At 47.3% G+C, this 56,895-nt stretch carries 57 protein-coding genes, 2 tRNA genes and 1 riboswitch (1 of these 60 only partly in view); of the genes, 38 read left to right on the top strand and 21 right to left on the bottom strand.

Annotated elements, in window-relative coordinates; translation table 11 throughout:
- Both EYA77_RS00925 and EYA77_RS00920 read right to left on the bottom strand, forming a co-directional pair.
- On the bottom strand, nucleotides 1–179 hold the start of the coding sequence (locus tag EYA77_RS00925) for a nitroreductase (RefSeq protein WP_155897822.1). 793 nt of this gene lie to the left of the window's left edge; the window shows 179 of its 972 coding nt (coding positions 1–179); the start codon lies at nucleotides 177–179; its stop codon lies off the left edge, out of view.
- 21 nt (nucleotides 180–200) lie between these two features.
- Nucleotides 201–1,097 (bottom strand): hypothetical protein, encoded by an 897-nt coding sequence (locus EYA77_RS00920; protein ID WP_167815594.1) that lies wholly within the window; start codon nucleotides 1,095–1,097, stop codon nucleotides 201–203.
- A gap of 136 nt (nucleotides 1,098–1,233) precedes the next feature.
- On the opposite strand from EYA77_RS00920, the gene EYA77_RS00915 reads away from it, so the two are divergent.
- The 12 genes from EYA77_RS00915 to EYA77_RS00860 all read left to right on the top strand — a co-directional run bounded on the left by EYA77_RS00915 (nucleotide 1,234) and on the right by EYA77_RS00860 (nucleotide 11,722).
- Nucleotides 1,234–2,169, top strand: a complete 936-nt coding sequence (locus tag EYA77_RS00915; RefSeq protein ID WP_245241085.1) for a MoxR family ATPase — start codon at nucleotides 1,234–1,236, stop codon at nucleotides 2,167–2,169.
- Nucleotides 2,166–3,029, top strand: a complete 864-nt coding sequence (locus tag EYA77_RS00910; protein WP_052319885.1) for a DUF58 domain-containing protein — start codon at nucleotides 2,166–2,168, stop codon at nucleotides 3,027–3,029. Before EYA77_RS00915 ends, EYA77_RS00910 begins: the two co-directional genes overlap by 4 nt.
- Entirely contained in the window at nucleotides 3,029–3,970 is a 942-nt protein-coding gene (locus EYA77_RS00905) for a VWA domain-containing protein (RefSeq protein WP_167815593.1), read from the top strand. The genes EYA77_RS00910 and EYA77_RS00905 overlap by 1 nt, the downstream gene beginning before the upstream one ends.
- The gene (locus EYA77_RS00900) at nucleotides 3,967–5,391 is read left to right on the top strand and encodes a hypothetical protein (protein ID WP_167815592.1); all 1,425 of its coding nucleotides are present in this window, start codon (nucleotides 3,967–3,969) and stop codon (nucleotides 5,389–5,391) included. The genes EYA77_RS00905 and EYA77_RS00900 overlap by 4 nt, the downstream gene beginning before the upstream one ends.
- 22 nt (nucleotides 5,392–5,413) lie before the next feature.
- Complete coding sequence (locus EYA77_RS00895; protein WP_042696560.1) at nucleotides 5,414–6,118, top strand: hypothetical protein; 705 nt, start codon at nucleotides 5,414–5,416, stop codon at nucleotides 6,116–6,118.
- A 2-nt stretch (nucleotides 6,119–6,120) separates the two neighbouring features.
- Nucleotides 6,121–6,921, top strand: a complete 801-nt coding sequence (locus EYA77_RS00890; protein ID WP_167815591.1) for a hypothetical protein — start codon at nucleotides 6,121–6,123, stop codon at nucleotides 6,919–6,921.
- Nucleotides 6,922–7,470, top strand: a complete 549-nt coding sequence (locus tag EYA77_RS00885; RefSeq protein WP_167815590.1) for an ECF transporter S component — start codon at nucleotides 6,922–6,924, stop codon at nucleotides 7,468–7,470.
- On the top strand, nucleotides 7,448–8,857 hold the full coding sequence (locus EYA77_RS00880) for an ABC transporter ATP-binding protein (RefSeq protein WP_167815589.1): 1,410 nt from the start codon (nucleotides 7,448–7,450) through the stop codon (nucleotides 8,855–8,857). Before EYA77_RS00885 ends, EYA77_RS00880 begins: the two co-directional genes overlap by 23 nt.
- Nucleotides 8,854–9,654 carry an energy-coupling factor transporter transmembrane protein EcfT gene (locus EYA77_RS00875; protein ID WP_167815588.1) on the top strand — a complete coding sequence of 267 codons (801 nt, stop codon included), beginning with the start codon at nucleotides 8,854–8,856 and terminating at the stop codon, nucleotides 9,652–9,654. Before EYA77_RS00880 ends, EYA77_RS00875 begins: the two co-directional genes overlap by 4 nt.
- Nucleotides 9,655–9,781: 127 nt before the next feature.
- On the top strand, nucleotides 9,782–10,702 hold the full coding sequence (locus EYA77_RS00870; protein ID WP_095641703.1) for a hypothetical protein: 921 nt from the start codon (nucleotides 9,782–9,784) through the stop codon (nucleotides 10,700–10,702).
- 55 nt (nucleotides 10,703–10,757) lie between these two features.
- Entirely contained in the window at nucleotides 10,758–11,081 is a 324-nt protein-coding gene (locus tag EYA77_RS00865; RefSeq protein WP_095641704.1) for a transcriptional regulator, read from the top strand.
- 56 nt (nucleotides 11,082–11,137) lie between these two features.
- Complete coding sequence (locus EYA77_RS00860) at nucleotides 11,138–11,722, top strand: carbonic anhydrase (RefSeq protein WP_042696549.1); 585 nt, start codon at nucleotides 11,138–11,140, stop codon at nucleotides 11,720–11,722.
- On the opposite strand, the gene EYA77_RS00855 is transcribed toward EYA77_RS00860, so the two are convergent.
- From EYA77_RS00855 to nifS, 3 genes are read right to left on the bottom strand one after another with little or no spacing between them, the layout of a single operon-like run.
- A complete protein-coding gene (locus EYA77_RS00855) occupies nucleotides 11,719–12,381 on the bottom strand; it encodes an HAD family hydrolase (RefSeq protein ID WP_167815587.1) in 663 nt (220 codons plus the stop codon). The genes EYA77_RS00860 and EYA77_RS00855 overlap by 4 nt on opposite strands.
- Nucleotides 12,356–12,787 carry a Fe-S cluster assembly scaffold protein NifU gene (nifU, locus tag EYA77_RS00850; RefSeq protein WP_167815586.1) on the bottom strand — a complete coding sequence of 144 codons (432 nt, stop codon included), beginning with the start codon at nucleotides 12,785–12,787 and terminating at the stop codon, nucleotides 12,356–12,358. The genes EYA77_RS00855 and nifU overlap by 26 nt, the downstream gene beginning before the upstream one ends.
- The gene (gene nifS / locus EYA77_RS00845; RefSeq protein ID WP_042696542.1) at nucleotides 12,777–13,958 is read right to left on the bottom strand and encodes a cysteine desulfurase NifS; all 1,182 of its coding nucleotides are present in this window, start codon (nucleotides 13,956–13,958) and stop codon (nucleotides 12,777–12,779) included. Before nifS ends, nifU begins: the two co-directional genes overlap by 11 nt.
- Before the next feature lie 304 nt (nucleotides 13,959–14,262).
- Between nifS and EYA77_RS00840 the strand changes: the two genes are divergently transcribed.
- From EYA77_RS00840 to EYA77_RS00830, 3 genes are read left to right on the top strand one after another with little or no spacing between them, the layout of a single operon-like run.
- Nucleotides 14,263–15,129, top strand: coding sequence for an Mrp/NBP35 family ATP-binding protein (locus tag EYA77_RS00840; RefSeq protein WP_042696541.1), 867 nt, complete (start codon nucleotides 14,263–14,265; stop codon nucleotides 15,127–15,129).
- Nucleotide 15,130: 1 nt separating this feature from the next.
- Nucleotides 15,131–16,036, top strand: coding sequence for an ATP-grasp domain-containing protein (locus EYA77_RS00835; RefSeq protein WP_095641706.1), 906 nt, complete (start codon nucleotides 15,131–15,133; stop codon nucleotides 16,034–16,036).
- Nucleotides 16,033–16,974: a hydantoinase/oxoprolinase family protein gene (locus EYA77_RS00830; protein WP_167815585.1), complete on the top strand. Its 942-nt coding sequence runs from the start codon at nucleotides 16,033–16,035 to the stop codon at nucleotides 16,972–16,974. The genes EYA77_RS00835 and EYA77_RS00830 overlap by 4 nt, the downstream gene beginning before the upstream one ends.
- Nucleotides 16,975–16,992: 18 nt before the next feature.
- Here EYA77_RS00830 and EYA77_RS00825 read toward each other — a convergent pair whose 3' ends face one another.
- On the bottom strand, nucleotides 16,993–17,610 hold the full coding sequence (locus EYA77_RS00825; protein ID WP_155897821.1) for a hypothetical protein: 618 nt from the start codon (nucleotides 17,608–17,610) through the stop codon (nucleotides 16,993–16,995).
- Nucleotides 17,611–17,705: 95 nt separating this feature from the next.
- On the opposite strand from EYA77_RS00825, the gene EYA77_RS00820 reads away from it, so the two are divergent.
- Genes EYA77_RS00820 through EYA77_RS00805 form a run of 4 tightly spaced genes read left to right on the top strand, consistent with a single transcriptional unit; the run spans nucleotide 17,706 to nucleotide 19,898 of the window.
- The gene (locus EYA77_RS00820; RefSeq protein ID WP_167815584.1) at nucleotides 17,706–18,266 is read left to right on the top strand and encodes a hypothetical protein; all 561 of its coding nucleotides are present in this window, start codon (nucleotides 17,706–17,708) and stop codon (nucleotides 18,264–18,266) included.
- Between the two features lie 22 nt (nucleotides 18,267–18,288).
- Nucleotides 18,289–19,011: a Nif3-like dinuclear metal center hexameric protein gene (locus EYA77_RS00815; RefSeq protein ID WP_095641709.1), complete on the top strand. Its 723-nt coding sequence runs from the start codon at nucleotides 18,289–18,291 to the stop codon at nucleotides 19,009–19,011.
- A gap of 47 nt (nucleotides 19,012–19,058) precedes the next feature.
- A complete protein-coding gene (locus tag EYA77_RS00810) occupies nucleotides 19,059–19,343 on the top strand; it encodes a hypothetical protein (RefSeq protein WP_162139387.1) in 285 nt (94 codons plus the stop codon).
- Between the two features lie 48 nt (nucleotides 19,344–19,391).
- Nucleotides 19,392–19,898, top strand: a complete 507-nt coding sequence (locus EYA77_RS00805; protein WP_052319883.1) for an NAD(P)H-dependent oxidoreductase — start codon at nucleotides 19,392–19,394, stop codon at nucleotides 19,896–19,898.
- Here EYA77_RS00805 and surE read toward each other — a convergent pair.
- Complete coding sequence (gene surE, locus EYA77_RS00800) at nucleotides 19,895–20,686, bottom strand: 5'/3'-nucleotidase SurE (RefSeq protein ID WP_042696529.1); 792 nt, start codon at nucleotides 20,684–20,686, stop codon at nucleotides 19,895–19,897. The genes EYA77_RS00805 and surE overlap by 4 nt on opposite strands.
- 154 nt (nucleotides 20,687–20,840) lie before the next feature.
- Between surE and EYA77_RS00795 the strand changes: the two genes are divergently transcribed.
- Nucleotides 20,841–20,914 (top strand) — tRNA-Met (locus EYA77_RS00795).
- A 26-nt stretch (nucleotides 20,915–20,940) separates the two neighbouring features.
- Here EYA77_RS00795 and thiE read toward each other — a convergent pair.
- Entirely contained in the window at nucleotides 20,941–21,570 is a 630-nt protein-coding gene (gene thiE / locus EYA77_RS00790) for a thiamine phosphate synthase (RefSeq protein ID WP_042696528.1), read from the bottom strand.
- Nucleotides 21,570–22,412 (bottom strand): sulfide-dependent adenosine diphosphate thiazole synthase, encoded by an 843-nt coding sequence (locus tag EYA77_RS00785; protein ID WP_245241083.1) that lies wholly within the window; start codon nucleotides 22,410–22,412, stop codon nucleotides 21,570–21,572. Before EYA77_RS00785 ends, thiE begins: the two co-directional genes overlap by 1 nt.
- Nucleotides 22,380–22,492, bottom strand: a riboswitch (TPP riboswitch). Its footprint overlaps the gene before it by 33 nt.
- 157 nt (nucleotides 22,493–22,649) lie before the next feature.
- On the opposite strand from EYA77_RS00785, the gene EYA77_RS00780 reads away from it, so the two are divergent.
- The 3 genes from EYA77_RS00780 to EYA77_RS00770 all read left to right on the top strand — a co-directional run bounded on the left by EYA77_RS00780 (nucleotide 22,650) and on the right by EYA77_RS00770 (nucleotide 25,916).
- Nucleotides 22,650–23,456, top strand: coding sequence for an EFR1 family ferrodoxin (locus EYA77_RS00780; protein ID WP_167815583.1), 807 nt, complete (start codon nucleotides 22,650–22,652; stop codon nucleotides 23,454–23,456).
- A 61-nt stretch (nucleotides 23,457–23,517) separates the two neighbouring features.
- Nucleotides 23,518–24,423 (top strand): protein translocase subunit SecF, encoded by a 906-nt coding sequence (locus tag EYA77_RS00775; protein WP_042696523.1) that lies wholly within the window; start codon nucleotides 23,518–23,520, stop codon nucleotides 24,421–24,423.
- Nucleotides 24,420–25,916: a preprotein translocase subunit SecD gene (locus EYA77_RS00770; protein WP_167815582.1), complete on the top strand. Its 1,497-nt coding sequence runs from the start codon at nucleotides 24,420–24,422 to the stop codon at nucleotides 25,914–25,916. Before EYA77_RS00775 ends, EYA77_RS00770 begins: the two co-directional genes overlap by 4 nt.
- An 11-nt stretch (nucleotides 25,917–25,927) precedes the next feature.
- Here EYA77_RS00770 and EYA77_RS00765 read toward each other — a convergent pair whose 3' ends face one another.
- Nucleotides 25,928–27,208, bottom strand: a complete 1,281-nt coding sequence (locus tag EYA77_RS00765; RefSeq protein ID WP_167815581.1) for a hypothetical protein — start codon at nucleotides 27,206–27,208, stop codon at nucleotides 25,928–25,930.
- A 245-nt stretch (nucleotides 27,209–27,453) separates the two neighbouring features.
- Between EYA77_RS00765 and carA the strand changes: the two genes are divergently transcribed.
- Nucleotides 27,454–28,515 carry a glutamine-hydrolyzing carbamoyl-phosphate synthase small subunit gene (carA, locus tag EYA77_RS00760; RefSeq protein ID WP_167815580.1) on the top strand — a complete coding sequence of 354 codons (1,062 nt, stop codon included), beginning with the start codon at nucleotides 27,454–27,456 and terminating at the stop codon, nucleotides 28,513–28,515.
- Nucleotides 28,508–31,669: a carbamoyl-phosphate synthase large subunit gene (gene carB, locus EYA77_RS00755; RefSeq protein WP_167815579.1), complete on the top strand. Its 3,162-nt coding sequence runs from the start codon at nucleotides 28,508–28,510 to the stop codon at nucleotides 31,667–31,669. The genes carA and carB overlap by 8 nt, the downstream gene beginning before the upstream one ends.
- Before the next feature lie 22 nt (nucleotides 31,670–31,691).
- Here carB and EYA77_RS00750 read toward each other — a convergent pair whose 3' ends face one another.
- Nucleotides 31,692–32,867: an MFS transporter gene (locus tag EYA77_RS00750; RefSeq protein WP_167815578.1), complete on the bottom strand. Its 1,176-nt coding sequence runs from the start codon at nucleotides 32,865–32,867 to the stop codon at nucleotides 31,692–31,694.
- Nucleotides 32,868–32,950: 83 nt separating this feature from the next.
- Between EYA77_RS00750 and EYA77_RS00745 the strand changes: the two genes are divergently transcribed.
- Both EYA77_RS00745 and EYA77_RS00740 read left to right on the top strand, forming a co-directional pair.
- Nucleotides 32,951–33,109 carry a hypothetical protein gene (locus EYA77_RS00745; protein WP_167815577.1) on the top strand — a complete coding sequence of 53 codons (159 nt, stop codon included), beginning with the start codon at nucleotides 32,951–32,953 and terminating at the stop codon, nucleotides 33,107–33,109.
- 5 nt (nucleotides 33,110–33,114) lie between these two features.
- Entirely contained in the window at nucleotides 33,115–33,642 is a 528-nt protein-coding gene (locus EYA77_RS00740; RefSeq protein ID WP_167815576.1) for an alpha/beta hydrolase, read from the top strand.
- Here the strand turns inward: EYA77_RS00740 and EYA77_RS00735 are convergent.
- From EYA77_RS00735 to EYA77_RS00715, 5 genes are all read right to left on the bottom strand, one after another.
- A complete protein-coding gene (locus EYA77_RS00735; protein ID WP_167815575.1) occupies nucleotides 33,616–34,785 on the bottom strand; it encodes a hypothetical protein in 1,170 nt (389 codons plus the stop codon). The genes EYA77_RS00740 and EYA77_RS00735 overlap by 27 nt on opposite strands.
- Nucleotides 34,786–34,891: 106 nt before the next feature.
- Nucleotides 34,892–35,512 carry a 30S ribosomal protein S3ae gene (locus EYA77_RS00730; protein ID WP_042696513.1) on the bottom strand — a complete coding sequence of 207 codons (621 nt, stop codon included), beginning with the start codon at nucleotides 35,510–35,512 and terminating at the stop codon, nucleotides 34,892–34,894.
- 3 nt (nucleotides 35,513–35,515) lie between these two features.
- On the bottom strand, nucleotides 35,516–35,767 hold the full coding sequence (locus EYA77_RS00725; RefSeq protein ID WP_095641717.1) for a KEOPS complex subunit Pcc1: 252 nt from the start codon (nucleotides 35,765–35,767) through the stop codon (nucleotides 35,516–35,518).
- Nucleotides 35,764–36,963 carry a DHH family phosphoesterase gene (locus EYA77_RS00720; protein ID WP_167815574.1) on the bottom strand — a complete coding sequence of 400 codons (1,200 nt, stop codon included), beginning with the start codon at nucleotides 36,961–36,963 and terminating at the stop codon, nucleotides 35,764–35,766. The genes EYA77_RS00725 and EYA77_RS00720 overlap by 4 nt, the downstream gene beginning before the upstream one ends.
- 13 nt (nucleotides 36,964–36,976) lie before the next feature.
- Nucleotides 36,977–37,435 (bottom strand): 30S ribosomal protein S15, encoded by a 459-nt coding sequence (locus EYA77_RS00715; RefSeq protein ID WP_042696510.1) that lies wholly within the window; start codon nucleotides 37,433–37,435, stop codon nucleotides 36,977–36,979.
- 278 nt (nucleotides 37,436–37,713) lie between these two features.
- On the opposite strand from EYA77_RS00715, the gene EYA77_RS00710 reads away from it, so the two are divergent.
- Both EYA77_RS00710 and EYA77_RS00705 read left to right on the top strand, forming a co-directional pair.
- Nucleotides 37,714–38,934: an NAD(P)/FAD-dependent oxidoreductase gene (locus EYA77_RS00710; RefSeq protein WP_167815573.1), complete on the top strand. Its 1,221-nt coding sequence runs from the start codon at nucleotides 37,714–37,716 to the stop codon at nucleotides 38,932–38,934.
- A gap of 115 nt (nucleotides 38,935–39,049) precedes the next feature.
- Nucleotides 39,050–39,121, top strand: a tRNA-Thr gene (locus tag EYA77_RS00705).
- On the opposite strand, the gene EYA77_RS00700 is transcribed toward EYA77_RS00705, so the two are convergent.
- A complete protein-coding gene (locus EYA77_RS00700; protein ID WP_095641720.1) occupies nucleotides 39,103–39,381 on the bottom strand; it encodes a hypothetical protein in 279 nt (92 codons plus the stop codon). The two genes, EYA77_RS00705 and EYA77_RS00700, sit on opposite strands and share 19 nt — an antisense overlap.
- A gap of 335 nt (nucleotides 39,382–39,716) precedes the next feature.
- Between EYA77_RS00700 and EYA77_RS00695 the strand changes: the two genes are divergently transcribed.
- The 5 genes from EYA77_RS00695 to EYA77_RS00675 all read left to right on the top strand — a co-directional run bounded on the left by EYA77_RS00695 (nucleotide 39,717) and on the right by EYA77_RS00675 (nucleotide 46,416).
- Nucleotides 39,717–39,944 carry a hypothetical protein gene (locus EYA77_RS00695; RefSeq protein WP_095641721.1) on the top strand — a complete coding sequence of 76 codons (228 nt, stop codon included), beginning with the start codon at nucleotides 39,717–39,719 and terminating at the stop codon, nucleotides 39,942–39,944.
- Nucleotides 39,945–40,167: 223 nt separating this feature from the next.
- Nucleotides 40,168–42,468: an EcoAI/FtnUII family type I restriction enzme subunit R gene (gene hsdR / locus EYA77_RS00690; protein WP_209314969.1), complete on the top strand. Its 2,301-nt coding sequence runs from the start codon at nucleotides 40,168–40,170 to the stop codon at nucleotides 42,466–42,468.
- Between the two features lie 3 nt (nucleotides 42,469–42,471).
- A complete protein-coding gene (locus EYA77_RS00685; protein ID WP_167815572.1) occupies nucleotides 42,472–43,941 on the top strand; it encodes a class I SAM-dependent DNA methyltransferase in 1,470 nt (489 codons plus the stop codon).
- The gene (locus EYA77_RS00680) at nucleotides 43,938–45,413 is read left to right on the top strand and encodes a restriction endonuclease subunit S (RefSeq protein ID WP_167815571.1); all 1,476 of its coding nucleotides are present in this window, start codon (nucleotides 43,938–43,940) and stop codon (nucleotides 45,411–45,413) included. Before EYA77_RS00685 ends, EYA77_RS00680 begins: the two co-directional genes overlap by 4 nt.
- Before the next feature lie 13 nt (nucleotides 45,414–45,426).
- Nucleotides 45,427–46,416, top strand: coding sequence for a HEPN domain-containing protein (locus EYA77_RS00675; protein WP_167815570.1), 990 nt, complete (start codon nucleotides 45,427–45,429; stop codon nucleotides 46,414–46,416).
- 104 nt (nucleotides 46,417–46,520) lie between these two features.
- Here EYA77_RS00675 and EYA77_RS00670 read toward each other — a convergent pair whose 3' ends face one another.
- Nucleotides 46,521–47,210, bottom strand: a complete 690-nt coding sequence (locus EYA77_RS00670; protein ID WP_167815569.1) for a hypothetical protein — start codon at nucleotides 47,208–47,210, stop codon at nucleotides 46,521–46,523.
- Nucleotides 47,211–47,400: 190 nt separating this feature from the next.
- Between EYA77_RS00670 and EYA77_RS00665 the strand changes: the two genes are divergently transcribed.
- Nucleotides 47,401–48,276 (top strand): viperin family antiviral radical SAM protein, encoded by an 876-nt coding sequence (locus tag EYA77_RS00665; RefSeq protein WP_095641726.1) that lies wholly within the window; start codon nucleotides 47,401–47,403, stop codon nucleotides 48,274–48,276.
- Nucleotides 48,277–48,750: 474 nt separating this feature from the next.
- Nucleotides 48,751–51,660: a hypothetical protein gene (locus EYA77_RS00660; protein WP_167815568.1), complete on the top strand. Its 2,910-nt coding sequence runs from the start codon at nucleotides 48,751–48,753 to the stop codon at nucleotides 51,658–51,660.
- An 852-nt stretch (nucleotides 51,661–52,512) separates the two neighbouring features.
- Here the strand turns inward: EYA77_RS00660 and EYA77_RS00655 are convergent.
- Complete coding sequence (locus tag EYA77_RS00655; RefSeq protein ID WP_095641728.1) at nucleotides 52,513–52,722, bottom strand: hypothetical protein; 210 nt, start codon at nucleotides 52,720–52,722, stop codon at nucleotides 52,513–52,515.
- A 164-nt stretch (nucleotides 52,723–52,886) separates the two neighbouring features.
- Here EYA77_RS00655 and EYA77_RS00650 point away from each other — a divergent pair, with 164 nt between their 5' ends.
- Nucleotides 52,887–53,942, top strand: a complete 1,056-nt coding sequence (locus tag EYA77_RS00650) for a hypothetical protein (RefSeq protein ID WP_095641729.1) — start codon at nucleotides 52,887–52,889, stop codon at nucleotides 53,940–53,942.
- A gap of 8 nt (nucleotides 53,943–53,950) precedes the next feature.
- A complete protein-coding gene (locus tag EYA77_RS00645; protein WP_095641730.1) occupies nucleotides 53,951–54,193 on the top strand; it encodes a hypothetical protein in 243 nt (80 codons plus the stop codon).
- Here the strand turns inward: EYA77_RS00645 and EYA77_RS00640 are convergent.
- Nucleotides 54,187–54,579, bottom strand: a complete 393-nt coding sequence (locus EYA77_RS00640) for a type II toxin-antitoxin system death-on-curing family toxin (RefSeq protein WP_280841925.1) — start codon at nucleotides 54,577–54,579, stop codon at nucleotides 54,187–54,189. The two genes, EYA77_RS00645 and EYA77_RS00640, sit on opposite strands and share 7 nt — an antisense overlap.
- A 321-nt stretch (nucleotides 54,580–54,900) precedes the next feature.
- Nucleotides 54,901–56,337, bottom strand: a complete 1,437-nt coding sequence (locus EYA77_RS00635) for a hypothetical protein (RefSeq protein WP_167815566.1) — start codon at nucleotides 56,335–56,337, stop codon at nucleotides 54,901–54,903.
- Between the last annotated feature and the right edge of the window lie 558 nt (nucleotides 56,338–56,895).

Here is a 56,895-nt window from a genome sequence, read left to right as displayed (position 1 = left end):
GAATTCAGTCCTCCCTCGTCATCAAATCTGACCGCGTATATCGTCCCGTCGGTTGTTGAGATCTCCACCTGTTTGTAGGATGGCAGGATCTCACCTGCGGTATCTGCCGCGGCTGCATGCCAGCATCCTACTATGATCAACAGGAGAGCGACACACAAAACCCTCTCTAAATAATTCATGTGACGCATAAATTCCTGATATTAGTATTTCCTGACAACAAAATACACTGAGCCAAGAATCCCGGCAATGATTGGGAATACACTGAGCGGTGACTGCGTCGTTTCCGGACCGGGCAGGTCAACAACATTTACAGTAATTCCTTCTGTCTCTGCTGCAGTCCATCCAAGAACCTGTTTAGGATCATTCTTGGGTTCATCCCGATATCCATATGGAATAAATGTGACCTGACCCGTGAGTCCGGCGATCTCGTAATCGATCTCGGCACACCCATTATGTATCAGATTTCCATTGGGTACAGTGCATGTTCCAACATGAAGGTCGACAAGCATTACGTAAAATGTTTCATTCTCACTTTGTGTTGGGTAGAAAGTAAACCCTGCTGCATCTGCAGGTCTGAGAGATACGGGGCCATAGAGAAGATCAGATTTATCAAACCACTCAGATATCGCAGCCGTCTTATATGTACCTCTGGCTCCAAAATCCAGAGATCTGAACGTACTTTGGGAAACCGGTTCCCATACATATCCGCCGGAGGTGATCTTTATTTTGAAATCGTCGGTAATGTTTCCAGCAACGCCGACCATCAAAACTACATCATCGATGTACCCTGCTCCGCCTGTTTCATAGACATAGAATGTTCCGGATCGATTTTCAATAATTACTGCAGGATTGGAAGCGCTCTTTTGGTATCTCTCCGAGATATGCATCCCTTCTGTTCCGAGGCTTATGGGGAGATAATACGTGTTATCTCCGGCATTATTGAATCTGACATCATTTGATATTTTCAGGGTGATGTCTTCCATCCCTGGGAAGGGTCCATTCTCTGCAAATGCTGCTGATCCTGTACCAACTGAGAAAAGAAAAATCATCAGGATTGCGGTCAGGATAATCTTTCCGAGATGTGAATTACCGGTCATAATGTACTAGTAATTATATCCTGTATCGGCATATAGATTTTGAATCATGTTAACTTATAATAATTAATTGTTCAACAGATATATCATATAATCTTCATAACAAATAGTACACACATTAGAAGAGGAGAACGACAGCGTGGATAAAAGCATCTCACAGGACATTGCGGATCTGAAATTTCAGTTACAGAAACTGATCGTTGGACAGGAAAACGCTCTTGAAAAAACAGTGATCACTCTTATAGCAGGAGGGAATGTCTTACTTGAGGGTGTTCCGGGTGTCGCAAAAACTCTGCTTGCGCGTTCACTTGCGGCATCGATCAATAGCAGTTTTTCCCGGATCCAGTTCACTCCTGATCTTCTTCCCTCGGACATCACCGGAACAGTTGTATTCAACCTAAAATCAAATGAGTTTTCCACGGTCTTCGGCCCGGTATTTCATCAGATTATTTTGGCGGATGAGATCAACCGTGCCCCTCCCAAAGTCCAGTCTGCTCTTCTTGAAGCGATGCAGGAACATCAGGTCACGATCCAGGGGACTACCTATCCCCTCCCTTCACCGTTTTTTGTTATCGCTACAGAAAATCCTCTTGAGTCGGAGGGAACCTATCCTCTCCCTGAAGCTGAAACAGATCGATTCATGACAAAAATAGTCATGACCCTCCCTTCGATAGAAGATGAAATTGTGATTATGGAACGATTCTGCGGTGAGAGAGTACCGCACGCGGAGCCTGTTCTTTCAATAGAGAAGATCCTTGCTCTGCAAAATTCCGTTAGAAAGATCCATGCCAATGCAAAAATTCACCATTACATCGCAGAAATTGTTGGGGCAACGAGGACTGCCTCACCTGTCATAACGATTGGTGCCTCACCCCGTGCCTCAATTGGTCTTTTGATGTGTTCAAAAGCTCACGCTCTTCTAAACGGCAGAGATTATGTTATTCCTGAAGATGTGATCCACGTTTCAATGGAGGTCCTCAGGCACAGAATCCGGCTCAGTTTTGAGGCACAACTTGACGGAATTACGCCTGACACCGTAATAAAGGATATTTTGACCACCGTTTCCATCCCATGAATCAGCGTCTGTTCGAACTCCTGGAAAAATCCCGCCCCGTTGCCGCCCGTTTTCAAAGACCGCAGGGAATGCAGGGGTCGTATATCTCCCGCAGAGTAGGACTTGGAACGGAGTTTTCTGAATTACGCGAATACCTGAGTGGAGATGATGTGAGGGCCATTGACAAAAATGTCACTGCACGAACAGGGATTCCGCATGTAAGGGTTCATGCTGAGGAACCTGACCTAAATCTTTACATCGCTGTCGACCTCTCAGCTTCCGGACATTTTGGATCAGGAACAAGCAAACTCATGACGGCAAAAATTGCCGCTGCATCCATTCTCCTTTCGGCTGAAAAAGAGCATATCCCTCTGGGTTTATGTCTGTTTACCTCCACAGTAGAAAAGTTCATCCCGGCAGGATCCGGCACGTCTCATCTGCATCTTCTTCTTACCACTCTTGCAGAAACTGATGCAAAGAATTCCGGGACCTCTATCCAGAATGCCTGCTGTGAACTTGCATCCCGCATCCAAAAATCCTCATCGATTATTCTTATTTCGGATTTTCAGGATACTCACTTTGCATCCGGCCTTCAGCTTCTTGGAAAGAGACATCGCTTATCAGCCCTTCGGATCACCGATCCTGGTGAATTTACTCTGCCTGATGTTGGCAGGATCATTCTCGAAGACCCTGAATCAGGCAGACAATATATGATCAATACATCAAGTCAGGAGGTTCGAGAACGGTTTTCTGCTGCCGCAAAAGATGCAGAGAACAAATGTTATAGCATCTTTCTCTCTTCGGGTGCCCAGTATGTTTCGTTATCTACAGACGGAAGTTGTATCCAGTCGCTGCAGAAACTATTTTCCCGGGGTGTCTGATGCCGGGTTTTTCTTATCCGCTTTATCTGCTCTTCCTTTTCATATTGCCACTTCTTTGGTATTGGTATCATAAAGCGGCTGCTGAAAAGAAACGAAAATCCATAACGTTTTCTTCCCATGTTTTTTTGGATGAGACTCAACATAACGATCTGAAAAAACGGGAGAGACTACTGTTTCTCGTTTTTCTTTTGATACTGGGTTGTGCCATCATCGGCGTTGCCGATCCTCACATACCCCTTGTCTCCTCCTCGGAGAATGTGAATCTGGTTCTCGCCCTTGATGTTTCTGCAAGTATGACGGCAGCTGACTACGTACCTACCCGGCTTGAAGCGGCAAAAAGCTCTGCAAAAATTCTTATAAATTCTTTAAGTGAATCAGACAATGCGGGAGTAGTAATTTTCGAGTCAGGTACATCGAGCGCAGCATACCTGAGTTCGGATAAAAATCGCGTGCTTTCACGACTTGATCAGGTCTCGGTAAAGACAGGTAAGACTGCTCTGGGAGATGGATTGACTCTTGCTGTTGATATGGTGACGGCAATCCCAGCCGGAACATACATCGTTGTTCTGCTTTCCGACGGAGTGTCGAACACCGGCATGATCACTCCCGAAAATGCAGCTATGTTTGCAAAAAATTCCGGGGTTGTTGTTTACACAATCGGCATCGGAAGTGATTCCCCGGTGGAAGTATCCACCGAGGGAGTTCTGCAGTATGCCTCTCTTGACGAAGCAGCGCTCAGATCAATTGCTGAAATAACCGGGGGGGAGTATTTCCGTTCGGTTAATGAGACGACCCTGATGCAGATTCAGAATACGATTGGAAGTTCCATTGCAAGAGAGGCTGAGGAAACCAGTATCCAGTCCTGGTTCTTCTGGATCATACTCATTTTGCTTTTGCTTGAGGCATATCTCAGATACGGCGGCAGACGGGTGATTCCATGAGGTGCAGATTTCTCCTCCTCCTTTTAGTTCTCTCTCTGCTCATCGTACCGGCGGCGGCTGAGATTATTTTTACTTGCCCGTCTCAGGAGTTTTCCGTTGATCCGGGCGAGTCAATATCTCTAAAGTTAGGGGTCGACCAGAACACGGGATCCGATATACAGGGTAAACTGACCATCAATGAAATCAGAATTTCCGGGACCTCAGTTTTTCGCGAGTCGCGAATAACGGACAGAACGGTGTTTTCTGACGCGTCTTCTTTTCCGGTGAATATCCCTGCAATTTCTGAAGGGGATGAGCTGGTCGTGAATCTGGTATTCACCTACACTGCTGCCTCGGGGACCATGCGTGATGTAACATTACCTCCGGTTACAATCAGAACAGGTCCGATAACGGGTCAGCTTTCACCGATAAGAAGTGCTGAATCCATTCATGTTGTAAAACCGTCGGTATCCTCCGGAAGCGGTACGGCAGCGGACCCTTCTTCCCAGATCGCAGGTTCTGTGATTTCGAATTCAGCAGATCAGCTTCCTGATCTTTCTCTTAACCTGACGGAGAATCATGACGAAGAATTTACTTCACATCTGCGAACACTTCCGGAGTTCACTTTTTTGGAAGAATCGATCACGAGTTATGGGTTCCTGGTCTCTAAAACTTTTGTAACTTCATCGGCATCCGATGCGGGAACTTTCTCTATTGGTTATAGAAATGCAAACGGCAATGAGGCAGAGATAGCCGGAAATGTTTCAGGCTCCCTCTTTTCCGCCTCATCTTTAGCAGATGCTCCAGCAGGCATTCCCCTGATTTTGAAGAAAGATACACGCTACCTTTCCGCCGTCTCCGAAGTAAATGCTGAAGGGTATCTTCATACAGGGACAATGAGTGATGTTCACGACGGGGATGTCGTAATTGTCGTGCATCTGGAGAATCCCGAGGGTAAGGCCGCTGAGATCACTGCACATCTGAACAACGGAGGTGTGACCTCGGTAGAAACGAGTTTTGAAACGGACTTATTCTCACCCTGGATGATTATCGCTCTCCTCCTTACAACAGGGATTCTCATCTTATTCTACTGGAACAGGCGCCGGCTCTCTGTCATCTCGCTTCCTTCTTCTCCGAAAATAGATGGTGCGAGTAACATCTCTCTTGCAGACGAGTATTTGTTGTGTGCGAAGGCAGCCTTTGAAAAAGGATTGTATCAGGATGCCTCAGCATATGCCGGCAAATCCCTTAGGTATTTCCTTACTGGAGATAGGGAAGTTACAACGGATGAGCTTCTGTCCCGGGATATCTCTCCCCGTGCAGCAGATCTTCTACTAAGATGTCGTGATGCCGGATTTTCTCATAGAGAGATCGAAAAACAATGGGCTGAAAAAATAATTAACGAAGTTGAGAAGTATATATCATATGATTATAACAATTGAAAAACAGACATAACAATCACTTATGACAATCTATGTTGGAATGGATGATACTGACAGCCTCGAGTCGAGAGGAACCGGCAGACTTGCCCGGGCGGCTGCCGCTGTCATTTCGAAAAAATGGCCGGTAAAAGGAGTGACCCGTCATCAGCTCTACGTCCATGAGTCCATTCCTTTCACCTCGCACAATAGTTGTGCTGTCCTTCACGTCGATGCAGATGGTCCGGAGATCGCGGATGAACTTTTTGCACTCACCGAAGAGATAATGCTCAGTGATTTTATTCCGGGGAGTGATCCGGGTCTTGCGGTTGCAGAGGAACGACAGATACATCCTGCGTTGATCGCTTACGGCCGGGATGCCCAGACCACCGTTCTCAACCAGAATATTGCGAGAACCCTTGCACATAATCTTGGTATCAGGCTCAAAGGTCTTGGCGGAACAGAGGATGGGGTTATCGGAGCACTAGCCGGACTCGGACTTGCAGCGATGAATAGTGACGGCCGGTATCTTCTGATCGGAAACATCCGAGATCTGACTGGTCCTGTTACCGTAGAACAGGTTCTTGCCGCCGGCGTGGACTGTGTGCAGACGATCGACGGGGAAATACTTACAACCGGTCTTATTATGGAACAGGAAGGCAAATCCGTAAAACCGTGCCCGATCGGAGGGAAAGTAACCCTTCTCGTCAGAAGGGAGGCCGGGAAAATCCTGCCGATTAAACGGGGATAACTATGGGTCCCGTCCAGAAAAGGATTCTGATTACTCTCAGCATTTTTGGGATTATTATTGCCGGATTTGCCATAGCCGAGTCTTCATTCGCCACATATGAATCTGATCTTCCGGACGTTGTAACCACTTCCAAACAAAATCTTACTGCTGACGATTTTACCTATGGGCCGGTAAATTATCGTCCGGGGTATCTCCCGATCCCCATTTATGCAGAATCAGGTCTGTATGATGCTGAAGACTGGATCGTTTTGTTTGCCGTAGTGAATGAGACTCCCGTAAACGGCAATCCTTTTTTCGTCCGCCCCGGCTCAGTCAAAATTGATTACATATTTGAAAATCTCACGGGAACTGCCGTGTTTCAAGTATATGGCCTTCGTTATGATTCCGGTCAGACCTGGACTACCCACCAGTTCCATTCACCTGCATCCGGCTATCGGGTAATCGCTTCACCACAGTCAGGTATTCTTCCCTCTCTCACCGATTACTCTGAAGAACTGCCAATGATAATCTCTGCTGCGAATCTGTATTACTCTCCCGACGGCGATATGGAGATTGGTGTTCCCTTTGCCTTTCCATTTCCAAAAGATGAGTTGAACGGCCTTTCCGCTCTCCACTTCACCCTGGATCCTGACATGCCCAGGGGTCAGGTTACTACTACCTCTGAATTGAACGGGACGTTCTATATCACTCACACCGGAGGAGATACAGTCCGGAGACTTATCCTCATGCTTGCAGTTAATTCTCCGCAGACTGATGACTTTTTGTTTACATTTACGAGCAGCTTTGTTCCACGGGAGGTCTGAATGAAACCATATTTTCAGCTTCATGAGATCGCTTTGCTCTCGCTTCTCGGCGCCCTTATTTTCGTTTTGCGTCTGGTTTTCAAGATCCCTATCCATGTACCCGGAAGCTCAGGTCTGGTATGGGTCCTTCCCCTCATAATCGGTGTGGGAATTGTACGAAAACCCGGGGCTGGATTGTACATGGGCTTTATATCAGGGATCCTCGCCTCATTTTTTGGCGTAGGCGCTTTGCATGTCCTTGATATCTTCAAGTATCTTGCCATGGGTCTTTCTGTTGATTTGACTTCTATGCTCTTCTTCTACCGTTTCAGTAATCCTATAGTAGGATGTATTGTCGGAGCTGTTGGAAATTTTACAAAGATGCTGGTAAATTACGCTGTTCAGATGCTGTTTGGTGTTCAGGCAACATTTATTCTGGTTGGGATCACCGTTTCAGCAACAACCCATCTGATATTCGGCGGTATCGGCGGAATTCTTGCCGTCCTGATATTGTCTCGTCTGAGGCGTGCAGGAGTGATTACTGAGGATGACAAAGACGCCGATAATTGAGGTGAACAATCTCACATACATCTATCCCCGCCAGCCTGGAGGGAGACGCCCCGCTCCTTTTCATGATCTGAATCTCACGGTATATGCAGGTGAACGAATTCTTCTTACCGGAGATTCCGGTTCCGGGAAATCAACGTTTTTACGCTGTCTGAATGGTTTGATTCCGCATTCAGAATCCGGAAAGATGGAAGGTACCGTCAATATCGCAGGTATTGATACTCGTAACTCCGGCATATCCCAGCTTGCCTCTCATGTTGGCATGGTATTTCAGGATCCTGATTATCAGTTATTCTGTTCAGATGTTGAAAGTGAAATTGCCTATGGGCTTGAACAACATGGTGTCTCGCCTCAGGAAATGCAGAGGAGGATCGAAGAAGTCATTGAATTATTACGTATAACTCATCTTCGTGGCAGAATGATGGACACTCTTTCGTGGGGGGAGCGTCAGCGAGTTGCTATTGCCTCGGTCCTGGTTATGCACCCGGAAATTCTCCTCCTTGATGAACCGTTTTCCGGGCTTGATGAAGGAGCAGTCAAAACACTCATCGAAGTGTTGAAAAATCTGAATGAACTGCTTGGGCTTACTATCATCATCGCAGAACACCGAACAAATTGTCTGGAAGATTTTCCGACCCGATACATCCATTTTGGAGACCCGGCATCCGGCAATCCTGCTGTCGTACGTTGCCCAGCTGTATCATGTACATCTGATAATTCTCTCTCCCTCTCTCAGGTAAATTTCGCGTATGGAGAATCCGACCGATTGGTTTTGTCCGATCTCACTCTTTCCTTTCATTCAGGTATGATCTCTGTTCTGATGGGAGAGAACGGTTCTGGAAAAAGCACATTGATCCGGCATGCGAATGGGATCCTTCGCCCGGATTCAGGAGAGGTGTTTGTTCATGGAGAAAATATTCGTGACAAAACCGTGGCGGAGATCTCGTCAAGTGTCGGCATTTGTTTCCAGCATGCTGATTATCAGCTTTTTGAAGAGACGATTCTTGATGAATTACTCTGTACACCCCGTATTCGCGGATATCCGCTTGGACCTTCCAGATGTCGGGCCCGCAGTATTCTTGATGATTTAGGTCTTCTTTCGCTTGGCGAAAAATCATCTCCTCTTAAAGCATCTGTTGGCGAAAAACAGAGGATTGCTATCTCGACCTTACTCATGATGGATACATCCGTAATGATTTTAGATGAGCCAACGCTTGGACTTGACGCATCATCCAAACAGATACTGGCCTCTATTCTGCAAAAAGAACGGGATCTTGGAAAAACCGTTATAGTTGCGACACATGACCGCGGTTTTGCGGATCTATGTGCTGACCGAATCATCAGTCTTTCCGGCGGCCGGGTCATACACGACACAGGGGTTCTCAGATGAAGTTCTCAAAAAAGATGATCCGGTATGTTGAGAGGGATACCATTTTTCACCGTCTCGATCCGGGAACAAAAATCATTCTGGTTTTATATTTTAGTATCATCGCCATTCTGATCAACTCTCTGCCCGCAATGATTCTGCTTCTGTTGTTTGTCTATCTGCCGATCATATGGGAGCATTTGACTCTGATTCTCGTTCGTTCTCTGCGTTTTCTCATTCCTGTTTTCCTCTTCATCTTCATCATCAACCTGATGTTTCCTCAGGTGATCCCTGCTGATCCTTGGGTCACCTATACCTTTCTTACTGTAAACGGCGGTCTTTCTTTTGAGGGGATCATCTATGCCTGCCTGATGACCGCACGGATGTTTATGATAGCTTCAGTATCAACGTTATTCATTATGACAACAACCAGTAACGCGTTTGTTCACCGGCTGAAATCCGTTGGTATTCCGGAAACCCTGGCATTTTCTCTTGGTTATGCCATGAAATCCATTACCACGCTGAGTGCTGATATGGCCAATATCATGGATGCACAACGATCCCGGGGCATTGAGTTGGAAAAAGGAAATCCTGCAAACAAAGGATTACAGTATATGGCTCTTGGCATACCAATGACCGTCTCTGTGATGCAGCGTTCCAAGCAGACAGCTGATGCGATGCAGTGCAGAGGATTTGGGAGTTCTGGAAAAAAAACTCTTCACCGGCCTTTTAAAATGGAAAGATCAGATTATCTTGCACTGATAATATCGGTATTGGTTGGGTGTGCTTTGTGGTATTTTTCAGCCATCCAGTATTTCTAAACCAGTGCTTAGTTAATTAAGTTAATTTAACTATTTAACAACATTTATTTATGTGTGAAACGGCAAATACTAATGATACTCATGTCTTGCCTTTGCTTGACTATTTGTGGGTGTGGAGAACTATAGTATGAAAAAATCATCTTTCGTCGCAATGATCACTTTTGCAGTAATCTTTGCATTTTTATTTGTTCCGGCAGTCAGTGCCGAGACCGTTGAAAAGACTGTGATTCTTGAAAGTGGGGACATTGTAATCCCGATGGCAAACTTCGACGGAGGGTCCGCTGATGTTACTGTTCCAAAAAACTCAGTAGCAGGTATTATTTACCAGGCCTACCCGGATGTTGAGTTCTGGTTTAAACCTGGAAGCACCAAAACATGGTTCAACTTAAATATTCTGGAAGGTCGCACCCACAAAGATGGCGGAGTCTGGACGCTCTATGTAGGCGGCGTTGAGCAGACCTCAGATATGGTTAACGACTGGTCCCAGCTTATCGTAACTCCCGGTGATACAGTGAAGTTGATCTACGACGCTGATGAATACACAGTAAAGATAAAAACTACAGTGTCAAACACTGCAAAACCAGTAACACAGTCCATTAACGGTGTTTTCAAAACTGAAGCCGTTAATATCCCGGCTGAACAGATTTCCGGATCAGATACAGCAGTCAGTGTTGCCGGAGATTCTCTTCTTGGAATCCTTGCCAATTCTCTTCCATCGGTCGAATTCTATAAAGGAGGAAATCAAAACTTCTTTAATCTGAATACCTATGACGGACACACACATAAATCTCCGAACAAGACTGACAAATGGTATGTTTATGTTGATGGAACTGAAGTAACTACTCCGGACTGGAGTACGGTTAAACTCACCAAAGGACAGGTCATTACGATGAAGTTCGATGATATAACTAACGGAGCAATCTACCAGTATGTCATTGAAACATCTGCTTTAGCAGGTGACAGCGGAACCACGTCGCCTCTGCCGGCTGCAGGTATTATTTTTGGTCTTGGAGCAGCAGGATTGTTTGCATTATCCCGCAAACTCTAAATCTCTTTTTTACTCGTGTGAAATCTATAATAGTTCACAGCGGGAATATGTATGTATGGTCAAAGTCCCCTGTCAGGAAATCGTGTGGGACATCATCCCCGCAATACAGGCAGCTCTTGCTGTTGAACTGGTGAGTCTGGGCGTATCTCAGATCCAGATCGCCGCCCATCTCTCTCTTGCTCCGTCAGCTGTATCCCAGTATCTGTCCGGTAAACGGGGATACAGAATCGTTTTCGACGATCCTATAAAAGAGATCATCTCGAAACTGGCCCGGGACATCAGGTCAGGTTCCGTCTCGGATGATGATCTTTCAGCTGAATTATGTTCCATCTGCCGCTCACTCAGAGGGGACAACAGATGCGGCAGTTCTTTGGATTAAAACCCAAAACCTCATAAGTTAGAAGAGTCAACTAAACTTCTATCGGGGTTCAACTCATGATAGAAAGTTTTATTGAAGGAAACAAGATCTTCCAGGAACAGGATTTCGAACGGAAGAAAGACCGGTACATGCAGCTGACCACTCAGCAGCACCCGACCGTATTATGGATCGGCTGCTCGGACTCCCGAGTCAATCCGGAACGTATCACCCACTGCCGTGCCGGTGAACTCTTCACCCACAGAAACATAGGAAACATCGTTCCGACCCATGACTGGAATTTTGCAACTGTTTTAGAGTATGCCGTGAAGCATCTCAAAGTAAAAGATATTGTAATCTGCGGCCACTCTGACTGCGGAGCTCTCAACGCTCTTGATGTTGATATGTCAAAGGATGCTTATATCCCCCAATGGATCAATAACGCCCGTGAAGCGCAGATCAGAGTCGACGCCCGTCTCGGCGAGGCAAAAACTCCGGAGGAAAAGGCAGCCCGGAAAAAAGAGATCGAGTATGAAAACATCAAGCTTCAGCTTGAACATCTCAGGTCTTATCCGCTTGTTTCCCTGGCGGAAGAAAAAGGATGCCTGCATGTTCACGGATTATATTATGATCTGAAAACCGGCGCTCTTTCCAAGATCGCCTAACTTTTTTTTACGAGTGCAAGAAACTCTGCCGGTGAATCAACCGCACATATGTTATCACGTTTATCCACCGACCCGAAGGTAGCGTGCACGCCTTTGATGCCCAGCTCTCTTGGCGGTCTGACATCCCGGTTTTTCTTGTCTCCGATCATCATGGTCTCTTCCGGTAAAACATCAAGAGCTTCCAGTGTCTTTTGATAGACGAGCGGATCCGGCTTTTTCACGCCGAAGGTTTCAGGTGTGACGATCAGTTCAAAATAGTGTGCATAGCCAAGGGCAGCCATCCGTTTTTCCATGTCAGGCCGGTCGGCATTTGAGATAACTGCCAAACGGACTCCTGCTGATTTCAACTCACTCAGCATTTCTTCAACTCCCTCAAAGGGAGAGATACAGGCAAGTTCCAGGGTGTGATAAAGCCACGTACACTCCTGAAACTCTCCTTCGACTCCGTCTGCAAGATAGAGAGAGACGGCATCTTCAATTAAGGTCGGCGGGTTTTTGTTCAGAGAATAAAAATGCAGATCGCCGAATATCCCGCAGTATGCCATCAAGGCATCTGCTGCACACATACGTGCCCTGCGAAGATCGTGCAGGGTGTTGTCCATATCGAAGATCACTGCACGGGGAAGGGGTGCTTCAGAGTTCACAGGTATCACAGTCATGCCCGCAGGAGCTGCATTCTCCGTTGCCCCACGGCTCCCTGCCCGACTTTACCAGAAAATCATTGATCGCTTTGTGGATGGTTTCTTCTGCAAGGACCGAGCAGTGCATTTTGTTAGGGGGCAGCCCGTCCAATGCTTCTGCTACGGCTTTGTTTGAGAGGGTCCATGCCTCCTCCAGCGTTTTGCCTTTGATCATCTCTGTGGCCATACTGCTGGAGGCAATCGCAGCACCGCAGCCGAATGTCTGAAACTTGGCGTCGATGATGATATCGTTTTCGACTTTCAGATACATCTTCATAATGTCGCCGCATGAGGGATTTCCCTCCTCGCCGACACCGCTTGGGTTTTCGATCACACCGACGTTTCTCGGGTTGGTGAAGTGATCCATTACTTTTTCACTGTACATTTTTTAGCTCCTTTGGGGTAAGCGGGGACATCGCTCTGAGTTTTTCCACCGTTTCTTTGAGTGCGGCTGTCACGATCTTTACATCTTCTGCAGTTGTTCTCTCGCCAATGGTCAGCCTGATCGATCCATGGGCGATTTCGTGAGGGATCCCCATCGCAGTTAAAACATGTGATGGTTCAAGGGATGCCGAGTTACAGGCACTTCCGGTCGATGCGCAGATCCCTTTCATGTTCAGGAGGAGGAGAACCGACTCTCCCTCGATGTACTCAAAGATGATGTTCGTGTTGTTTGGAAGACGTTTTGTCGGATGACCATTTAAGTGTGTTGCCGGTATCTTGAGAAGTTCGCGGGTCAGCTCGTTCCTCAGGTCAGTGAGCCGATCCATTTCTTCGGGCAGATGGGTTACTGCCCGTTCGATGGCGGCTCCAAGACCGACGATGCCAGGAACATTCTCTGTACCTGCACGGCGTTTCCTTTCCTGGGCGCCGCCGTGCATGAAGCTCTGGATCCGTGTTCCTTTCCGGATATAGAGAGCTCCAATACCTTTTGGTCCGTATAATTTATGGCCGGATAGTGAGAGAAGGTCAATGTTTTCTGAGACCACATCGATTGGAACATGACCGACCGCCTGGACTGCATCAGTATGGAAGCAGATCCCGTGTTTTCTGGCGATCTTTCCGATCTCGGCAATCGGCTGGATCGTTCCGACCTCGTTGTTTGCGTACATGACTGAGATGAGGATCGTGTCTTGACGGATCGCTTTTTCTACCGACTCCGGAGAAACCATGCCGAACTTGTCTACCGGAAGATAGGTTATCTCAAATCCTCTGGATGCGAGCCATTCGCAGGAATGAAGTACTGCATGGTGTTCAATGGAGGTTGTGATGATGTGTTTGCCTTTTCGTTCGTTGGCAAATGCCGCGCCTTTCAAAGCCCAGTTGTCAGATTCGGTCCCGCCGTTGGTAAAGAAGATCTCGTCAGGCTGGGCATTGATCGCAGATGCCGCCTGCTTTCTTGCCAGGTCAAGAACTTTTTTGTTGGACTGGCCGATCGAATACACTGAAGACGGATTGCCGAACTCATCAGAGAAGTAGGGGATCATTGCCTCTACGACCTCTTTGGCTGTGTAGGTCGTAGCGGCATGATCCATATAGATGATTTTTTTGTCCATAATGTTCACGTCGTGAATCTTATTACTCTATTATTTAGCGGTGCTCATATCTAAAGATTAGTGCAGAGGGCCTGTATCGTCCGGCGGGAGTGAAATGAAGGAAATATGCCGGAAAGATGACTGAATGGATGAACAGACCCTAGAACAAACCTGCCCGAATCCACCGTCTGTGTATCTCTCTTCTCACAGGCATGCCGTATGCCTAGTTTCCTTTCCTCAGGTTGCTCAATCCAAAAAGACTATACTGTAATCCACACAACAGATATGCAATAAGTTATATAGACTTACAATTCAGGAGTAAATCATGAGCGATCAGCCAGAAGGATGTGATGGTCACTGTGACAGCTGTTCACAGAAGACCGATACCTGTCAGAAACCCAAGAAAGCCAATATCAATGTAAGACATGTGATCCTTGTCCTCTCAGGAAAAGGCGGTGTCGGAAAGAGTACGGTTTCAGTTAATCTTGCATATGCCCTTTCCAATCACGGCTATCAGACCGGCCTTATGGATCTGGACATCCATGGTCCGAGCCTTGCCAAGATGCTCGGCATCGAGGATCTCCGGCTTCAGGCGATCGGCAATAAGATCATGCCGGTGAAAGTGACCGGTTCTTTGAAAGTGATCTCCATGGCCCTTCTTTTAAATGAGACCGACAGTCCTATTGTCTGGCGCGGTCCGATGAAAGCCGCCGCGATCCAGCAGTTCCTTGGTGATGTCGAATGGGGAGAGCTTGACTATCTCGTCGTCGATCTTCCGCCCGGAACCGGCGATGAAGCATTAAATATCGTGCAGTTTGCTCCCAATGTAGAAGGCGCTGTCATCGTTACGACTCCTCAGGACGTCGCGGTTCTGGATTCCACCAAAGCGATCAAGTTCATCGAGATGATGGATCTCCCGGTTCTCGGTATCATCGAAAACATGTCGGGAATGGTGTGCCCGCACTGCGGTGAGGTCGTCGATCTCTTTGGAAAAGGCGGGGGAGAAAAAGCTGCGAAGCAGTACAACGTTCCGTATCTTGGCGCCATCCCGATCGATATCGAGATGAGAAAAGCCGGTGATGAAGGAAGACCGTTCATTGTCAGAACACCCGGTCAGACCAACCCCACCTGGGATGCTGTTGATCAAGTCATGGAAAACCTCATTGCCGAGGTAGAAAAACGCGACGCATAATATGAAAGTTCTCATCGCTGAATATACCGCTGTCCATGATCCGGCTCTCGCCCCGGAGGGAAAAGCTATGGTTTCTGCTCTGAAAAAGAGTTTCGAAGCCTGTGGTCATACGATTGTAATGCCGTCAGGAAGGGACTTTGATGCAGAGATCTCCCGTCTGGCTCCGGAATGTGATTACGGTCTTGTCATTGCGCCGGATGAATATCTCGCAAAATATACCCATACCCTTGAGCTTGCCACCCATAACATCGGCTCCGACAGTACTGCCATTGCCGTTTGTGCGAGCAAACGTCTCTCCGCCAAGCTTCTTGCGAAGGTCGGCATCGATGTTCCGGCTGAAGTCTCAGCTGACTTTTCGGGCAAACGTGTGATCAAACCGGTGAAAGGCGCAGGTTCGGTCGGCGTTCGTATCGCAAAGGATGGAGAGTTGCCCGGAGATGGCGAGATGTCTGTCGAGTATCTCGAAGGCGAGCATTTCAGTGTCAGTATCATCGGAAGCCGCGTTGTCGGCGAAGCCTGCGGGTTTTACAGCGGCCTTCCTCCGGTGTTTCTGACGATCAACCGTCAGTTCTGCGAGGTGGGGGATGACGGCAGGTTTGTTTACAAAGGCGGCGAAACACCTGTCCACCCTGCCCGCGAAGGCGAGATGATCGAGATCGCCAAAAAAGCGATCGAAACGCTCGGCTGTCAGGGGTATGTCGGCCTTGACATGATCGTCGGTGAGAAGATCTGGGTGGTCGATGTCAATCCCCGTCCGACCATGAGTGTGCTGGGTATCGTCCACGTCATGGAAGAGGAGATCGCCGACGTTCTGCTGAAAGCAACGGTCGGTCTGCCTCCGGAAACTGTTCACTACAACGGCAAAATCGCGAAATTTGATGATGTCGGCGGAGTTACCCTAGAGTGATCGGCATCGATGTCGGAGGTGCAAACCTCAAAATCGTTGATGAATCAGGAGTCCACATCCATTACTGCCCGCTGTGGAAGGAGTCCGATCTGGCAGAGATCATCAGCACGTATGCCGGAAGAGAGAATGCGGCGGTCGTTATGAGCGGTGAGCTTGCCGATGGATTTATCGCCAAATCCGAAGGCATCTCTTACATCGTTGACGCAGTTTTGCAGACTTTTCCGGATGCTGTTTTCTACGGGACTGATGCCAAATTCCACATGAAAGCTTGTCCTCAGCTTGCAGCCGCCAACTGGCTCGCTTCCGTCGATCTTCTTCGCAGGACCTACCCTGACGGAATGATGCTGGATGTCGGAAGCACAACCGCTGATATCGTTCCCTTTTCCCAATTTACCCGTCTTATCGGGATGACCGACACCCTCCGTCTTCAGCAGGGGTACCTGGTTTATACCGGCATGCTGAGAACACCGGTTGCCGCGCTTGCAAACTCAGCAGAGATCAACGGGATCATGACGCCCTTCTCCACTGAGTATTTTGCCTGTTCGGGAGACGCCCACTTTGTTCTTGGACACATCGGATTCGATGAATATTCATCCGCGACGCCTGACGGAAAAGAGGTTTCACGCGAAGCCTGTCTCAGGCGGCTTGCCCGGATGGTTTGTGCCGATCTCGAAGAGATCGGAGAGGAAGGTGCACTTCATATAGCCGAATCCTTCTGGGCTGCCCAGCGTGATCTTGTCTGCACTGCAGTGGAAAAAGTAAGAAAAGACGCCGGCGCGGATCCCCTTCTTGTCGGAGGCATCGGTTCTTCGACGTTTGCTCCGCTCACCGGCGGCGTTGATCTTACCTCTGCACTTGGAATTCCTGCAGATGCGTTACCTGCATATTCTGTTCGTGAGATCGCCGGTGTTTTGGAGAGATCATACGGGACCGTCTGAACTCCGGTCTCTCATGATCTACTGTTTATTTTTACGTTTTTTCTGTTTCTGAAACTCAGCAGAAGTATTTTTTCCATCAAGGGGCGGTTTGTAAGCTGACGGATAGCCGCTTGATGCCAGGATCTCGCCTGAAGAGACCGAGCCTTTCGACCCTGAGATCTCTTTTGTCATGAGCGAGATGAATGAGTTCGGCAGCTGCATTCCGTACAAAAAATTTGCCGGCGGGATCGGAAGATTGGAAAGTGCATAATTTCTGACAGACCCGCGGTCGATCTCGATTCCCAGCGCCTTCATGATCTCTGCCGTGTGGGAGTAGGAGTGGAGTCTTGCAAGGGAGATTGCCATATCCACGATCGCAGAACCGAGCCGTGTGTCTGGATAGAACGGTTCCTCTGCGTAGATGAGGTTCCCGCATTTTTTGCACTTGAACCGTCTGATATTCACCATGATCTTTTTTCGTCCTGTCGGTGTTTTCAGTATCACGTAGAGTTTTTTTTTCGTATCGTACGGCTGGGGTTTCCCTCCGCAGAGAGGGCAGGGTTTTGCTGTGGCAAAAAGCGTGCCTTCAAGAGAAGAGATACCGACCATTACCGTGGTTATGAGCAGTGACGGGATTTTTACCTGTTGCCTGGGCATGTGTATTATTATTAGTGGGTAAGAAGAGTTTATCAAAGCTCTGGAAAGCCGGCGTCGTTATCTTCATTAGCTTCCCCCTCCCATTTCTTACTCAGATGAAAATAAAAGGAATAACTGTCAGGATGCCTCCTCTCCTTCTTGCAGCAACCGTTTTTTTTGCAGTTATGTGTGCAATGACCTTTGGCTCCACCAAGGATCTTATCTATATCTATATTGGTCTCCCGCTGTGTGCTCTCTTAATTGGTTTTCCTCTCTGGGTCGCCTATACAAATGAGAAGCAGGTCCTTCGTGATGCTTCGCAGTACCGTTCGCAGGCAAAATTTGTACGGGCACGTCAGCTCTCTCCGGCAATGCGGGGAAGCGTGGTTCTTATGGAAGGAAAAGTGCTGAAAGTCACCGGACTTATGATGAACAAACCCTCTTATCTGATCCAGGATCCGACCGGTCAGGTCGTTGCGAAACGGTTTGCCCTTCCCGATCCGCTGATCGGTGTCGGAGCGGATGTCGAGATTCTCGGCCGTGTCTTTGGCAAGGCGGCCAATGCTCAGTCGCTGTATATCAATGCCCTCACCATTAAACCAGTTTCGAGTCTGCGTCAGACCAGTGAAGAGGCGCAGTCGGATCAGGAAAAGCTCCGGATTAAGAAACTCAATTAACATTTGCGATCCTATTATGAGTATGGATAAAGACGCGTTCGTTGCTCTTCTGGAAAAAATCGCTCCGCCGATGCTGGCAGAGGATTTTGATACGGGCCGTATCGGTCTGATTGCAGAAGGCACAGACCAAATCGAAAAGGTGGGCTGCGCTTTGGATGCCACACCTTATGTGTGTGAGCGTGCTGCGGCAGAGCGGTTTGACGCTCTTGTAGTCCACCATCCGGCATTCTGGGCTCCGATGCATGGAATTACCGGGAGAAATGTCGAGATTCTCCGCCCGTTACTGCAGAACAACATCAATCTGTATGCCATGCACACGAACTTCGATCATGTTCACGGCGGGATCAATGATGTTCTTGCACGCGAAATAGGGCTCACAGACTGTGTTCGAATGGACAAGACGCCTTCCTCTATTGGTGTTGTCGGAACTATGTCGAAAAGTTTTGCCGAGATCTCCAAAATCCTCGGGTGCGGTCTTCGCGTCTGGGGGGATGTATCCGGCGTCAGAAAACTTGCAGCAGCCGGCGGATCGGCGTTTGATATGGAGTTGATCCTGGAAGCCGTGTCGCTTGGAGCCGAGGCGTATCTGGCATCCGAATTAAAGTATAATATTGCCCGCGAATCGCCGATCCCCTGTATCGAAGCTACCCATTATGCTTTGGAGGCACCGGGTATGCGTGCGCTTGCAAAAACCCATGGCTGGGAGTTTATCGAGGATACGCCGCTCACATCGATCATCCAATGATCCATCCGTTCCAGGTTTTAAAGAAAGAGGGTACACTCAATGACGTTGTGCGTAAAGCTTTCATCGATGCATATGGAAAACGCGGGATGGAGGCAGTTGACGCCGTCAGAGAAAACCGGGTAAAAAAGTATCAGGATTACTTTGTGGTCGTTGGAAATACCGATGAGTACTTTGTCGAGGGGTCGTTTTGCAGCTGTAATGCCATGCTCTACGGGAAGGAGTGCTGGCACACCCTCGCAGTGCAGATAGCAGTCGAGCTTGGAATTTATGATTCATACAATCTCTGGTATTATAAGGATGGTGTCGATGAGGATGAACCTGAGTATGAATAACTTTCACAAAACCTATTTTTAAAATGCTGCGACGCCTATCTACTAGGAATGGCCTCGATACTTGTGACCTGTTACAGCAGGACTGGTAAAACAAAGAAGCTTGCCGCTTCGATCGGCAAGGGAGCAAAGGAGGTTTTGGGTGTGGACGTTGATGTTCTTCCTTTCAACCGCGTGACCGCAAGTGATCTTGTCAGATATGACGGGATCATTCTGGGTTCCCCGGTGTATTTCGGGGGGATAGCAGCGGAGTTGAAGGAATTCATCGATGAAACCACGTTTGTGCGCGGAAAGCTTGTTGGAAAGGTCGGCGCTGCATTCACTACTGCCGGGGACCGGACCGGCGGAAAAGAGACGGCCATCCTGTCGATCGTTCAGGCGATGCTGATTCACGGAATGATCGTTGTGGGTGATCCGATAGCCGATGAATCGAGCAATGAGGAGCACAACGGGGGGCATTACGGTTTGGCTGCCGACGGTCAGCTTACCGAGCACGATCTTTTGCAGGCCGAGTATTTCGGCCGGTATGTGGCAAGTGTTGTCGCCCGCATGTGTTAATTGATATCCGCAATCATTTTTTTCAATTCACTGCACGCTTTGTATGCTGTATTGTCCATAGAAAGCGGCGTGATCGAGACGTAATTTTTTCTGATCGCCGTGACGTCAGAGTGTTCTTCCGGAATGTAGATGGGAGTTCCGTTGATCCAGTAGTAGGGTTTGCCTCGCGGATCGATCCTTTGTTCGACTGATGTTTCAAACAGCCGTTCGCCAAGTACGGTGACTGCGTAGCCTTCGATTCTCTTTGCCGGGATATTGATATTGATCAGTTTGCTTTCAGCCGGCATGCCGTTTTTTAGAAAATGTCTGGTGAATTTGGTGACGACCTCTTTACTCTGCGTGAAATCCATCTTATGGGTCCTGGGGTCTGCGAATTTATTTCCCTGATCGTTCATCTGAAGGGAATATGCGATGGCAGGAACACCCTGATTGACCGCTTCCATTGCAGCACCTACCGTTCCGGAGGTGGTGATCGATTCAAACGAGATGTTCTCGCCAAGATTGATGCCGGAGACAACCAGATCCGGTCTGAGCCCGAGTCCGTAGAGGCCGAGGAGCAGGGCGTCGGTCGGTCTTCCTTCGACAGAGTATGCCCGGGTCTGATGCATCGCTACCTCGTTCATCCGGATGGGTTCAAAGATCGAGATCGATCTGCCGACCGCGCTCTGCTGGGTCGCCGGAGCTACGACCGTAACATCAGCGATAAGAGACAGAGCGTCATATGCGGCCCAGAGGCCTCCGGAGTTGATCCCGTCATCATTGGTTAGGAGTATCTTTGGTCGGGACATTCTTCTCAGATACGTTTCATCGGTGAGGTATTACACCTTTGGGTTTGGGCGGGTTTGAGCGGATACAAAAAATATGTGTGTTATCAGATTTTATTTTCCCTCCTGCATTTCGGAATCTATATATTGAGATACAGCATTCTTATTATGCATATTTGCTGCGGTGGCCTAGCTGGTTAGGGCGCGGGACTCATAATCCCGAGGTCGGGGGTTCGGATCCCTCTCGCAGCACTGTTTTTTTGATATTTTTTGCAGAATCACCATCTATAATCGTTCAGGATCTTTACCGTTTCTTTTACCCTTTTCTCTAACTGTTCACTGTTCATAAAATACCGTACCATGCACACATTTTTTGCACCTGCATCCAGAACGCTGATGAGGTTATTCCCATCGATCCCGCCGATCACAACAACCGGAACATCTCCTGCCCGTTTCACTGCCTCTGCGATCAGCTCAGTTCCGGTAACCGGATCGGGTTTTGCTTTCGCGGGTGTTGTAAAGACCGGGCCAAAACCGATGTAATCCGGTTTTTGTTTTATCGCTTCATCCACCTGGCTGAGCGTATGGGTCGAGAGTCCAAACACCGATACCTTCTCCCTGCAGATCGTTTTTGCATCGGTCAGGCTGATATCATCCTGGCCGAGATGGAGACCGTCTGCCCCGCAGAGATACGCAAGGTCTGCCCGATCATTCAGCACAAATCGCGTTTCAGTTCCCTCAGTTATACTCATAATTTCGCCTGCAGCCCGCAGGATCTCCCTGTCGGATAATGCCTTTTCCCTCAGCTGCAGATATCTGACATTATTTTTGACTGCTGTTTCGGCGATCTTCTTATACGGCAAAAAGGGATTGGTGATTATTAGATAAAGTCCGAAGTCACTCCTCATCACTTCAGCTCCTCTATGATCAGTTTTGCAACCTTTTCTCCGGACAGAAGCATACCTCCAAACACCGGCCCCATACGCGGAGATCCAAACACGCCGTTTGCTGCCATTCCGCAGACATAGAGGCCGGGATAGATCATTTTGGTATTTTCTACCGTCATTGCTTCACCTTCGGCCGCATTTAAGGAACGCTCCCCGCAGACTTTTCCGGCAGGCGTGTTCAGGATGATGTTGTTCTTTCTTGCCGCCGTTTCCGTGATCATACAGGGATGACCGGTTGCATCCACGACGACCTTTGCCCGGAAGGAAAGCGGGTCTACATGAAGTCCCTCCCTTACAACCGGCCCCCAGTTCACGACAACACCCGAAACTCTGTCATCTTTAAAAACCACATCTTCCACGCTCATAGCGTTGTGGATCAGAACACCTCTTTTTGCGGCATGATAGATCAGAGCTGATGTTGCCAGAACACTATCACAGGTCACGAGATGATCGTTATAGCGTTCGTATGGGATCTCCAGTTCGTCCAGAAGATATACTGCTTCATTTTGGATCGCAACTGATGAAAACATCATGGCTCCTCCCCACATCCCCCCTCCCGGGGCAAGTTTGCTCTCAAACATCGAAACTTTATATCCGGCTTCTGCGATCCGCAGCGCCGCAATAAGCCCTGAGGGTCCTGTTCCTGCAATTGCTGCATCGAAACACAGATTTTCCTGCAGTTTAGAAAACCAGGATTCTGTTATTGCTTTGGTTACTTCCAGGTCCATTTTCATGTCCTCCCTGACGGCAGCCGGATAATGCACATGGGCAAGTATCGAAAAAACGATTCCCTCCGCCGGCATTACCCGGATCAGGTTATATGGGTATGATCTCAGCCGGTGCAGCCGGATATCCGTCTGCATCAGCACCCCATTATCATATCCGCATTTCTGGTATAAGGAATGCTCGTATCCAAAAAAATCTGAAATCCGGACATACGCGTCCAAACACCGTGTTCTCCTGCTAAATCCGTTTAACCCGGCCGCAAGGATTAATCATACAGACTTTCCATAACTAATCAAGCGGAGGTGCCAATCACCATGAAAACAATACTGTATTACTTTACCGGCACAGGCAACTCGCTCGCCGTGGCCAAAGCAATATCCTCAAGGCTCCCTGAAACCGAACTTGTCCCCATCCCCAAACTTATGCTCGCTGGTGAGAGGATCACCGTTCCCGCTGACGCGAATGTCGGCATAGTGTATCCTCTTTATGCCATGGGCCTTCCCAAGATCGTCGTGAATTTTTTCGCGCTTCTTGATCTCTCCCCTGCAGGCTATGTCTTTTCTGTAGTGACCGAAGGGGGAAAAAGCGGATCCCCGACAAAGCAGATCTCTGTGCTGTGCGAAAAAAGCGGCCATATGCTCAATGCCGCCTGGTGGATCCAGATGCCTGACAACTATATCCCCTTAAGTGCGCCGCCGGAGAAGTCTGTTGAGAAGACCATCCGGGAAAATGCGCTTCGAAAAGTTGCCGTCATCGTTGAAGATATCAAAAACCGGCAGGGTTCGCTTGCAGGATTTACGGCAATCGGCAGCGTCATGAAGCTCATGTATGGTCCTTTCATCAGAAACATCCATAACTTCGACAAAAAATTTGTCGTCAGCCCATCCTGCAACGGATGCCTGATATGTGTGCGGATCTGCCCGGTAAACAACATCCGGCCGCTGCCCCATGGAAAAAAAGAGTGGTTGCATACCTGTGAAGGCTGCCTTGCCTGCCTGCAGTTCTGCCCGGTCGAAGCTCTTTCCTGCGGAGGAAAAACTGCGAACCGTCCGCGGTATCACCACGCGAATGCGACCGTGGAAGACATGCTCGAACAGAAAGGCAGCATCGAAACAAACTAATCCCTCTTTTTCCCTACGTATGAACGTGTATATATTCATTGAACGTAAATATTAGTTCAGTATGAAACTCCCCAAATACGACATCAACAAGTACGATCCAAAACGTATGATGGCAATCCCTGCTGTCCTTTTTGGCATCGCTCTTTTGATCGTCGGTATAACGTTTGCATTGACAGGTATGCCTGTCACACCCGGAATTGATTTTGCCGGAGGGACGGCCGTTACCATCCATACGGATGATACCAAAGAAGAGATCGTCGCCTTCTTTGCCGGCTATGATCTGAAGTCTATCGATGAAGGTATCGGCTCGGGCGGCTATTATCTCAAGTTTGGTCCGATGTCCAACGAGGACATGATGACATTCAACGATCATGCCCTTTCGAAATATCCTGAAGCAAGCATCGACCAGATCGGTGCAAACTTCGGTTCAACGCTCCAGACCCAGGCGTTGTGGGCGATCATGTTTGCCTTCATCGGCATGGCAGCAGTCGTGTTCATCGCTTTCAGAAAAGTCATTCCTGCCGTAACGGTCGTCTGCGCCGGTATTGCCGATATCACTATTACTGCCGCCGTCATGAACCTTCTTGGGATCGAACTTTCCCTTGCAACGACGGCTGCTCTTCTGATGCTCATCGGTTACTCGGTTGACAGTAATATCCTGCTGACCACAAAAGTCCTTAAACGTCAGGGAAAACTTGAGGAAAAAATGGAAGGCGCGTTTCGCACGGGTATCATCATGACTACGACGACACTTGCCGCAATCATTGCCATGTTCCTCGTTGCATTCATCGGTCAGGTGCCGACGCTCTATTCCATCGCTGCCGTTTTGATAATCGGTCTTATCTGTGATATTATTTTCACCTGGGGTTTCAATGCCGGCATTCTCCGGATGTATCTATCCGGGTCGGAAAAATCTCAGACAACACCAAAACAACCTAAAAAGGACAGCAGAGGTGCAAAACAATGAGCTCAAAAAGATCATCCTCTCCTCAGAAAAAAGAGAAGAAGGAGTACTCCGGCTGGCATGCGGTGATCCGTGATCCGCGCGTGGTTCTTGTTCTTGTCTTAGTGGCTCTTTCTCTTGCGGCGATCTTTGTTCCGTTTGGAGACCGGGAAGGTTTTACGAACCTGCAGTTCGGTCTTGACCTTGACGGAGGTTCATGGATCCAGCTGGAGTTCCAGTCTGAAGTCGTGACGATCGGCCAGGGTGCCGATGTTACGGCCGTAGCAGACAAGATGGAAAAAACACTTGACTGTACTGTCATTCCTATTGGCCAGACCAAGATCGAGGTTCAGAAATCGGCGACAGATGCTGAGCTTCGGGCCGCTGTCGAGGCTGCCGGAGCTTCGTTTGTCAGTTCTGAGCCGGGAGTAGGTACGGATACGGCAGATACTATTAAACGTATCCTTGAATCCAAAGTCAACAGTCTTGGCACAAGTGATGTAAAGGTCAATACGCTCACGAATATGGACGGCGTTTCCCAGTATGTCCGTATCGAGATGGCGGGCGTAGATATGCAGACTGCTCAGGAACTTGTCGGGACCCAGGGTCTTTTCGAACTTCGTATCGTTACAACCGGGAATGAAACCGCGCACGTCTTGTACGGCGACTCGGTCGTTTCTGTCCAGACGCCGACCCAGAACCCTGCTGGTTCTGACAACTGGGGTGTGGCATTCGGTATCGACAACAACGGAGCAGAGGCACTTCAGCAGGCCTGCATCACGTACGGTGCGACCACGAACCCTGCTGCTCACGAACTGGTCATGTATCTTGACGAAAAACTTGTCTACAGCGCTCCGCTCTCCGCGGATCTTGCCGCATCCATCGCGAAAAGCCCGGTGAACAGTCTGTATGCCGGAACCGGTCACGGGGATGAAGGTAAAGAGCAGGCGCAGGAGCTTGAGATCCATCTGCGGGCAGGCGCTCTTCCAGTCCAGGTCGAGATCGCCGGTTCCGGTTCGACTTCGGCGGTGCTTGGTGACTACTTCAAGATCATTTGTCTGATAGCTGCGATCGCGGCACTCGCGGCAGTTGCTTTGATAGTGTATCTCAGATACCGTACCCCGGAGATCGTTCTGCCGATGATCGCCACGAATGTTGCCGAGATCGTTATCCTTCTCGGGATCGCCGTCTTCATCCAGCAGCTGGATATCGCGGCCATCGCGGCGCTGATAGCGGTTCTTGGAACCGGTATCGATCAGCTGGTCATCATCACCGATGAGGTCATGCATGAAGGCCGGGTCCCGTCTCAGGCCCTCTATCTCAAACGCCTGAAGCGCGCTCTGGTTATCATCATGACTTCAGCAGCCACTGTAATAATCGCCATGTTCCCGCTGATCATCATGGATCTCTCCACTCTGAAGGGATATGCGATCATCAGCATTCTTGGTATCCTGATCGGTGTTCTCATTACACGTCCGGCTTACGGTCGTGTCGTGATGGAGATCATGGCAAAATAATTTTTTTTTAATCACGGCGTTTTTTTCTGGTTTTTGATCGTCGTCATCAGTTTCTGCAGTTTGGCAAGGATCTCCTGTCTGCCGGCCGGTTTCACGAAGGCCGGTTTGTCAGTTATGACAGGATCAGACCTGATATGCGCAGCCGTTTTTTCTGAAAGAACTGCTATGATCCAGTCGATCACTGGGTCATGATTTACAATGGCCCCATGCTCCGCTTCTGTTTTGAGCAGACGTTCGTTTCCCTGCGGATCTTTTCCAAGCTTTTCGAGATGGCCGAACATCGTTGCCGAATCCGTCGGAACACACCCGTCGCCTGCATGATCGTAGATGATGTGGGTGATCTCCGGCTCATTTGGGTCATCTGAGAATATCAGTGATCTGATCGTCTGGTGATTTATCCCGACAGCGAAGTATGAACGGTCGAGTTCCGGCAGGGTCCGGCTGTCATTTTCCAGTCTGAGGGCGTTCCCGTCACCAAAGAGCTGCTGCAGGGTCATCGCATACTCCTTTGGGGTCATCGGTTCGTAAACATTCACCCCGGCATCTCTGATCTGTCCTGCCGGTAAATAATACGGTTCTCCGTCCGGTATGCTGTCTTCAGCCGGCATCTCATCATTCACCGGAATGTTTTTTGTATAATGATACATCGGATGCCGGCTGAAATACGTCATCGTCGGGATCAGATCGCTTCCTGAAGGAAAACTCGTCCGTACATCCCGGGTGATCTTCGTTACTGCATCAAACAAACCTCCGGGAATATACGTCAGCTCCCCGGTCAGCGCTGTGTTTATTATATCGGGGGTGCCCTCGTAGGGTGTTGCGAGGGTCATGATCTTTCCGACCGTGTCGCTGCCGAACATCCCGAGATAGGCAGAAACGATCAGTCCTCCCAGGCTGTGCGCAATAAGATCTGCTCCGGAAGCTCCGGCGGCATGCAGGGTCCGGCGGATCTGCTGATCGAGCAGCTTTGCGGTATCTTTTTTGGACTGACGGAAATCATAGGAGAAAAAGTAGACGCCTCTTTTTGGAAATTCAGCACAGAGCCGGTCGATGATTTTCTTGTAAGGGTACTCAAACGCTCCCATCGCCCCGTATTCACGTTCATCCTCGGATAGAGCCGCAAGGTCCTTTTCATTATTTTTTACAAAGAGAGGGTTTTGTATTCTCATCATCTCGCCGAGTTTTGTAAGTTTCAGCGAATACTCTACCCAGACAAGATCGCCCTCCTGATCATAAAGCCGGCTTCCCATGATGCCGGGTATAAATATCACCGGATTGTGTGTCATCGTCATGATAGTATGATTTTCCCGGGCAAGATGCGTATTCTCTCTTCCGTCTCGCCTGAATGTATGATGTACTGCCGGGGATAATGAAGATATCCTGCAGGTGTAAGTATATATTTTTCAGTATTTGGTATATATTTTTATTATGGAATAAATATATTTTGAAGTAAGAATATTTTCATACAGTGTAACTATTGTCTAATCAGAGATTAGTCTTATTATCTATCCTGCTGACATGTATATGGTACAAAATCATGAAGGCTGTCTTAGGACTTGAAGATGGGACGATCATCACCGGAACCGGCTTCGGCGTCGAAGGTTCCGCGTCCGGTGAACTGGTTGTCACCCTTGTATCTACAGGATACATGGAAGCCCTTAGTGATCCGAGCGTATCCGGACAACTGCTGATGTTCGGATACCCGCTAGTCGGAAACTACGGAGCAAATAAAGATCAGCTCCAGCATGAAAAAGTTCACGCTGCGGGAACAATTGTGCGTGAACTCTGCGTTCATCCCAAACACCAGCCGACGCTTGGTGAATTCTTCGAAGACAACGGTCTTATCGGCATCGAAGGTGTTGACACCCGGATGCTCACGATAAAACTGCGTGAACAGGGTGTCATGCGGGCCGCCCTTATCACCGGTTCCGACGACGGATACAAAGCCGTCAGTATGGCACAGACCGCTCCGATCCAGGAGACCCGCGACCTCATCTCCGGCGTCACCTGCCCGGCTCCCTATCACATCGAAGGAAAGGGCAAAAAAATTGCAGTCCTTGACCTTGGATGCAGAAAATCCGTATTCACCAGCCTGAAAAACCGCGGTGCAGACATCTATGTCTATCCGTATGGAACACCGGCTGATGTGATCATGGCAGAAAAACCGAGCGCTCTTTTCTTAACGAACGGACCAGGCTACCCCTTTGCCGCGCCGAAAGCAATCACCTGCGTGAAAGATATCCTTGGAACCATCCCGGTCCACGGGATCTGCATGGGAACAGAGATCATCGCCGCAGCGCTCGGCGGCCAGGTCGAAAAACTCAAACTTGGTCACAGAGGAGCAAGTCAGCCAGTCAAATTCTCTGACGGTACGGTCGCCGTAACCTTCCAGGGACACGGATACGCCGTAGTCGGTGACAGTCTTCCGGAAGGCTGCGAGGTCAACTGTATCAATGCAAACGACGGCACGGTCGAAGGCTTCGTGAACAACGACCTCGGCGTGTACTGTGTCCAGTTCCACCCGGAGCACGACGGAATCTACGACGGCGTGGAAAAACCGATTTATGATATCATGTACAGGGGGATCCCTGATGCCTAAAAACACCTCACTTAAAAAAGTCCTGCTCATCGGATCAGGGCCGATCCAGATCGGACAGGCTGCCGAGTTTGACTACGCCGGAAGTCAGGCCTGCAAAGCCGTTCGCGAAGAGGGTATAGAAGTTGTCTTAGTCAACTCCAACCCGGCGACGATCCAGACCGATCCGGAAACTGCGGACAAAGTCTATGTTGAACCGCTGAAAGCAGAGATCATCGCTGAGATCATCAAAAAGGAAAAGCCGGACGGCATTCTCTCAGGTATGGGCGGCCAGACCGGTCTGAACCTTACAGCTGAACTCTATGAAATGGGCGCCCTTGAAGGCGTACAGATTCTCGGCACCCCGCTCGAAGCAATCTATCATGGTGAAGACCGTGATCTCTTCAAGAAACTTATGATCGAGATCGGTGAACCCGTCCCGAAAAGTTTCATCTTGACCAAAATCGAGCAGCTCGAAGAGGCCTATGCGGAAGTCGGTCTTCCCGCCATCATTCGTCCGGCATACACCCTTGGAGGAAGCGGCGGCGGCGTTGCGAGCACCAAAGAAGAACTGAAAAAGATCGTTGAGTATGGTCTGACAAAGTCCCGTGTCCACCAGGTCCTGATCGAGGAATCGGTCAAAGGCTGGAACGAGATCGAGTTCGAGGTCATGCGTGATGCGGCTGACACCTGTATCATCATCTGCGGTATGGAAAACGTCGACCCGATGGGTGTTCACACCGGTGAGTCCGTCGTCGTCGCGCCGATCCTGACTCTCACTTCTGACGAGTTCGGGATCATGCGCCGGGCAGCAATCAAGATCATCCGTGCGCTCGATGTTCAGGGCGGATGCAACATCCAGTTCGCGTTTAACAACGGCGATTACAGAGTCATTGAAGTCAACCCGCGTGTCTCGCGTTCGTCGGCTCTTGCCTCAAAAGCGACCGGTTACCCGATCGCCCGCGTGGCGGCAAAAGTCGCAATCGGCCTGCACCTCGACGAAATCAAAAACACCGTCACTGGCTGCACGCCTGCCTGCTTTGAACCGGCAGTCGATTATGTCGTGGTCAAAGTTTCCAGATGGCCGTTTGACAAATTCAAGACCGCCGACCGGACCCTTACGACAGCGATGAAAAGCACCGGTGAGGTCATGGCGATCGGCCGTACCGTTGAAGAGGGGTTCAAGAAAGCTCTCCGCTCGCTTGACACGGATATCTACCGGCACACCGACTTAAATGAGATCAGAATGATCCTCTCCCGGCCGACCGATGAGAGATTCCCAACCCTCTTCGACGCCTTCCGCCTTGGAATGACCGTCAAGGAAGTCTACGACCTCACCCAGATCGAGCCGTTCTTCTTAGAAAAGATCCAGAACGTTGTGGACATCGAACTCGAACTCCGCGACCACCCGACTGAAGAGCTTGTCAAGACCTCCAAAAAGTTCGGCTTCTCCAACGCCGAGATTCGCGAACTTACCGGCTGGAACATCTACAAGATCGAGAGCCTTGTCGGTCTGCCGACCTACAAGATGGTCGACACCTGCTCAGCCGAGTTCCCGGCAAAGACGCCTTACTACTACTCCACCTGGGAGCAGGAGTGCGAACTTACCCAGTCCGACAAGAAAAAGATCCTCATCCTTGGTTCCGGTGCGATACGTATCGGCCAGGGAATCGAGTTCGATTACTGCACGGTCCACGCAGTCAAGTCCCTGCGTGAAGAAGGCATCGAGGTCCATATATTAAATAACAACCCGGAGACGGTCTCTACCGACTTCGACACCTCGGACCGCCTGTACTTCGAACCGATGCAGCTTGAGGATGTCGTCAATATCCTAAGAAAAGGCGACTATGACGGTGTTATGGTGCAGTTCGGGGGCCAGAACTCCGTGAACCTCGCCATCCCAATTCAGGAAGAGATCAAACTCTTCGGTCTGAAGACCAAAGTCCTTGGAACGAGCCCAGACAACATGGATGTTGCCGAAGACAGAAACCGGTTCAGTGTCCTTCTGGAAAACAACAACATCCCATCCCCGGCAAACGGTTCCGCCTACTCCGAGAAGGAAGCCTATGCGATCGCCAGCAAGATCGGCTACCCGGTCTTAGTTAGACCAAGCTACGTTCTCGGCGGCCGTGCGATGGAACTTGTTCACGATGAACTTGAACTCCAGACCTACATCAAAGAGGCCGTCCGCGTCTCCAACACCCACCCTGTCTTAATCGACAGATATCTCGACAATGCAACCGAGCTGGACGTGGACGCCGTTTCCGACGGCGAGACCGTTCTGATCGGCGGCGTGATGGAACACATCGAAGAAGCAGGTGTCCACTCCGGTGATTCGGCATGTGTCATCCCGACGCAGACCCTCACTCCTGAGCAGATCGCAACCGTCAAAGACTACACGAGAAAGATTGCTCTCTCCCTCGGTGTGGTCGGTCTGATCAACATCCAGTATGCCCTTCACAAAGGAACGGTCTATGTCCTCGAGGCAAACCCGCGTGCAAGCCGGACGGTCCCGTTCGTCTCCAAGGCGACCGGTATCCCCCTTGCAAAGATCGCGGCAAAACTCATGATCGGCAAGAAACTTGCAGATCTTGGATTCGAGGAGAAAGAGATCAAGCACGTCGCAGTAAAAGAAGTTCTTCTTCCCTTCTCCAGACTGCCGGGTGTCGATCCGATCCTCGGTCCGGAGATGAAGAGTACCGGTGAAGTCATCGGTATCGATTACGACTTCGGCAGAGCATTCTACAAGGCAAGTCAGGCGGCAGACAACACCTTCCCGCTGAAAGGAAACGTGTTCATCTCGGTCACCAACGATCAGAAGTATGAGATCCTGCCGATCGCCAGAAAACTCCATGATCTCGGCTTCTCGCTCTATGGAACGGAAGGCACGGTCAAGTTCCTTACCCAGCAGGACATCCCGATGAACCTTGTCAGAAAGGTCCAGGAAGGTTCCCCGAACATCCTGGATATGATCCGGGCACTGGATGTGCATCTCCTCATCAACACACCCGGCGATAAAAATGCACGGACCGATCACCTGCAGATCATGCGGGCAAGCATCGACTACTCGATCCCCTACATCACGACCATCTTCGGAGCAGAGGCCGCAGTCCAGGCGATCGAATCGATGAAGACCAACAAGATCACGATCGAGCCGCTGAGTCACTACCTCAGCTGATCACCCTTTCCTTTCTTTTTTTTTATCTGGTGATCAGCACAAATACCGACGTCAGCACTGAAAGTACGAGGCAGAGACCAAAACCGATCTGATATCCCGCAAGCATAATTACGATCCCGCTGATAAGTGGGCCCGATGAGTGGCCGATGTCCATAATTGAAGACAGGGCCCCCAGAGAGGCTCCAAGTTGGTTCTTTTCTGCGGTATTTGCCGCATACACATTGGTAGCTACCGTCGAAATCGACATACCGATCCCAAAAATACAGCTAAGGACCAGCAGGATCCGGAAGTCAATTGTCAAACCCATGATTCCAAGCGCGAGACCCGTGATCAGCATACCTGCCGCGATCTGTTTTTTGGGATTTCCCTTGTCTGCACGCCGGCCGAAGAATGGTTTGGTGAGTGCGATGACCACCACCTGCACGGCAAAAATGATTCCGGTCTGCCATGCCGGAACGCCGATCAGGAGGAGATAGACCGGCAAAAATGTTTCAAACGTCCCAAAACAGAAGTAGGTAATCATCTCTGCGACGGAGGCGGCGCGAAGCCCCTTGTTCGAAAGAAACGTCTTCAGACTGTTTGTGAAATCGGCAAAGGTTATCTTCTGCACGCCTCCATGGGTATCGCGGAAGAAAAGGATCAGGATAAACACCGGAACTGCAGCACAAAACGCTGCCACATACACCATATGATAGGCGGTGAATCCCGGAGCCAAGGCAAATAATGTGATAATTGCCCCTCCTAACAGAGGAGCTGCCGTCCTGCCGATGAGCGTGGCCGAGCTGTATGTCCCCATCATTACGCCTTTTCTGCTGCCGAACTTTTCTGCGATCGCCGCTCCAACCACCGGCCCGAGGATCGCGGTCGCTAAGCCGTGAAAGAATCTGACGGGGATAAGAAATATCGGGTCCATTATCAGAAGATAGAGAAGCGGGGCAGTGAGAAAAATGCATCCGGATGCTATGAGAAGTTTTCTCCGGCCAAGTCTGTCTGAAATCAGGCCTACGGGAAAACTGAATAAAATGCCGGCGAGAGGCGATACGGCGGCGATAAGCCCTAGATAGGCATCGTTTGCTCCAAGAGATGCTGCATATAAGGGGAGCGCCGGGTTTTTTGAAATAGTTGTCGAAAATATCGCGAAGCAGCCGATTATGCAGAAGTAGATGATGAACTTTTTTTGTATATTCTCTTCTGACATTTGTGTTGATATTTATCGGCATTTTATATAGGGTTTGGCTACCCACCGACACGCATAATACCTCCCCCGCCCAAAAATGAATTATGTGTTCAGCAGGCGGACCTGTCGATGTTGACCTCAATGACCCCTTAAAGGGCAGAGGCAAGAAGTATAAATGCAATGACTGCGGGGCGACGTTTACGGGGATCGGCAAACACCCGATGTGCCCGACCTGCCAGTCAGACGACGTTACCGAGATGTAACTTGAATGACCGGTGATCTTCGCGTTCCATTCAGAGGTGACCAGCCGGTCATCATCCGGGGCGCCTCTTCTTTTCTCATAATTTCCAGAGCCTTCGAAAAATTCCCTCTTCTGATCGAGACCGACACCGAAGAGATAGTCCAGGGTGTGTATCCCGGTGATCTGATCATCGTATCGGCACCGGAAGGCGGGGATATCCTTCCCGCTCTCTACCTCCTCGAGATGGTCAGAACCTATCATCTGCCGGTCATCGCTCTGCCAAAAACCCATCCGGCGGGGAAGCGACTTTCGTATGTCGTCTCGGCTGCAGAAAAAATCGAGATGCGGTGTGATATCAGACGCGGGACCCATCCCGAGCAGCATCTCCTCTGTTCCGCCGACGAGTTCACCGGCATGACTTTGTATTCGGAAGAAAACGATCTGGTCATCCGCTTCCCCCGTCCCGGGATCAGAGTGTCCAGTCTTGATTGGAACCCGTCATTCACCGAAAAAAGTGTGGAGACAGGCTCAGATCCGGGCTGCCCGGATCGTTGAGATATACTCAGTGCCGGCATCGGTAAAGATCTCCGAGAGGCTGAGGGTGTTTTCCTCCGCCCAGCCCATTCCAAGATAGAGCCCGCCGTTCTTCTCATATCTGAAAAGGATCATCTCCCCGTCAGGGGACACGATCCCTCCCGTCTCTCCCTCACCGACCCCCATGTACGATGTTTCTGCAATGAACCCGTTCGTATTCCGGCTCCCGATCCTGATGATGAAATCCGACGGGAGGCCGGCATCATACCCGTTCTTCGAGATGACCTCCTGATCCTTCGTGCTCCAGGTGCCGGCAACATCCGGCCCATCCGGCCGGATGCCCGCCGCCGCGCCGTTTCGCAGATACGTGAGTGTTTTTACACCGGTATGATCCTGATCCGTCCGCTCATCTGTACTGGTGACGGTGATCCTTTCAGGAGAGACCCCGCCAAACCAGAGCCGCATATCACCGGTCACAAAAAGAATATTTTCCGGCTTGTTCCCGTACATAACTGCGCTGAATCCGGCGGCTCCATTTTCTTCCGTCCTGTTCCCCGTGTCGGCGATGCCGTAGAAAATAGCGCCGTTTTGTCCCTGAACAATCAGGCTCCCGCCGGAAACCGTCTGTAAGGAATCTGCAGAAAGCAGCGATCCGCTGTCGAACATGTAGACGCCGGCGATCTCCGGATAGGTTTTTACCGCCGCCTCTGCGCCGTTTCTCAACAGAACTGTTGACTGGGTGCCGGAACTCTGCTCTTCTGACAAAAATCGGCCGGTCTTGGAAAACACAGCGCCGGCGAGTCTGATCTCGTTTTCATTCACCACGGTCCCGATCTGCACCGCAGAAGAATTTCCTTCCCCGTCCGCTGTCTGCGAGGTCAGGAGGAACTGTGCTCCGTCTTTGGAAAAGAACGATCCGTAAAAATCTGTGCCGGCATATGTTCCGGAAAAGAGTCTTCCTTCCTGGAAGGTGACATCAAAGACGTCGGTCGTCAGCGCGGGCTGCATGAATCCTTCCTGCCCGTTTTCGTGTATGGTCAGGGATCCAACGGTCCATGGTCCGGTTATGTCGGGGATTTCCGTTCCGGATTTTGCCACACATCCGGCAGAGATGATCACTGCTGCGAGAAGAACCAGCAGAAACAGTCGGGCTGCATATTTCATGAATACTACTTATCATCTCAGAAAATAAAACCGCAGGTCCCCTTCCTCGAAAATCGGTCTGCCGGCTGCACAAAGAACTGTCGTGTTAAAAAAAGATTATCCGTATTTAACGGATAAGAGCTGCTGCGCGGTCTGCTGCTGAGCTGACCGACTCGGACTTGATGATCTCGATCCTGCGGACCGGGAAGATCGGCTTGCATTCAGCGAACATCTTCTTGGACAGTTCGCCTTTCAGCATAGCGGAAACAAAGGACTCGAAGTCGGACTCCTTTGCGGCCTCTTCGACAACCTGGACCATCTTTGCACGAAGCTCCTGGACCTGGGAAAGTCTTGCGTGGTTGATAGTGAATGCGGTAATCGTAACCTGAAGTTCGCGGGTGCTGCCAAGGGGCTTGACCGTGATGGTGCTGTCGACACGGGATGCTCTTTTCTTGACCATTGCGCGAACGAACTCCTTTGTCATCTCATGACCGTTGAACTGGGTGTATGCTGCATCTCCTGCAACATTCATGATCTTAAAGGATGTACGAACATTCTGTTTGGAGTAGTCCTGGATCAGTTCGCCCAGACTAACCGTCAATACACGACCCGGAACATTTTCCGGATTTGAAGAGATGATCTCTCCAATGAACTGCTTGCCGAGGAACTCCGGTGCGTGAACTTTATACCAGTTCTTTGCCTTCCATCCTTCGACTTTGCGTCCGCCACTCTGCTTTTTTCTTGCCATGGTTTATTCACCTGAAGTATTTTTTAACGTATTCTCTTCGCAGATCGTCTCGACGAGCCGTTCTGCAACCGAGAGATTCATCAGATAATCATCAACTGTCGCAATAACCGACCGAAGCGACTCACCGTTCACCCTTGCCGTAATATACCCATCCTCAAAAGACGTCTCAATAAACCCTGCATTGTCCGGCGCAAGAGATTTTTCGATCTCGTCTGCGCTTGGGATCCTGGACCGGATCTCGCCTGTTATCTTCATGCAAATGCCTCCAGCGAACTGACAAACTCAGCCTCAGAGGCAAGGGGGAGTTCTCCTCCCGCCCGGGTCTTGTGACCTCCGCCTTTTCCGCCGAATGTTTTTGCGGCAGTCGTGATGAACTGCTCAAAATCCACGTCAGCGGTCCTGGGCGCTCTGGCTGAGACCTTCAGATATGATTCTCCTCTGCAAAGAACGAAAACAGGCCGGTTCTCCGACTCGGCAAACATGTCTGCGACATCGCTCACCGTATCGACGGAATCCACCATCCATGCATTCTTTGTCAGCTGTCTCGCAGAATCTGCGGCCCGGATCACCTTTTTCTTAAACGAAAGAGCGATCTCCCAGGCCTTTTTCAGCAGGGAGGCATCCCCGCATGCCAGCCCGAATGCGATGTCGGTTCTGCCTGCTTTTCCGCAGGCATCGATGACCATCGTAAGAGAGTGTGCATTCTGGATGATCTCCCGCTCAAGACCCCAGGTATCGCCGTAGAGATTCGTCAGCGCATCATACGATGCATTGGACCGTGCGATGATCTCTGATAAAAAACACCCGAGATACGCTTCATCCGACGTTTTCGCCGAACAGGCTTTCACGATTTGTTCAGCCTCCCCGTTGTTTCCGGAAAGACCCGGAAGATAGGGCGAGGCTGCATTCTCGATCTGCTCTTTGGGTGTTCTGCCGGCAAGAAGTATCCCTCTTCCCGGATTTATCAGATTGTTCGCTATCCCCTCGCCGATGATCTTTTCATTCATGCCGGCAACGGTCTGCCCGTCCCCGATGATGCCTAAAAGAACCAGGCCGGCAAGGTCACGGTTATCTGAAAGGGCATTTGCGACCAGATAGGCGCATCCGGCGGCGGAAAGTTCCGTTTCGCCGTCTGCACCGAACAATCGCGGATTGATATGGTATTTTGAGGTGGTGTAAGGCACGTGATGATCGATGATCATTGTCGTCTCCGGCAGCCCGGCACACGACGCACCCAGATCACACAGAAGGGAAATGTCCGGATTCGTGACATCGGTATTCGTAAGAACAGGTAAGAACCTGAGCCGAAAAGCGATGCCCGCCCGTTTTAAGGCGATGGACATGATCGCCGCCGAGGATATGCCGTCCGCGTCGTGATGAGAGTACATTTCCACGTACTCCATCCCTTTAAGGCGTTGGGCGATATTTTTGGCAGCTTCTTCCAGTGACATGGGTTATGATGATTTATCTGGACAGAAGGATCTCTGCAGTCTCCGGCTTGTAGACCCAGCCGAGCGGTAAGCGTTTGCTTCCAACATAGTACTTTACAAGTCTGCGGACCTTTGCTTCGGTCAGCTGGAGCTGACGTTTGTTGTGCAGGTCTTTTTTGTTCTGCTCAAGGTGTTTTCTCATGCCGAGAGCCTTGTGCATCAGGTTGCGCAGATCTTCGGGGATGTCAGTGTCAAGGTCGTTTTCACGGACGATGGCATTGATTCTCTTGCCGGTTGCGAGTTTTACATTGGGGACGCCGTGTTTGTCACGGAGAACGAGACCGATCTGTGCACAGGTAAGACCTGCTTTGCGCAGCTCGACGATTTTACCCTCGATCTCTTTGACATCGGAGTTGGACCAGGCAGGGACTTCTTTTCTGTATGGTCTCACAGAGGATGCAATTCCTCTTCTTCTAGCATGCATTCGTGCCATAATTTATCACCTCGCGAAAGAGACTGTCCGCCCATCCGTACCGGGCGGAGAACCAACCTGACGACGTATTCGCGGATACTGTAATTTGACAGGTATGGTCGTAAGTCACGAAAAGAGCAGCATGTATAATACAGCTGACTCGTCGTAATCCCAAAGCCAAAAAGGCAGTGTCTTAGTAGACAGACACGTCGGACTTACTTCAGTCAGCACCTAAGTGCTTCGTATATGTTGGAGGGGATCAATAATAAGGGTTTGGGACGTACGTACATACAATGAATATGCGTGAGTATGATGTGATCGTTGTCGGGACGGGACCGGCAGGTCTGTTTTGTGCAGCCCATCTTGCGCCGGCGAAGGTCCTCGTCCTGGAAAAGATGAAACTGCCGGGCAGAAAACTTCTGCTTGCCGGTTCCGGTCAGTGTAATCTCACGCATGCCGGCGATGTGAAAATGTTCACCGGAAACTACGGGGATCATGGAAATTTTGTGAAGCCTTCGCTGATGGCGTGTTCGAACTTTGCCGTGACGGATTTCTTTTCGCATCGCGGGGTACCTGTGTTCACAAACGAGAACGATAAGGTTTTCCCCGTTTCGCTTTGCGCGGATGATGTGCTGGACGCTTTGCTTTCTGCCTGCGATGAGGCAGGAGTGGAGATCTACTATTCGGAAGGGGTGAAGTCTGTCACCCCAAACAGCGGAGGATATTCTGTGCAGACTTCTCTCGCATCATATCAGACGAAGTATGTGGTGATCGCGACCGGGGGTATGTCGTATCCGGGGACCGGCTCGACGGGGGACGGGTATGCCTTTGCGGAATCGCTGGGTCATATGGTCGTTTCGCCGGAACCGTCTTTAACGCCGGTGTATGCCGATGACCATCAGCTCCGGGATCTATCCGGGATCTCGCTTCCCGCGAAGGTGAGTATCTGGCGGGACGGAAAGAAGATGATGACCCGGGAGGGGGATCTGCTGATCACCCGTTTTGGGTATTCGGGTCCGGTGATCCTGGATGCTTCGAGGTGGATGCGGGCAGGAGATGTTCTCAGGATTTCGTTCACTCCTCTCTCACCGGGGGAAACGGATGCTCTTTTGAAAGAGCGGACCGCGGCGTCCGGAGGAAAGCAGGTGCAGAATCTTTTGTCCGGTCTTTCCTGTCCGGACCGTCTTACCCGCGCTCTGGTGGAGGTGTCCGGCATTCCTGAAGGAACGACGGGGGGTCAGCTGACCGCGAAGATGCGGGCATCTCTCGTTGAGAATCTGACGGCGTTTCCGGTCACGATCAGCCGGCTCGGTGATTTCAATGCGGCGATGTGCACGGCGGGGGGCGTGTCGCTTGCGGAGATCAATAAGAAGACCTGCGAGTCAAAGATCGCGCCCGGGGTGTTTTTCGCGGGAGAAGTGATGGATATCGACGGGGATACGGGGGGATTTAATATCCAGGCGGCGTTTTCGACAGGCTTTGTCGTCGCGAAAACGATCCTCCGGTATTTATGCGCGTGAGACCGTTTTGCCCCGCCTTCAGGTGTGAGGGCCGGTTTCCGGTTTCAAAATAATGGCCTCGTTTCATAATCTTTAAATGATTCCGTGTCGTATGTTGTTATCGCAATATTTTGTTGCCTCAGTGGCTTAGTGGTATAGCGCTTCCTTGGTAAGGAAGAGGCCGCGAGTTCAACTCTCGCCTGAGGCTTCCGTATTCTCCTTCTTTTGCGAAATTAAGACCAAATCTGCCGAATTTACCTCAAATGATTCTCCGAGACCCATTTTAAGCCGTTTTAGAGCGTTTTCTACGAATCTTGACGCATTTAAGCCGTTTTTCTTCACAAACTCATATATCTCTGGAGATACATTCAGATGAATGCGTCTCTTCAATCTCTTTGATTCTTTCTTCTTTTTCATTTTCCTTCGTTTTCCGTTTTCTTTTTCCAGTGTCCGGACACGTCCGGACATATGCGCACATTCTGCGCGTTCAAATGTTAGTGTGATAGACCATAAAGAGCGGGTTCCGAAAGTGTAACATCAAGAATCTGGAGATGCTTGGATGTTCTACTCGAAATCGTCTGACATTTCGGGTCAAATAAGATAGGGATTGGAGATCAGATCATTTGATCAAATAACTTGCATCCATTAGGGGACCTTGTTTGAATCCAACTAGAAATAGGGTGTTACGAATGGATACACAGGATTCAGCGTCATTATCGGACAACTTATCCCTTTAGGATAATATCGGCATAGATGGAAGTTAAAAGATACAAGATGAGATACCACTTAGCAGATTAAACAGCATGGATCTGTTATCTATCTGCAATTATGGAATAGATGGAAAACCACTGGAAAACCTGGAATTACCAGTTGGAAAAGCTGGCATGTGTTTTGGAATGGATGGAAAATCACTGGAAAACCTGGAAATACCAGTTGGAAAAGATGGCATACGTTTTGGAATACATGGAATGCCACTGGAAAATCTGGAAAACCTGGTATTAATGTTGGAATTGCCGGAAAATCCATGGTGAAACAAGCCAGTTTCATCTACTATGTCTTTTCATAATATGAAGATTCGAAGTGAGGGGGATGGGTGAATAAAAAATTAATGAATAGAGAATTTTAGATAACATGAATATTCATGGGATTTCGATAAACCTCTCGTAGTAAAGTCACAAATATTGGGACATATTTATTAAGAGTGAAAAACAAGTTACTTCTTATATCTATTATTCCGTTGTCCGTGAATCTCCTATGTCTCTGCATGAAAAACTCTCTGAAGAAGATGTCAAACTGCGCTATATTACTCCGGCAGTTGAAAAAGCAGGATGGGATAAATTTACACAAATCCAGATGGAATACCCTTTTACTGACGGTATGGTTTTAGTGAAAGATGGTTTTGTTACGCGAGGAAAAAAGAAATCTGCGGATTATCTGTTATCCTATAAGAAGAACCGGCCGCTTGCAATTATTGAGGCGAAACACAACTGGTTATCTCTCGGGGACGGGATGCAGCAGGGGCTTTCCTATGCGGAATGTCTCGATGTGCCGTTTGTCTATTCGTCGAACGGTTCCGGATTTTTGGAGCATGACCGTTTAACCGGACTTGAAAAGGAGCTGTTGCTGGATGCATTTCCGGGACCTGAAGATTTATGGAGAAGATATGTTTTGGATAAAGATCTGAGTCCAGCCGAGGAGAAAGAGATCACTACTCCATATTATTATGAACTTGGCGGCTCCATTCCAAGATATTATCAGAGAATTGCTATCAACAAGACGATCGATGCAGTTTCTACCGGCGTGTATCCCGGCGGGATCGATAAGAGGATCCTGCTTGTTATGGCGACCGGGACCGGAAAGACGTTTACCGCGTTCCAGATCGTTCACCGGCTTCGTGAGTCGGGTCTCGCAAAGCGTATTTTGTATCTTGCTGATCGGAATGTTCTGATCGATCAGACGGTACGGTCAGATTTTAAACCGTTTGATAAGGTGATGGTGAAAGTTTCGGGTAGGAAAATGGACAGTTCCTATGAGGTATTTATGTCCCTTTATCAGCAGCAGATCGGGCCTGAGGGTGAGGATGATACCTATAAACAGTTCGCGCCGGAATTTTTTGATGTAGTTATTGTTGATGAATGTCATCGCGGGAGTGCGAGGGAAGATTCCAACTGGAGAAAGATTCTGGAGTATTTTTCCGGTGCGGTTCAGATCGGCATGACGGCAACCCCGAAGGAAACCAAGGAAGTATCCAATATCGATTATTTTGGAGATCCCCTTTACATTTATTCACTGAAACAGGGAATCGAGGATGGATTCCTTGCTCCTTACCGTGTTTTGCGTGTACATCTGGATAAGGATCTTGACGGCTGGCGTCCGAATCAGGGTCAGCGGGATCTGTCTGGAAAGGAGATCCCGGATCAGATGTACAATTCCCGTGATTTTGACCGGACGGTCGTTCTTGATGCAAGAACGATTAAAGTGGCAGATCGGATCACCAGGTATCTGAAAGATACCGACAGGTTTGACAAGACGATCGTTTTCTGTGAGGATATAGACCATGCGGAGAGGATGCGTCAGGCCCTGTCCAATGCGAACGCGGATCTGGTTGCCGAGAATTACAAGTATGTGATGCGGATCACCGGAGATAATCCTGAGGGGAAAGCCCAGCTGGAATATTTTATGGATGATGATTCCAAGTATCCGGCACTTGTGACGACATCCGAATTAATGACAACCGGGGTCAACTGCAAGACCTGCAAACTGATCGTTATTGATAAGAATATCAATTCAATGACCGAGTTTAAGCAGATCATCGGGAGGGGGACACGTCTGTATCCAAAATACGGGAAGGAGTATTTTACGATCATGGATTTCCGGGATGCCAGCAGGTTGTTTGCTGATCCGACGTTTGACGGAGAGCCGTTTTCCATTACCGAGGGAGATCATACGCCGAAAATCACTAAGACGTATCCTCCCGGTCCGCCGAGAGATAAGTACCGGGTGAACAATGTGGATGTTCAGATCGTTTCTGAACAGGTTCAGTATTACGGAGCAGATGGGCGTCTTACGACGGAGTCCTTTACGGATTTTACGAGAAAGACTGTGCAGAGCAAGTTTGCGACGCTTGACGCGTTTTTGAAAACATGGACTGCCCATGAGAAGCGTGTGGTTATTTCTGAGGAGTTGGAGCTGGAGGGCGTGTTTTTGGAGAAGCTGCGGGAGAAGGCGGGTCATCCTGAGATGGATGATTTTGATCTGATCTGTCACGTGGCGTTTGATGCAAAGCCTTTGACGAAGGGAGAGCGGGTGAAGAATGTGCAGAAGAAGGGCGTGTTGAATAAGTATTCCGGTCCGGCAAGGAGGGTTCTGGATATTCTTCTTGAGAAGTATATGAGTGAGGGTGATGTGGATATCGGTGATCTTCGGGTTTTGAGTCTGGCAGAGTTTATGCCCCTTGGGACTCCGCCCCAGATCGCACGGATGTTTGGCGGCCGGGATAAATTTGTGTCGGCTTTATTTGAATTGAAGTCAGAGTTGTACGCAGCAGAGGGATAGTTTTTGGCTTTAGGTACGTTTATTAAGGGTCTCCAGAATATTATGCGGAAGGATTCCGGGGTGGACGGGGATGCGCAGCGTCTTTCGCAGATCGCATGGATGTTGTTTTTGAAGGTGTATGATTCACGGGAAGAGGCATGGGAGTTTCTGGATCCGGCGTATAAGTCGATTATTCCCGAACCATGCCGGTGGAGAAACTGGGCAGTTGATAAGAAGGACGGGAAGGCGATGACGGGAGATGATCTTCTTTTTTTCGTGAATACTGTATTGTTTCCCACTCTGAAAAAAATCGAGATCACGGAGAAGACGCCGATGAAGAAGGCGATCGTGAAGCTGGTGATGGAGGATATGTCCAATTATATGAAGGACGGGACGCTTCTTCGCCAGGTGGTGAATGAGATCGACAGTGTCGATTTCGGGGATTATAAGGAGCAGCACGCGTTTAATGAGATCTATGAGGCTCTGTTGAAGAGTCTGCAGTCTGCGGGGAATGCGGGGGAGTTTTACACGCCGCGTGCGGTTACGGATTTTATTATTCAGATGGTTTCTCCAAGACTTGGTGAGAAGGTTGCCGATTTTGCCTGCGGGACGGGGGGTTTTCTTGTTTCGAGTATAAAGGCTCTTGAGCCGCAGGTGAAGACGGTCGGTGACCGGGAAAAGCTTCAGTCGTCGATTTACGGGTGTGAGTGGAAGGCTCTGCCTCATCTTTTGTGCGTGACGAATCTTCTTTTGCACGGGCTGGATGAGCCGAATATTCTGCACGGTGATTCTTTGTCGAAGAACGTGCGTGAGTACGGGGATGAGGACAAGTTTGATGTTATCGTGATGAATCCTCCGTATGGTGGGAGTACAGCGTCGAGTGTTCTTGGTAATTTCCCGGCGGATATGCAGACTTCGGAGACGGCCGATCTGTTTATGGTGCTGATTTTGTATCGGCTGAAAGAGATGGGGCGTGTGGGAGTTGTGCTTTCTGACGGGTTTATGTTTGGGACTGAGGGGGCTGAGTATACTATTAAGGAGAAGTTGTTTGCTGAGTGTAATGTGCATACGATTATCCGGCTTCCTCACAGTGTGTTTGCTCCGTATACGTCGATCACGACGAATCTTTTGTTTTTTGATAAGACGGGACCAACAAAGGAGACGTGGTTCTACCGCTTGGATATGCCGGAGGGTTACAAGAACTTCTCGAAGACCAAGCCGATGAAGCTGGAGCATTTTGCTCCTGCTGTTTCGTGGTGGAATGCCCGTGAGGAGATCATTGATTCTGAGGGGTTCTTCCAGGCGAAGAAGTATTCGATCAATGAGTTGATGATGGGGAAGTTTAATCTGGATCTGTGCGGATTTCCGCATGAGGTCCAGGAGATTTTAGAGCCGATGGAGCTTTTAGCGAATTATCACGCGAAGAAGGCGGAGGCTGATGAGAGGATCACGAAGATCCTTTCAGAGATCGTTTCTTTGCTGGAGAGGAGATGAAAGCATCTGATCTGAAGGCTTCCATTCTCCAGCTGGCGGTTTCGGGAAAACTGGTTCGTCAGGATCCTCATGATGAGCCGGCAAGCGTTCTTCTGAATCGGATCAAGAAGGAACGGGAGGCTTTGCTCAAGGCGGGGAAGATCAAGGAGGGTAAGCCTCTTTCCCCGGTGAGCGAGGAAGAGAAGCCGTTTTCGATCCCGGCGAGTTGGGAGTGGGTGAGGTTGGGGGATATTCTAACTATTGTCATGGGTCAATCTCCAGATGGTAAAGATGTTGGGATTAATGGTGACGGAGTTGAATTCCATCAGGGTAAAATCTATTTCACAGATAAGTATATCGGAAAATCAGATGTAAAAACTGTTGCCCCAACAAAAATTGCTCCGGTTGGAAGTGTATTATTATGTGTTCGAGCTCCAGTTGGAACGGTAAATCTTACTGAAAGAGAGATTTGTATTGGTCGTGGTTTGTGTGCTCTAGTTTCTGGACAACACCTGCATAGAGAATACCTATTCTCTGGACTAATCCCCTTCGGAAAGGAATTTGAGAAAAAAGCAACCGGATCAACATTTAAGGCAATTTCTTTAGGTATTGTGATAAACCAGCCATTTCCTCTCCCCCCTCTCGCAGAACAGCAGCGCATTGTTGCAAGAATTGAGGAACTCATGCCCCTTGTCGAGGCTTACGATCACGAAGAGCAGAAGCTTTCCGCACTGGAAGCGGGATTTTCGGAAGCTCTGCGTCAGTCGATTCTCCAGTATGCTGTTCAAGGGAAACTTGTTTCACAAAAAGCCGAGGACGGAACGGCGGCTGAACTTCTTGCACACATCAAAAAAGAGCGGGAGGCTTTGGTCAAGGAGGGAAAGATCAGGAAGGGTAAGCCTCTTTCACCGGTGAGCGAGGAAGAGAAGCCGTTTGAGATCCCGGCAAGCTGGGAGTGGGTGAGGTTGGGAGATATATGTGAATATATTCATCGAGGGAAATCTCCAATTTATTCTTGTATCAAAGAAATTCCAGTTGTGGCACAAAAATGTATCCAGTGGTCCGGGATTCAGATGGATAAAGCTTTATTTATTGATCCAGATTCATTTAACAAGTATACTGAGGAACGCTATCTTAGAACAAATGACTTGTTATGGAACTCTACTGGTCTTGGTACTTTAGGTAGAATCGGGATTTACGATGAAAGATTAACTCCTTATCAAATTGCAGTGGCAGACTCGCATGTTACTGTAATTCGCCCCATTAAAAGTCAAATTGATTCTCTGTATTTATATTATTGGTTTGCTGGACCAAGCGTCCAAAATACAATTAATGATAAATCAACAGGAAGTACGAAACAAACTGAACTTGCAACTCAAACAATAAAGGAACACATTGTTCCTCTCCCGCCTCTCGCCGAGCAGCATCGCATCGTCGAGCGGATCGAAGAGCTGATGGAGCTTTGCGATCGGATTCCTCTCCACGGAAAGTAATCGGGATATACTCATGACAGAAAATATTGTTTACACAAGGGAACAGGCAATAGATTTTTACCGGATGGCTCTTGAAGATTTGAAAGCCTCTAAACTCCTTTATCGACATAAGCGGTATCCTCTTGCAGTATTTTCGCTTCAGCAATCCATAGAAAAATCCTTCAAATATTATGGTATTCGCACATCCTTGTGGGAATCAAAAGTTGGTAAGTTAGGTCACCATCCGCTAAAAATGTTTTACGGTCCTGTTCAAGAACAATTACGGGTGCAAAAGACGATTAGCAAAAATAAGGATGCTCAGGACATTGCAGCAACTCTTTCATCTAAGATGGGTGTAGATTATGAACAGGGATCAAAGGAGATGTTGGAGTATCACAACTCCTTTATTTCCATAATAAATGATTGTAAAGGCTATTACTATCTGGATGAAGACACCCTATCCTTTAGGATAAACGAACTGATGGAAATTTGCTCATCCTTCGATGAGGGATATAATAATCTCTACTCAAAAGAAGTAACCAAAGAACAGTGGGATAATAATATTGACTCTCTCCTCAAAAAAATGGAAATCGCATCTATAGATTTGTGTAAAGAACACTCCATCCCGCAGGAAAAACAGGATGATCTCCTCTCTCATCTGGAGTCCCTGAAAATTCAATCAAAATCTTCTCTGGATATCTATCGTGCTCGTGCCTCGTATCTGCTTCTTCTCTTTGAAATTGGCACTCTCCTAATTATTTTATCAACCATAATCTCATCACACGAACAGCTATCCCGATATCCATTTATTAAAGGAGAGTTGCCTGAAATAGATGATGATATTGACCCTTTATCCTATTACACCAAAGAACTGCCCTTGATAAAGCATTTTCCACAACTCCAAAAATATACCAAAATCACTCTTGATCTGCTTGGTGAAATGTCATATTTATTAGATGATCCATCTTTGCTTAAAAATGGTGAGAAAAATAGTGAAGCTCAAAGTTTACCCAATATGACTTGAGTTTTTCAACCACCTCATCCAGAGTTTATTGACCCGTTTTATTATGGCTATTTTTGATCCTAATTAGGATAATTGCGCATAATTACTGTTAGGCACAATCACCATTATTGCTCTTTGAAAATATTGTAAGCGAATATCCCGTCTGAAGTCAGACGATACAAACTCTCTCTTCCCTCTTTCTTTTCCTCGACAAGATCCCAGCTTATGAGTTTTTTCATATCTCTTGTCTGGTTCACCTGATCATTTTTGCCCACACGTTCGGAAACGGATTTAATCACGTCGAGTTCCCGGAGAATCTCCTTGTTTCTCATCCATGTATCATGTATCCGTGAAGTCGTTTTTCGCATATCATCTTTATCACTCACCCGAATCTTATTTTTACTTTCACCTCCAAGAATCCGGATAATTTTCATGAGATCCGGATTCTCCTCAAGTTCTTTGAGTGATATTTTTGGGATTCTCAGTTCGATGAATGGATCCTCAATTCTTGTAATACACACCCTGCCGCCAAGCCAGATAGCCATAAGAAAAAGGCTCGTAGAAAATAGGGCCGTTCCTCCCGTGACATTAAACGAAAACTGTGCATCCTTGTGATCGTTACGGATCTTGAGAATAGTCCCGCGAATGATATCCTGATCCAGTCTGGGGAGATGCACAAGGGAAAACTCCCTCCTTCCGTCGAGTTCAACCTGCTGCCTTACTCCCTCAATTGCCAGACGGATCTTAGGCTTTTCTTCTTTAAGGAAATCAGAATCAGCCTCATTATCATGAAATATGCTTTCTTCAACCAGCACGATGACATGGGTCGGCTTCAGTTCTTCTGCAGTTATTGAATATGTTTTATTGATACTTGCTCCGGCACTGATGAAGAGGATATGTTCATTTGACATGATGGTAAGTTACATTCCGGACATCATAATAGTTTCCAATATATAGAAACTGTTTCAAGTTTGCTATATGCATACGTGTCGGCTACAATAATGTATGACATCCGAATCAGTCATAAAATCCGTGAACTGGCACATCACCAACCGCTGCAATTATGCATGCAGTTTTTGTTTTGCTCAGAATCTTGGGAAACATGAAGTTTCATTTGAGGAGGGAAAAATACTCCTGAAAAAACTCAGCGATTCGGGTATTGAAAAAATCAATTTCGCAGGAGGAGAACCTCTTCTTCATCCAAGGCTTCCGGATTACTGTAAAGAGGCAAAGAATCTTGGAATGACCGTTTCAGTTACGACAAATGGCTCTCATCTGAATCAAAATATGGTCTCGCAGCTTGCCGGGAGTGTGGACTGGATCGCTATCTCCGTTGATTCATGCCTTGATACGGTTGAGGCGGCAATGGGTCGTGGTAGAGGTGAGCATGTAACAAATGCCCTGAAGGCGGCGTTCCTCGTTCATGAAGCTGGCATTCATCTGAAGGTGAACACAACGGTCACATCGCTTACCTGGCAGGAGAATATGCATCCTTTGATCCGGATGATGAAACCTGACCGCTGGAAAGTTATGCAGATGCTCGTGATCGACGGTGAAAACGATACATCTTCAATTGGTCTCTGTGTAAGCAGTGCACAGTTCCGGGAGTTTGCCGAACGTCACCGCTCTATCTGCCTTGGTTCGGGAGTGGGTCCTGTGTTTGAGTCGGTGGATGATATGGAGGGCTCATACTTCATGATCATGCCCAACGGGCAGGTGAAATCGGATGTGGGAAGAAAAATCACTTTGTATGAATTAGATGATATTCTCGAGCAAGGAGTTGATAAATTAGTTGATTCTGACAAATATCTGGATAGAGGGGGAATATATGATTGGAAGGGTTTACGTGGGGATGGTGGGGATAAAGAGGCATGTACCTGAGAATTCAGATCAAAAATCATCTATGTTCTTTTTTTAACTAACATCAGTTTCAGGGAGGAGAAGATACTGTTATCTATTCTCTTAGGTATTCAAGAAGACCACATGGATGATGAACCGGAAAAAGTTCATCTTGTAAAATGGTTTCAAATACCACGAAACAGTTTCAAAATTGTTTTATCTCAACGTCCTTACCATCTTATTTTACCAACCGAATGGGGGTGAGAAATTCATGTCTAAAGAACCAATGACCAAAGAAGCAGTATCCAGAATCCAGTCAAATTCGGACAAAACCGGAAAGAACTCTGATTTTAAAGAACGGGCACAAAGCTCCGCTGCAAAAAATTCCCCTAAGTAAACTACTTAGGGAGAAATCCCCTTTTTTTTGACTACAAAACACTTGGAATTGGAGGAGAGTATAAAAGATAACATTTATGCATCCATAAACTAATTTGGAAATTGGACTTGTTTTAAAAAATGGAATATAATGTCTCACCAATTCGTGATTTTTTATGGGAATCGTATCTTATTCGATACAACACAGATTTTCTTGAGTCGATTCAGAACGTTTCCAGAGAGAAAAAAGAAGAATTTTTTATTGGGCATGCTTTAGATAATTCATTCCTCTTTCGTGTGAAACGGGACCCTGGTTTTAGTCTCCATGTGAGAGATAAGGTACGTGAGAATGCCAATATTCAGGAACGTGTCCGGCATGTCGTCCTCAGCCTGTTTGGCGAGTTGGCAAAATTATCCTATATCCCAAAAGAGAGTCTTAAGCCAAAAGGCACTTTTGGGTTAATTATGCAAAAAATAGAATCAGGTGAAAATCCTTTTGAGAGTATATTGGATCGTGATAAGACATCTAAGGAATTGGCTGAATATTATAATAATGGGTTAGAAAAAGAAAAGAGGGTGAAACTAGATTATCTAAATTTCAGATTGCAACAAGCAAAAGAACAACCAAACAATGAATATGAAATTACTGCGATAGGTCAGTCGATCCTAGATTTTTCGACTGAGTTATATTATGGTCATGTCCTTTCCAATGAAAATCTATTGGATCCAGCTGCAGGTTATACAGAGAATGTACTAATACATATTGCAGGATTCCTCAACCGGAATTTGAAATATTCTGACAAATATAATCAGCGGCATTTTTCTGAGAAAAGACCTGATTTTATCTTTCACGAATTGATTTTCAATCATCATCCCTTCCAATTAGAATTAGAACGGGTTATTTTTGGAAAGTCTGTCTTTGATCATATAAAAGAGAATTCTAAAGATCTATCGTATCTGTGGAAGTTCGAAGCAGATCTATCTACAATCGCAGATTTTGAATGGTTTATTCAATTTGATAATGATGAGAAACTCGCCATCCTGAATAGAGAATATCCATTTATTCTTCGTCAAGATATGCTGGAAGAAATATTAAACTTAGATCCGAGTATGTCGAGTTTAACTATTTATCTTAATAGAATGGTGGCAGCATCTTTCTATGAACCTGCAATTACACTGGGGGAATTTATCTTTCGTCACAAGGATAAAAAAGGTGATTCGAGGTATTATTTGGCCTCAGGTATAGCCACGTGTTACCGGGAAATTGAACGTTATTCAAAAGCCTTGGAATGGTACAACGTAGCCCATGGATTAACAAAAAGATTAGATAAACCCAATAATATCTATAAAGAATTAGTTGAATGGAAAAATTGTGCCGAGATGGAATATTATAGTAAAGGTTCTGGGTATTTTAATAAAGAAATCAAAAAAATCCATCTGGAATCTCATAAATATCCTAAGATCATATCAAGTGGTGTCGTATTTAATCTTGCATCGGCATGTAGAAGAACAGGTAATTTCGAATTAGAGTTGGAATATTTAACAGAATTTATAAAAGATGCGACTGATCCACAACAATATCAACACATTGAGGAAGCACTTGATCGTCTCAAAATTCTCAATTATTATCTGGATGAAAATGATTACACTTCTCTTCGAGATATGGATATTTGTAGAGATATGGTCGAATATAATTCAAAAATTCAGCAGGCAATAAACACATTTCAATTTAAAGAGGCTATATCCTGGTTCGATAAGATTCTTAAAATAGATCCTAATGAAAAGGTATTCCAAATAAAAGCTGATTTTCTATCTGAGTATGGATCTTTGGAAGAGGCATGTGACTTATATTCCAAAACATTCGATAACGCTAAAATGATGGAATGTAAGCAAATTTGCATAATTGGACGTGCAATTATATCCACGGAACTTAAAGGAGAGGTTAATGATAATATCAAAGCTGATATCGCTGCCTTTATACATGATTTCAGTAAATACTCAACAAAGGATGACCTTCAGGAATGGATGAATGCAATAGTGAAAAAAACTGCAAGATGGGATAACAATAAACTTCGTCGAGAGTTCTTTTCCGTTCTTTCGGAAAATTATCGCCAGCAGAATCTTTCAGGATGTCCTGAGATGATGATTGGCGATGCAGCATTTTCACTTGGTCTTTGTTCTGAGGCAAGGGGGTGGTATCAGGATGCATGTGTGATCTCAAAGGAAATGCTGGAAATTCCTTACACAAAAATTGGCGATATATGTATCATAGAGAATGATTTAGATGAAGCAGAGAAATGGTTCAACCTAGCATTAGCTCAGAACTCTAAATCCCCAATCGCATTATCGGGGCTTACAAACTATTATGTTCTGAAAACAGATTATGTCAACGCTCTTACATACATAAAAAAAGCGATTACGAATGATCCTGAATCCAAGATTTATAAGAAAATGGAGGAAAATATTTCTTCTCTTCTTTCTTCCAGTATCAGTTTCGATTTGATACAATCAGATGCAGTAAAGCAAATTCTCCATACCGGTGATTGGCTTTTCTTTAGTGCATTCAATGGATCAAATAGTCAAGAATATGATTTTGGACCGATTATTGTGCAATATGGAAAAGGTGTCGAACGTTATCTATACGAGAGCGTGCTTGCTCCAATTAAGACGAAAATTCGAGATGATGAAAGATATTGTAAAAATAGGTGGGTATTAAAGAAATATTTTGATACCCTTCCTACAACATTGAAATTAATTCTTGGAATTGAGGACAAAACTCTTGCGCTTGGTCAATGGATTTATCTTGATAACGATATGAGTTCCGTGAAAGATAATGAAGTAGTTAAACACTTTATTATGTATATTGAAAATATGGGGATGAATTCTGATAATAGAAAGAAAATTGGTGAGTTATGTAAGAACTTATCCTATGAAAGAAATGGTGCTGCCCACATTACGTTCTACACTCATGAGGAAATCGCGAATAAACGTAATCCAATTATAAAAATCATCAATGAAATAATAGGTCTTGTTTCTAGGGAATGTAATTAGTTTATGGATAAGAGAAATCTTGAATATCCAAAGTTGTTAGGTTTTTGCGGGGCATAAATGATCCCGTCTAAGGTTGCTCTCGACGTGCCTCACTACCTGAGAAGAAGGCAACAGAGAGATACATCTTATCTATCCTGTAGCTTCCAGTAAAATAAGGGTTAAAACTTCGCGACAGTGGCAGAAATCAGACGACATAGAAACATGGAGTGATATTTGCGGAGCTACTGGAGCTACGTTGACCATGGGGGAATGGACCGAGGAATAGGGGCAGGCCGGAACTGATAAACAACGCTTACGCGGCAATTCCAGCATATGAGCTGTATTATAGGTGGAGGTGTGGTGAATGGCACAAAAAGCGCAGTATCAAACGATCTGCACGTGGTGCACACGGGCGGCAGTGGAAACCCCGCCGTCACACCAATTTGAAATCACCCGTTCGTATTCACAGGTTACAGAGGGATACGTATATGATAGATTCAAAAGAAATTAGGGAGGTTTACCGAAGGATAAAGACAGCAAATAATAAACTCATTGAAGCCTTCGCAAAGAAGCACACAAAAGATATGGACATCGGTCTTAAAGTTGATCGTATTCGTCAATAGTAAGTCTTGGTAGATTGGGATAGATGGAATTTTTAAATCCATTTCTCTCATATTCCGCCGCTCTTTTCAATTCATAATGAGTTGCCCGGTAACGAACCCGACGGGGATATAAGAACATACTCATATCTTCGCCCCTCAACAGAATAAGGTTTTTTCCAATTACCAATCCAAATATTATATTTTAAGACTAATAATCAGATAACTTGGCTTGCTGTTTTGTATAATCTCTCAATTACTAATTTGACACATCTTAGTAATAGATTAGTAATTGGATATCCTCATCTGAAAACTGCTTCAGCTTCAAAACATACTTGTTTACCGTGTTTTTGTTGATCCTGGTTTTGTCGGAAATCTCTACGTTGTTGTATCCTCTGATCCAGAGACCAAAGACATTTTTCAGCAACACGGGATTTAACCCGTATTTTTTACACATGGCTACAAATTCACTTTTTTCAGACATACAAACCCTTATCTATGATACAAAAGTGCCGTAAATATTCTATATGCGAACACATGGAACAAAATTAAGAGATTGAAATCCTTTCATTCAATATGCACTCATTATGTAAAGGGAGTGCTGAAATCTCCAAAACAGTTATACGAAAATAAATCAGATTACATATCATGTATAAGGATCGCTTGGATTTATATTCCCAAATTGAAAAAAAACGAAAACGTCCTCTGATCGCTTATGTAACTAGTTCTAGACAAAATAATGGTGCCGGCATAATCAGTGCTGACGTAATTCCAGAATTTTGTAATCAGATCAAATTGATTCCAGACAAATATAAAAAGATAGATCTTTTAATTGTGAGTAATGGGGGCGATCCAATTACTGTCTGGCGTATTATGAGTTTACTTCGTGAGCGATTTGAACATATCGGGGTATTAATTCCATATCAGGCATTTAGTGGAGCAACGCTGTTAGCTTTGGGGGCAGATGAAATCATAATGCATCCATTTTCCAATTTAGGACCCGTTGACCCGCAAATGCAGTCTCATTCTCCAAATGGTACGGTTCATTTTTCAGCTGATGATATAACTCATTATATGGAGTTTGTAAAAAATGAAGTGGGTATTACCGACCAAGAACAAAAAGAACGAGCATTTGAACTCCTTTGTGACAAAGTGACTCCTTTAGATATAGGTGTGGCAAGAAAAAGTACAATTCTTTCGATGTCGCTGGGGGAGAAATTATTAGGTACTCATATGCAAGATCCCAATACAATAAAATCAATTTCTTCCACCCTCAACAAATCTTTCTATCATCATGGATACCCCATCGGAAAAAAGGAGGCAATCGCTCTTGGTCTCCCTGTTGCAAAAGCAAACAAAGACATCGAAAATATAATGTGGAATATCTGGTCTGACTTTGAGAAAGAGATGAAGTGTAACGATCCATTTGATCCTTTATCTACTGCAATGGAACAAGATGCTTTTGCAGAAAAATGTGGTATTGTAAATAAGCACGACTTCTCAAAAGAGACCTATGCAACTGTCATAACGAATATACCAGTAGGTGTAAACCTAGTTTATTATGAATTATTACACGCAGCGTTAGAGAGCAGAAATGCACATAGTGGCTACTATACCACCTCTCAACTTTCTATATCCAAAGAACCCAACCTAAATCTTCATTATAGTATAACACAAATATGTGGTAAGTGGTCACGGAGGTGAATCTATCTATGGTATCCAAAAACATTAGCGGCCAAAGGCAAAATGATTATTCAAGAACAAGTTATGGTTCATCAGCAGGGGCTGTACTTACAGCAAGCACAGTTGGCATATTAACCCCATATTGGGAATATAGACAATTTCCATGTGCAGTCAATAATGAAATTATTTATGATGATATGGATGCACTGGATAAAGCTTTCGAAGAAACTCTTAAAATTCACAAAGATGGATTAAAATTACTTGCTCAGTGATAATATCCCTCTCTTTTTTTTACGTTATTTAAGAACCACGCTTTAATTTCTTCTTGCGTCATTTCATCACGTGCAACGGCTAAGCCAAAATTATACAAAGTATCTCCATCAACAATTACCACCCATCCGGCTATCATCAGTAATGAATGGGCAATGGCAAATGCAATCCGTTTGTTTCCTTGAACAAACGGATGCCGTGTGGCTGTCTTATACATAAAACAGGCGGCCTTTTCAAATGGATCCTGCATCTCATTTACTTCATTGATAATGAATTGCAGAGTCGCTTCATCACGTAAACACCCTGCTAGACTTCCCTCTGTATCATAACTTGTTTCCTCTATCACGCGCACATGCTTATTAATAACATATAATACAGATAGTGTCACAGAGCTAGAAATCACAGTAAGTAAATTGTATTTCTTCTTTAATAGCTATTACCCATCTTGTATTTTCACGTTATACGTTTGAAATGTTTCATCATTCATATATACATACTATTGATGCTGAGTCTTGAACAACAATTATGTGATGAAAGATTTATTAATCTTACTTATGTCCATTAAAACATCACAATGCTAGATGAAAACATGCAATAAAATAATGAGTGATACTTGATTGTGACTAACGACTATGTCTCCAACTATACCCATAGTGATAATGTGCCACATTGGCCTGATATGTAAGCCTGTAGAGCAAAAATAAGGGGTTCATCGTTTGGATCCCGATTTTAGGCCCGCGGCAATGAGCACATTTGAAACCGTGTTTCTCTGTACGCCGACGATATTCACTATCGTACGTTCCGACGTTTTAGCCTTGTACAGTTCGATGATCCGATCCCGTTTTTCTTGAGTTATCGGGGAATTGTTCGCGTGGGGATTTATCGCTTTGTCCTTCTCCGTTGTGCTGGGAGTCTTTGATCCCTTAGGGGTCACGTCCGGCTCCGGCGCGTCCAATGACGATAAAGGCAGGGCCGCCCGGAATACATCAACTACCTTAGAGTATGCCGCCGCCCCCATAGCCAATTTAGGCGCGTAATTTGAGAGTAACACATCCTCGTCGCTGACTCTTCCCTGAATGATATTAATATCCTCGGGCCGTAATTTTTGGCCGTGTGAATCGTAATACTGCAAGAGAACCGCGGCCCCCCATTTCCTAATACTGTTTGCATTACAGGCGCAAACTTCTTTATCTCCGGTGTCGGTGATGCGTTCGAATTTTGTTAAATCGTTTAAATCCTTCATGATCCTATCATAGGGGGCCTCAGGGGTGTAATTCCTGACAAGGCCTTCACACTCTGGGGGGAACATGTAAAAGAACGCGGCTTTTTTGCCGATCGTCATTTTTCGGGCATCTAAACCGATCACTGTTTGTTTAATACCTTTGGCCGGGTCCGCTTTGAGGACGGCTACCTTTCTAGGGTATCTTTCACCGTTATCATCTGTGCCGGCCAATAGCTTATACAACTGGGATGCACGCGCACCGGAGTATGCCATAAGCATGTAAAATATCCGGGTATCAAGAGGCAATTTGTATAAGGCGGCCGTAACCCCTGATGTATCAAGATCGTAAAACCGGCCGGACATTGCCGTTTCCGGGTCTTTGATCCCGCCGAAGGGATAACCGTTTTTGTTCCACTCTGATATGGGGTATCCGTTGAAAGTGACCAATCCTAACACATCCACGCACCAATGGAAAAATTTTCCCATAGCGTTGTGTCCCATCTGGGAGGGATAATTCCCGTTGTTTATCTCGTCATAGTTTGCCCTATCATCCGGGGCATAGACCGGGGCCAACTTCTTAAGCTCACGGTCGTAAGCAGTCCGGCGACCATTCCGCCCGCCGTGTATGCCTTTCTTTTCCAGATACTCTAAGAACGACTTTCTAACCCGTTCATCTTTGTAGTATGTCGGGATATCTACACCCGGATATCCGGCTATAACAAAGTCTAAACCCACATCACGCCGGCCCGGGGGGAGGGTAAGGCCACGGCCTTCTAGTTCCTCAACTGGGATTTTAGCTAGGGGCATATCAAGATAGGAGACTCCATCTAAACCCGGTATGATAGGTCTCTCTTTAATCCGCGGGGGGGTCGAAAAATTTTCATCCTCAAAATCAGATAAACCCGTATCGGGCTCCTTTTTCAAATTGGGGTCAAACGCTTCCTTGGTAAGGAAGAGGTCGCGAGTTCAACTCTCGCCTGAGGCTCTTTTCTTTTTCTGAAATTAGTATTAATGTGATCGTATCAATCCAAAGAGTTTCAGGACATTTTTTCTTCAATTCGTTTTAGAATAGGATTTACGCGGTGTTAATCACAATCCAATTCGGGAAGGGTATTACTGGGTGTCGAAACAAGAGATTATTTAACCGCTTATTCGCGGTTGGTTTTTTCAGGCATCCACACTCACTCATCTCCCTTTCGAATTGGGTCCCCACCCACACTGCGGAACGCCTATTAGAATAGGACTTACGCGGTGTGCCTACTTGCCGAAAACAGACCGTAGTTGTCAAATGGGTTGTCAAGTGTTTCCGGGCTTATTTTTGGAATCGGAGTAATAATTGAGGTTTAATTTTGGTATTTGACTATTTTACCAACTTGACGAAGATGTGAAAAGAGGAGAGGGGGGAGAGTCGGATATGCCGGGCGAAGAGACTCCGCGGGCCTTTCTCTCTCTTTTGGGTAAAATAGTAAAATATAATAAAAT

Source organism: Methanocorpusculum sp. GPch4 (assembly GCF_012062385.1).
GTDB classification, from domain to species: Archaea; Halobacteriota; Methanomicrobia; order Methanomicrobiales; family Methanocorpusculaceae; genus Methanocorpusculum; species Methanocorpusculum parvum.
Note: the sequence above shows the minus strand (reverse complement) of the source record. Positions and strands in the feature narration are given on the sequence as shown.

Bases quoted from the DNA above. Each gene is read 5' to 3' on its own strand.
- EYA77_RS00775 (WP_042696523.1), top strand. From the start codon at position 23,518: ATGAAACTCCCCAAATACGACATCAACAAGTACGATCCAAAACGTATG.
- EYA77_RS00835 (WP_095641706.1), top strand. From the start codon at position 15,131: ATGAAAGTTCTCATCGCTGAATATACCGCTGTCCATGATCCGGCTCTC.
- hsdR (WP_209314969.1), top strand. From the start codon at position 40,168: ATGTCTCTGCATGAAAAACTCTCTGAAGAAGATGTCAAACTGCGCTAT.
- EYA77_RS00710 (WP_167815573.1), top strand. From the start codon at position 37,714: ATGCGTGAGTATGATGTGATCGTTGTCGGGACGGGACCGGCAGGTCTG.
- surE (WP_042696529.1), bottom strand. From the start codon at position 20,686: ATGTCCCGACCAAAGATACTCCTAACCAATGATGACGGGATCAACTCC.
- EYA77_RS00905 (WP_167815593.1), top strand. From the start codon at position 3,029: ATGCCGGGTTTTTCTTATCCGCTTTATCTGCTCTTCCTTTTCATATTG.
- EYA77_RS00805 (WP_052319883.1), top strand. From the start codon at position 19,392: ATGGCCTCGATACTTGTGACCTGTTACAGCAGGACTGGTAAAACAAAG.
- EYA77_RS00860 (WP_042696549.1), top strand. From the start codon at position 11,138: ATGATAGAAAGTTTTATTGAAGGAAACAAGATCTTCCAGGAACAGGAT.
- EYA77_RS00655 (WP_095641728.1), bottom strand. From the start codon at position 52,722: ATGTCTGAAAAAAGTGAATTTGTAGCCATGTGTAAAAAATACGGGTTA.
- EYA77_RS00920 (WP_167815594.1), bottom strand. From the start codon at position 1,097: ATGACCGGTAATTCACATCTCGGAAAGATTATCCTGACCGCAATCCTG.
- EYA77_RS00680 (WP_167815571.1), top strand. From the start codon at position 43,938: ATGAAAGCATCTGATCTGAAGGCTTCCATTCTCCAGCTGGCGGTTTCG.
- carB (WP_167815579.1), top strand. From the start codon at position 28,508: ATGCCTAAAAACACCTCACTTAAAAAAGTCCTGCTCATCGGATCAGGG.
- EYA77_RS00885 (WP_167815590.1), top strand. From the start codon at position 6,922: ATGAAACCATATTTTCAGCTTCATGAGATCGCTTTGCTCTCGCTTCTC.
- EYA77_RS00750 (WP_167815578.1), bottom strand. From the start codon at position 32,867: ATGTCAGAAGAGAATATACAAAAAAAGTTCATCATCTACTTCTGCATA.
- EYA77_RS00765 (WP_167815581.1), bottom strand. From the start codon at position 27,208: ATGACGATGACACACAATCCGGTGATATTTATACCCGGCATCATGGGA.
- EYA77_RS00880 (WP_167815589.1), top strand. From the start codon at position 7,448: ATGACAAAGACGCCGATAATTGAGGTGAACAATCTCACATACATCTAT.
- nifS (WP_042696542.1), bottom strand. From the start codon at position 13,958: ATGGACAAAAAAATCATCTATATGGATCATGCCGCTACGACCTACACA.
- EYA77_RS00780 (WP_167815583.1), top strand. From the start codon at position 22,650: ATGAAAACAATACTGTATTACTTTACCGGCACAGGCAACTCGCTCGCC.
- carA (WP_167815580.1), top strand. From the start codon at position 27,454: ATGAAGGCTGTCTTAGGACTTGAAGATGGGACGATCATCACCGGAACC.
- EYA77_RS00855 (WP_167815587.1), bottom strand. From the start codon at position 12,381: ATGACTGTGATACCTGTGAACTCTGAAGCACCCCTTCCCCGTGCAGTG.
- EYA77_RS00675 (WP_167815570.1), top strand. From the start codon at position 45,427: ATGACAGAAAATATTGTTTACACAAGGGAACAGGCAATAGATTTTTAC.
- EYA77_RS00770 (WP_167815582.1), top strand. From the start codon at position 24,420: ATGAGCTCAAAAAGATCATCCTCTCCTCAGAAAAAAGAGAAGAAGGAG.
- EYA77_RS00820 (WP_167815584.1), top strand. From the start codon at position 17,706: ATGAAAATAAAAGGAATAACTGTCAGGATGCCTCCTCTCCTTCTTGCA.
- EYA77_RS00895 (WP_042696560.1), top strand. From the start codon at position 5,414: ATGACAATCTATGTTGGAATGGATGATACTGACAGCCTCGAGTCGAGA.
- EYA77_RS00900 (WP_167815592.1), top strand. From the start codon at position 3,967: ATGAGGTGCAGATTTCTCCTCCTCCTTTTAGTTCTCTCTCTGCTCATC.
- EYA77_RS00730 (WP_042696513.1), bottom strand. From the start codon at position 35,512: ATGGCAAGAAAAAAGCAGAGTGGCGGACGCAAAGTCGAAGGATGGAAG.
- EYA77_RS00825 (WP_155897821.1), bottom strand. From the start codon at position 17,610: ATGCCCAGGCAACAGGTAAAAATCCCGTCACTGCTCATAACCACGGTA.
- EYA77_RS00720 (WP_167815574.1), bottom strand. From the start codon at position 36,963: ATGTCACTGGAAGAAGCTGCCAAAAATATCGCCCAACGCCTTAAAGGG.
- EYA77_RS00700 (WP_095641720.1), bottom strand. From the start codon at position 39,381: ATGTCCGGACGTGTCCGGACACTGGAAAAAGAAAACGGAAAACGAAGG.
- EYA77_RS00865 (WP_095641704.1), top strand. From the start codon at position 10,758: ATGGTCAAAGTCCCCTGTCAGGAAATCGTGTGGGACATCATCCCCGCA.
- nifU (WP_167815586.1), bottom strand. From the start codon at position 12,787: ATGTACAGTGAAAAAGTAATGGATCACTTCACCAACCCGAGAAACGTC.
- EYA77_RS00840 (WP_042696541.1), top strand. From the start codon at position 14,263: ATGAGCGATCAGCCAGAAGGATGTGATGGTCACTGTGACAGCTGTTCA.
- EYA77_RS00645 (WP_095641730.1), top strand. From the start codon at position 53,951: ATGGTATCCAAAAACATTAGCGGCCAAAGGCAAAATGATTATTCAAGA.
- EYA77_RS00665 (WP_095641726.1), top strand. From the start codon at position 47,401: ATGACATCCGAATCAGTCATAAAATCCGTGAACTGGCACATCACCAAC.
- EYA77_RS00870 (WP_095641703.1), top strand. From the start codon at position 9,782: ATGAAAAAATCATCTTTCGTCGCAATGATCACTTTTGCAGTAATCTTT.
- EYA77_RS00725 (WP_095641717.1), bottom strand. From the start codon at position 35,767: ATGAAGATAACAGGCGAGATCCGGTCCAGGATCCCAAGCGCAGACGAG.
- EYA77_RS00785 (WP_245241083.1), bottom strand. From the start codon at position 22,412: ATGCCGGCGGAGGGAATCGTTTTTTCGATACTTGCCCATGTGCATTAT.
- EYA77_RS00890 (WP_167815591.1), top strand. From the start codon at position 6,121: ATGGGTCCCGTCCAGAAAAGGATTCTGATTACTCTCAGCATTTTTGGG.
- EYA77_RS00735 (WP_167815575.1), bottom strand. From the start codon at position 34,785: ATGAAATATGCAGCCCGACTGTTTCTGCTGGTTCTTCTCGCAGCAGTG.
- EYA77_RS00660 (WP_167815568.1), top strand. From the start codon at position 48,751: ATGGAATATAATGTCTCACCAATTCGTGATTTTTTATGGGAATCGTAT.
- EYA77_RS00745 (WP_167815577.1), top strand. From the start codon at position 32,951: ATGTGTTCAGCAGGCGGACCTGTCGATGTTGACCTCAATGACCCCTTA.
- EYA77_RS00695 (WP_095641721.1), top strand. From the start codon at position 39,717: ATGGATCTGTTATCTATCTGCAATTATGGAATAGATGGAAAACCACTG.
- EYA77_RS00740 (WP_167815576.1), top strand. From the start codon at position 33,115: ATGACCGGTGATCTTCGCGTTCCATTCAGAGGTGACCAGCCGGTCATC.
- EYA77_RS00875 (WP_167815588.1), top strand. From the start codon at position 8,854: ATGAAGTTCTCAAAAAAGATGATCCGGTATGTTGAGAGGGATACCATT.
- thiE (WP_042696528.1), bottom strand. From the start codon at position 21,570: ATGAGGAGTGACTTCGGACTTTATCTAATAATCACCAATCCCTTTTTG.
- EYA77_RS00650 (WP_095641729.1), top strand. From the start codon at position 52,887: ATGTATAAGGATCGCTTGGATTTATATTCCCAAATTGAAAAAAAACGA.
- EYA77_RS00910 (WP_052319885.1), top strand. From the start codon at position 2,166: ATGAATCAGCGTCTGTTCGAACTCCTGGAAAAATCCCGCCCCGTTGCC.
- EYA77_RS00715 (WP_042696510.1), bottom strand. From the start codon at position 37,435: ATGGCACGAATGCATGCTAGAAGAAGAGGAATTGCATCCTCTGTGAGA.
- EYA77_RS00815 (WP_095641709.1), top strand. From the start codon at position 18,289: ATGGATAAAGACGCGTTCGTTGCTCTTCTGGAAAAAATCGCTCCGCCG.